The sequence below is a fragment of the Bartonella sp. TT121SHDZB genome, from assembly GCF_042193415.1.
Classification (GTDB): Bacteria; Pseudomonadota; Alphaproteobacteria; order Rhizobiales; family Rhizobiaceae; genus Bartonella.
The window spans coordinates 1-57,671 of sequence record NZ_JBHILR010000008.1 but is presented as its reverse complement, the minus strand read 5'-3'; the positions used below and the strand labels follow the sequence as shown (position 1 = coordinate 57,671).

42 protein-coding genes are annotated in these 57,671 nt (G+C 38.1%); 31 read left to right on the top strand and 11 right to left on the bottom strand.

What is annotated here, in order from left to right:
* Positions 1 to 424: 424 nt before the first annotated feature.
* Together ACFIKI_RS06195 and parA are read right to left on the bottom strand one after the other, a co-directional pair.
* Entirely contained in the window at positions 425 to 655 is a 231-nt protein-coding gene (locus ACFIKI_RS06195) for a plasmid partition protein ParG (protein ID WP_375623750.1), read from the bottom strand.
* Positions 652 to 1,281, bottom strand: coding sequence for a ParA family partition ATPase (gene parA / locus ACFIKI_RS06190; protein WP_375666343.1), 630 nt, complete (start codon positions 1,279 to 1,281; stop codon positions 652 to 654). Before parA ends, ACFIKI_RS06195 begins: the two co-directional genes overlap by 4 nt.
* A gap of 969 nt (positions 1,282 to 2,250) precedes the next feature.
* Here parA and ACFIKI_RS06185 point away from each other — a divergent pair.
* Positions 2,251 to 2,580, top strand: coding sequence for a TIGR01244 family sulfur transferase (locus ACFIKI_RS06185; protein ID WP_375610590.1), 330 nt, complete (start codon positions 2,251 to 2,253; stop codon positions 2,578 to 2,580).
* 2,124 nt (positions 2,581 to 4,704) lie between these two features.
* Here the strand turns inward: ACFIKI_RS06185 and ACFIKI_RS06180 are convergent.
* From ACFIKI_RS06180 to ACFIKI_RS06170, 3 genes are all read right to left on the bottom strand, one after another.
* On the bottom strand, positions 4,705 to 5,706 hold the full coding sequence (locus ACFIKI_RS06180) for a bifunctional riboflavin kinase/FAD synthetase (protein WP_375623747.1): 1,002 nt from the start codon (positions 5,704 to 5,706) through the stop codon (positions 4,705 to 4,707).
* The gene (locus ACFIKI_RS06175; protein WP_375666342.1) at positions 5,706 to 6,551 is read right to left on the bottom strand and encodes a TIGR01459 family HAD-type hydrolase; all 846 of its coding nucleotides are present in this window, start codon (positions 6,549 to 6,551) and stop codon (positions 5,706 to 5,708) included. Before ACFIKI_RS06175 ends, ACFIKI_RS06180 begins: the two co-directional genes overlap by 1 nt.
* Before the next feature lie 2,107 nt (positions 6,552 to 8,658).
* Entirely contained in the window at positions 8,659 to 9,384 is a 726-nt protein-coding gene (locus ACFIKI_RS06170) for a hypothetical protein (protein ID WP_375666341.1), read from the bottom strand.
* Between the two features lie 398 nt (positions 9,385 to 9,782).
* Between ACFIKI_RS06170 and ACFIKI_RS06165 the strand changes: the two genes are divergently transcribed.
* From ACFIKI_RS06165 to ACFIKI_RS06050, 24 genes are all read left to right on the top strand, one after another.
* A complete protein-coding gene (locus ACFIKI_RS06165; protein ID WP_375666339.1) occupies positions 9,783 to 10,103 on the top strand; it encodes a TrbC/VirB2 family protein in 321 nt (106 codons plus the stop codon).
* Positions 10,104 to 10,412: a type IV secretion system protein VirB3 gene (locus ACFIKI_RS06160; protein ID WP_212112790.1), complete on the top strand. Its 309-nt coding sequence runs from the start codon at positions 10,104 to 10,106 to the stop codon at positions 10,410 to 10,412.
* Between the two features lie 22 nt (positions 10,413 to 10,434).
* On the top strand, positions 10,435 to 12,789 hold the full coding sequence (locus ACFIKI_RS06155) for a VirB4 family type IV secretion/conjugal transfer ATPase (RefSeq protein WP_375623739.1): 2,355 nt from the start codon (positions 10,435 to 10,437) through the stop codon (positions 12,787 to 12,789).
* Positions 12,786 to 13,271 (top strand): type IV secretion system protein VirB5, encoded by a 486-nt coding sequence (locus tag ACFIKI_RS06150; protein WP_375666338.1) that lies wholly within the window; start codon positions 12,786 to 12,788, stop codon positions 13,269 to 13,271. Before ACFIKI_RS06155 ends, ACFIKI_RS06150 begins: the two co-directional genes overlap by 4 nt.
* Entirely contained in the window at positions 13,258 to 14,244 is a 987-nt protein-coding gene (locus tag ACFIKI_RS06145) for a type IV secretion system protein (protein WP_375666358.1), read from the top strand. The genes ACFIKI_RS06150 and ACFIKI_RS06145 overlap by 14 nt, the downstream gene beginning before the upstream one ends.
* A gap of 210 nt (positions 14,245 to 14,454) precedes the next feature.
* Positions 14,455 to 14,757 carry a type IV secretion system protein VirB7 gene (locus tag ACFIKI_RS06140; RefSeq protein WP_375623735.1) on the top strand — a complete coding sequence of 101 codons (303 nt, stop codon included), beginning with the start codon at positions 14,455 to 14,457 and terminating at the stop codon, positions 14,755 to 14,757.
* Positions 14,711 to 15,415 carry a virB8 family protein gene (locus ACFIKI_RS06135; protein ID WP_375666337.1) on the top strand — a complete coding sequence of 235 codons (705 nt, stop codon included), beginning with the start codon at positions 14,711 to 14,713 and terminating at the stop codon, positions 15,413 to 15,415. The genes ACFIKI_RS06140 and ACFIKI_RS06135 overlap by 47 nt, the downstream gene beginning before the upstream one ends.
* A complete protein-coding gene (virB9, locus tag ACFIKI_RS06130) occupies positions 15,412 to 16,278 on the top strand; it encodes a P-type conjugative transfer protein VirB9 (RefSeq protein WP_375646340.1) in 867 nt (288 codons plus the stop codon). The genes ACFIKI_RS06135 and virB9 overlap by 4 nt, the downstream gene beginning before the upstream one ends.
* Positions 16,271 to 17,431 (top strand): type IV secretion system protein VirB10, encoded by a 1,161-nt coding sequence (virB10, locus tag ACFIKI_RS06125; RefSeq protein ID WP_375666336.1) that lies wholly within the window; start codon positions 16,271 to 16,273, stop codon positions 17,429 to 17,431. Before virB9 ends, virB10 begins: the two co-directional genes overlap by 8 nt.
* Positions 17,428 to 18,498, top strand: coding sequence for a P-type DNA transfer ATPase VirB11 (virB11, locus tag ACFIKI_RS06120; RefSeq protein ID WP_375666335.1), 1,071 nt, complete (start codon positions 17,428 to 17,430; stop codon positions 18,496 to 18,498). Before virB10 ends, virB11 begins: the two co-directional genes overlap by 4 nt.
* A 65-nt stretch (positions 18,499 to 18,563) precedes the next feature.
* Complete coding sequence (locus ACFIKI_RS06115) at positions 18,564 to 18,779, top strand: antitoxin VbhA family protein (RefSeq protein WP_375646341.1); 216 nt, start codon at positions 18,564 to 18,566, stop codon at positions 18,777 to 18,779.
* A gap of 10 nt (positions 18,780 to 18,789) precedes the next feature.
* Entirely contained in the window at positions 18,790 to 20,424 is a 1,635-nt protein-coding gene (locus ACFIKI_RS06110) for a BID domain-containing T4SS effector (RefSeq protein ID WP_375666333.1), read from the top strand.
* 154 nt (positions 20,425 to 20,578) lie between these two features.
* On the top strand, positions 20,579 to 22,495 hold the full coding sequence (gene traG, locus ACFIKI_RS06105) for a Ti-type conjugative transfer system protein TraG (protein ID WP_375666332.1): 1,917 nt from the start codon (positions 20,579 to 20,581) through the stop codon (positions 22,493 to 22,495).
* 691 nt (positions 22,496 to 23,186) lie between these two features.
* Entirely contained in the window at positions 23,187 to 23,345 is a 159-nt protein-coding gene (locus ACFIKI_RS06100) for a hypothetical protein (RefSeq protein ID WP_375666331.1), read from the top strand.
* 335 nt (positions 23,346 to 23,680) lie between these two features.
* On the top strand, positions 23,681 to 25,279 hold the full coding sequence (locus ACFIKI_RS06095) for a BID domain-containing T4SS effector (RefSeq protein WP_375666330.1): 1,599 nt from the start codon (positions 23,681 to 23,683) through the stop codon (positions 25,277 to 25,279).
* 310 nt (positions 25,280 to 25,589) lie between these two features.
* The gene (locus ACFIKI_RS06090) at positions 25,590 to 26,771 is read left to right on the top strand and encodes a BID domain-containing T4SS effector (protein WP_375666329.1); all 1,182 of its coding nucleotides are present in this window, start codon (positions 25,590 to 25,592) and stop codon (positions 26,769 to 26,771) included.
* 341 nt (positions 26,772 to 27,112) lie between these two features.
* On the top strand, positions 27,113 to 28,072 hold the full coding sequence (locus tag ACFIKI_RS06085) for a BID domain-containing T4SS effector (RefSeq protein ID WP_375666327.1): 960 nt from the start codon (positions 27,113 to 27,115) through the stop codon (positions 28,070 to 28,072).
* A gap of 354 nt (positions 28,073 to 28,426) precedes the next feature.
* Entirely contained in the window at positions 28,427 to 29,713 is a 1,287-nt protein-coding gene (locus ACFIKI_RS06080) for a BID domain-containing T4SS effector (protein WP_375666326.1), read from the top strand.
* A gap of 304 nt (positions 29,714 to 30,017) precedes the next feature.
* A complete protein-coding gene (locus tag ACFIKI_RS06075; protein ID WP_375666325.1) occupies positions 30,018 to 31,754 on the top strand; it encodes a BID domain-containing T4SS effector in 1,737 nt (578 codons plus the stop codon).
* Between the two features lie 317 nt (positions 31,755 to 32,071).
* On the top strand, positions 32,072 to 35,302 hold the full coding sequence (locus ACFIKI_RS06070; RefSeq protein ID WP_375666323.1) for a BID domain-containing T4SS effector: 3,231 nt from the start codon (positions 32,072 to 32,074) through the stop codon (positions 35,300 to 35,302).
* Positions 35,303 to 36,090: 788 nt separating this feature from the next.
* Positions 36,091 to 37,662 (top strand): murein biosynthesis integral membrane protein MurJ, encoded by a 1,572-nt coding sequence (gene murJ / locus ACFIKI_RS06065; protein WP_375623703.1) that lies wholly within the window; start codon positions 36,091 to 36,093, stop codon positions 37,660 to 37,662.
* A 60-nt stretch (positions 37,663 to 37,722) separates the two neighbouring features.
* Complete coding sequence (gene trpS, locus ACFIKI_RS06060) at positions 37,723 to 38,793, top strand: tryptophan--tRNA ligase (protein ID WP_375623701.1); 1,071 nt, start codon at positions 37,723 to 37,725, stop codon at positions 38,791 to 38,793.
* Positions 38,794 to 38,856: 63 nt separating this feature from the next.
* Positions 38,857 to 39,348 carry a universal stress protein gene (locus ACFIKI_RS06055; protein WP_375666321.1) on the top strand — a complete coding sequence of 164 codons (492 nt, stop codon included), beginning with the start codon at positions 38,857 to 38,859 and terminating at the stop codon, positions 39,346 to 39,348.
* Between the two features lie 59 nt (positions 39,349 to 39,407).
* Positions 39,408 to 39,986 (top strand): NifU family protein, encoded by a 579-nt coding sequence (locus tag ACFIKI_RS06050; protein ID WP_375646352.1) that lies wholly within the window; start codon positions 39,408 to 39,410, stop codon positions 39,984 to 39,986.
* A 353-nt stretch (positions 39,987 to 40,339) separates the two neighbouring features.
* Here the strand turns inward: ACFIKI_RS06050 and ACFIKI_RS06045 are convergent, their stop codons facing one another.
* From ACFIKI_RS06045 to ACFIKI_RS06035, 3 genes are all read right to left on the bottom strand, one after another.
* Entirely contained in the window at positions 40,340 to 40,549 is a 210-nt protein-coding gene (locus ACFIKI_RS06045; protein WP_375646353.1) for a hypothetical protein, read from the bottom strand.
* Positions 40,550 to 41,665: 1,116 nt separating this feature from the next.
* On the bottom strand, positions 41,666 to 42,001 hold the full coding sequence (locus ACFIKI_RS06040; protein WP_375623695.1) for a zinc ribbon domain-containing protein YjdM: 336 nt from the start codon (positions 41,999 to 42,001) through the stop codon (positions 41,666 to 41,668).
* Between the two features lie 1,129 nt (positions 42,002 to 43,130).
* Positions 43,131 to 44,759 (bottom strand): alpha-D-glucose phosphate-specific phosphoglucomutase, encoded by a 1,629-nt coding sequence (locus ACFIKI_RS06035; protein ID WP_375666320.1) that lies wholly within the window; start codon positions 44,757 to 44,759, stop codon positions 43,131 to 43,133.
* Positions 44,760 to 44,976: 217 nt separating this feature from the next.
* Here ACFIKI_RS06035 and ACFIKI_RS06030 point away from each other — a divergent pair, with 217 nt between their 5' ends.
* Positions 44,977 to 45,501, top strand: a complete 525-nt coding sequence (locus ACFIKI_RS06030; protein WP_375613588.1) for a peroxiredoxin — start codon at positions 44,977 to 44,979, stop codon at positions 45,499 to 45,501.
* 887 nt (positions 45,502 to 46,388) lie between these two features.
* Here ACFIKI_RS06030 and ACFIKI_RS06025 read toward each other — a convergent pair.
* The 3 genes from ACFIKI_RS06025 to pyrF form a co-directional block, all read right to left on the bottom strand.
* Entirely contained in the window at positions 46,389 to 46,928 is a 540-nt protein-coding gene (locus ACFIKI_RS06025; RefSeq protein ID WP_375623691.1) for a replication protein, read from the bottom strand.
* A 590-nt stretch (positions 46,929 to 47,518) separates the two neighbouring features.
* Positions 47,519 to 49,003: a histidine--tRNA ligase gene (gene hisS, locus ACFIKI_RS06020; RefSeq protein WP_375666318.1), complete on the bottom strand. Its 1,485-nt coding sequence runs from the start codon at positions 49,001 to 49,003 to the stop codon at positions 47,519 to 47,521.
* A 542-nt stretch (positions 49,004 to 49,545) separates the two neighbouring features.
* Positions 49,546 to 50,391, bottom strand: a complete 846-nt coding sequence (pyrF, locus tag ACFIKI_RS06015; protein ID WP_375666317.1) for an orotidine-5'-phosphate decarboxylase — start codon at positions 50,389 to 50,391, stop codon at positions 49,546 to 49,548.
* A gap of 519 nt (positions 50,392 to 50,910) precedes the next feature.
* On the opposite strand from pyrF, the gene ACFIKI_RS06010 reads away from it, so the two are divergent.
* The 5 genes from ACFIKI_RS06010 to ACFIKI_RS05990 all read left to right on the top strand — a co-directional run bounded on the left by ACFIKI_RS06010 (position 50,911) and on the right by ACFIKI_RS05990 (position 56,748).
* A complete protein-coding gene (locus tag ACFIKI_RS06010; RefSeq protein WP_375666316.1) occupies positions 50,911 to 52,098 on the top strand; it encodes an MFS transporter in 1,188 nt (395 codons plus the stop codon).
* A 210-nt stretch (positions 52,099 to 52,308) separates the two neighbouring features.
* Positions 52,309 to 52,983 carry a hypothetical protein gene (locus ACFIKI_RS06005; protein ID WP_375666315.1) on the top strand — a complete coding sequence of 225 codons (675 nt, stop codon included), beginning with the start codon at positions 52,309 to 52,311 and terminating at the stop codon, positions 52,981 to 52,983.
* 10 nt (positions 52,984 to 52,993) lie between these two features.
* Positions 52,994 to 54,232 carry a DUF2087 domain-containing protein gene (locus tag ACFIKI_RS06000; RefSeq protein ID WP_375666314.1) on the top strand — a complete coding sequence of 413 codons (1,239 nt, stop codon included), beginning with the start codon at positions 52,994 to 52,996 and terminating at the stop codon, positions 54,230 to 54,232.
* A 524-nt stretch (positions 54,233 to 54,756) separates the two neighbouring features.
* Positions 54,757 to 55,935, top strand: a complete 1,179-nt coding sequence (locus ACFIKI_RS05995) for an MFS transporter (RefSeq protein WP_375666313.1) — start codon at positions 54,757 to 54,759, stop codon at positions 55,933 to 55,935.
* Positions 55,936 to 56,094: 159 nt separating this feature from the next.
* The gene (locus ACFIKI_RS05990; protein WP_375666311.1) at positions 56,095 to 56,748 is read left to right on the top strand and encodes a hypothetical protein; all 654 of its coding nucleotides are present in this window, start codon (positions 56,095 to 56,097) and stop codon (positions 56,746 to 56,748) included.
* Positions 56,749 to 57,671: the final 923 nt, after the last annotated feature.

The following is a 57,671-nucleotide window of genomic DNA, read 5'->3' as shown; positions in this document are numbered from 1 at the left end:
TTTATTTTTATCCCCCCTTTATAAACATGAATATAATTTAATAAAACGGATTGCTGTGCAGCAGAAAAAAATAATCAACGCTACTCTTAATTACATTATTGACGCATGTATTAAGTACAATAAACAAAACCTGATGTTTAAAATCATTATCAAGATAGTTTTTATGGAAGAATAAACTTATCTATTCATCTAGAGATATAAGATCACAAGTAGTATGATGATTATCACATTTATAGAGAAAAGTTTGAAGCGGAAAATTTTTCACTCTTTCATGAGATAATATAGAACCTTGTGACAAACAACTTAAATGAAGCAACCATCGTGAAAAAGGAAGGGCACTTTTATCATTATTAACTTCGTATAAAAACAACCAATATCATCTTTAGAAAAAGCATTCAAAGCAACGAAATTATCGTATCATTTTTTACACTTTTCCGTATTTTTGTGAAAGCAATTCGCGTACCTCATCAGCTATTTTAGTTCCACGACTTGCACAACTGACCTTAATCAACCGATGCAAATTTTCTGGTATATCAATTGTGAGGCGCTTCATACCTCCACTCATGCTCCCTTTGTGGCTTCCTATCCATGCATCCGCTGTTAAAGGAATTGATTTATTGGTTGGTTTTGTGCCAATTTTAATTTTTTTACTCATCGTGCTAACTCCTTGATTTCCGCTGCAACCGCTTCAATCTCTGCCGCTGCGGGTCCTTGCTTATCAACTTCATAAACGGCCTTCCCCTGTGCGGCAGCTTCTGCAAAAATCACGCGCTGCGCAACACTAGAAGAAAGAACATGCACAGGGTATATGCCAAGAGCTTCGTTCACATCGCGCCCTATCGCTGTATTGATGATTTTACGATTAATAACAAAAGCAGATTTGAGATTCTCTTTATAAACGCGTGCTTCATCAATCAGCTTTACAATTCCATCCGCTGCCCAAATATCATAGGGACTAGGCAAAACAGGGATAAGCACCAAATCCGAAGCCATAAGAGCACTACGAGCAAGATCCGTCACACGCGGAGGACCATCGATAATAATATGATCATAACCATGACCAATCTGTGTAATCTCTTTGTGAACCGTTGCACGCGGTAAACCAATAACTGAAAACAAAGGAGCATCTTCACGTACAGCAGCCCAATCCAATGCGCTTCCCTGTGGATCAACATCAATAAGCAATACCCGTGCACCAGTACGTGCAAAACTGGCGGCAAGATTAACACTCAACGTCGTTTTTCCGACACCTCCCTTTTGATTCAAAAGTCCAATGATCATCCATTACGCCTTTCAGTATTATCGTTTTTACGATTATACTGAAAATAACAAAAGAAGCAAGCATTCAACACATGAAAGACAACTACTTCTCCCATTTTTAGGATAAAAACGACACCACCCAATTTTATCTTTATAATATTTTTTTAACTTTTAGCATTGAGCAAAATATTATAAAAATAATATTCTTGAGAATAAGAAAAATTTAAACACGAGATATGCTCTTCTTCCCCACCCTAAAACAAAGATTTTTAAATCCATGTCGATCAGTAAACAATGCTCTGTAAATGATCCTGCTTCTTATCGCGCCTTCCACTTGGGCTTGTCCCCCTTCATGTGGTCCACTTGATACGCCTTTACAAACAGTCTCTACCCAGAATATACAACAAACTATAAGGAGAATTCATTGTTTTGCACGTTGAATGAGAGAGCCGAAATCAGTAAGATTCTCTCATTCCCTCCTCTTCTATGAATCACTTGCTTGCTCATCACAAGCAGAACGAGCATATGAGCAAAAAACACTGAAAAGAAAGGTCTAAAAATGCTTCTTATGCAAAATCTCCAGTACCAAGAACGATTACAATATTGGGAACTAGCAAAGTGTATGATAGTGTCGGCTTGTACCTTTTCTTGAACTAAAAATAGGAGTACATGATGAATTCTATACTCTTTGATGCTCGACAGGGTAAAATGGGCTTAAGAAAAGTAAGGATCCCTCTAGCAAGCGCGTAAACAAGCAATACAACGAATTATCCGCAGGAAAACAAGCTGTTACCTTTCATAAGATCGAATAACAAATATGTTGCAGAATGAGATATTTTGCATCTTACAACTCATTTTTCACCAATAGATCTTCTCGACAAAAAGAATATTTTTGTTAAGATGCCACTGAAAAACTTACCTTCATTATGTTCTTTCTATATACCAGACCAGAGGGTATCGTGAAGATCGTGCAATTGGGAATAAACAAAAATGAATTTACAACAAATTGAACCTGATATTTTTATCAGCGCCCAACTTAGCATAGAAAATATCAAAACATTGGCACAAGCTGGTTTTAAAACAATTATCTGTAACCGCCCCGATCACGAAGAGCTCCATCAACCTGACTTTTCTAGCATTAAAACGGTCGCAAATGAATATGGCATAAAAGCCTATCACATTCCCATTTCTCCTCCAACTATAGAAAAGTCAGCTGTTGAAGCCATGCAAACAATTTTAAAAACTGCCTCTCTGCCTCTTCTTGCCTATTGTCATCACGGATCACGCTCGCTGCATCTTTATCGTTTAGCGCGTCTTTAAACAGAGAGTTCGCACACTTCCTCCTCGCCTTAAAAGACGAAAATTCTTAAATACACATCGATTTGTAAAAAAATAATCAGTCAATAATCTTTGTCTTGCGCCTTTCCCTTGGCTTGCCACTTCATAAAACTCTACAAGCAAGCTTTGCTCCTCAATATACAACAAACATGCACACCCGAAGCCATAAAAATGCATGAAAATTCATATGATGATCAGAGAAAATTATTTTCACCTCACTTTTTATCACTGCTCCACCTTCTTTTTCTCTCCCTTTACCAGTACGAGCTTATTCGTACGCTACAGACACCTAAAACGACAGTAAAACCACTAAGGAAACCCTATATCCGAATAAAAGGCATGCAAAGTATTTTATAAAAAAAGCCGTAAGCCATAATCTATGGTTAACTACAACATATTGATTTATAACAATTAATTATTTTTCACGTTGAATGATAAATCCTAATACCGTAAGATTCTCTCAAGTCTATTTATAGTGAATCAATCAAAAGCGTGTTTCTTGCATGTCACAAGCAGGAAGTATTCGTGTGAAATAAAACGAGTTAAGAACAAACTCTCATAAACGCTCTCAAATAGCCAAGACTGTACAACACTAAAGGCTTGTTAATATAACTGATGGTGTCGGATTTCTCTTTTATTAGGCGTAAAGATGATAGCGCTCAACGAAGCTTGCACGATACCATTTATGAATGTCATCATGAAAATGAATATGGGAAGCGTTGAGAGATATTTCTTCAAAAGAAGCGCATAAATTAGTAAAACAAGGATATTCCAGTATTTTATTTTACCTGTAGGGCGTAATATCCTATTCAAAGAGCAACAAAAGCCTGCAGCTGTTATTTTCATGATTTAAGAGATATTGCTCTGAACCTTTTGAAAGTAGCAAAGCCAAATTTAAAAAAGACAGTCATCTGGACTGATTTTCCCCTTTATAACTTCATATTTTTTTCCAATAAGGCTGTAAACCGGTTTCAGAGATTACACAAATGGATAATGCAATAGGGGGTTCTCCTCATCTAGTATACAAAAGCTGTAACAGCAGAGAGAGCATTAAAGCGCCTTAATCTTTGTCTCAAACATATTGCTGCCATATTGCTGCGTTGGAGATCGCTAAAGAAAAAGTTTTATGAGAAAAATAATACGATAAAGTCACGAATAGACCGAACATAGATTGGAAAAATGTTCCAACTTTTATCCAATACTTCTATCAAAAAAACACACAACATTATTGGCTTTGCGTTTTCATATCCTTATAAGACTGCCTTCCCTTTGCATTATAGGCGTTATATTTGTCAAGGACAAAGGAAATATATGAATAGTTCTTAACTTGAGAATCTAAAAGATTGACATGTTACGACAACAAAATTGTGCCTTTATCAATCCACAGCATTAGAAATTTTGAAACAAGTACACCTGCTTTCTCGCAATGATTTCTTTTTATCTGCGATCAATCGTAGTCTCCTTAATGTGAATTCCCCATCACAATATACAAGAGAAATGAGACTTAAAGCATTTTCAAGCAGCTTCATTCTCGTTTACATGATTGGTTAGCACGAAAACTGCTTCTAACCACTGATCTTCTTCACCAGATTCGCCAAACAAACCTTTTTTAAAAATATTCATGACATGATACAAAATATCACATGCGTAAAGTTACACGAACCAACTCTCATCATAAACGGTGATAAGGCATAAATGACATAATAAAACAAATGAGAAAAAAGAAACAATAAACTTTTAAAATAAAAAAGTCATCAATTAAATTTTATCAAACTATAAGCTTAAAATCGCAAGAAATTTTAAAAACAGCCTTTCTCCCTCTTCACGTCTATTATTGCTAAATAGGCTGGTTGCTTATTCTTTACTGCATCTTTTATGATGGGTTTTAACGGATCAGAAAGAAACATGCCGTAAACTTTGGGATGATAATAAAATCCCTCAAATGAACTTTGAAAAAAATGATGCTAAAATCAGATCTTCAGATATTCGATTCTCCCTCTCAACAACGGAAAAAACATATATTCCACGATGTTTTGGAATATATGTTTGTGATTATAATCACTTTAAGTGCTATTTTTACAGCTCTTCTCTCTTTTTCAGATAAGTTTAGGACATATTTTTAAAAGTAAGCAGCTTATCCAACTTTGATAATGGTTGTACTGTCTTTAAAATTTCTTTTGCTTTTTTTTCATCACGATGCATTTGTGCAATCAAAGGCTCAAGCCCATCAAATTTTTCTTGTCCTCGCAAAAACTGGAAAAAAGAAACGGTACAGCTTTCCCCATAAAGGTCATCGTTGAAATCAAACAGATAGGTTTCCAAAAGGGGCGCACCATCCTTAACAACCGTTGGACGACAACCAAAGCTTGCAACACCATCATACAAAACACCGTTCGCACGACGCAAACGTACCGCATAAACACCATGAGCCAAACGAACTTGTGGAGGCAATATTTGATTAGCGGTAGGAAATCCCAAAAGACGTCCAAGTTTTTCACCTTGAATAATATTGGAGCGTACCCGATAGTGATACCCTAACAAATGGGCTGCTTTTTCCACTTTTCCTTGTGAGAGAAGCTGCCGAACAAAACTAGAAGAAATGATCAAAGATTGTGAATCTTGAAAACGAGAAACGCAAGGAACGAGCACAACCTCAAACCCATATTGTTCTCCTCTTTGGCAAAGAAGCTGTGAATTTCCACTTTTCTGATGTCCAAATTGAAAATTTTCCCCTGTCACCACAACTGAAACATCAAAGGCCTGTTTTAAAATAGATTCGATAAATTCGTCCGCTGAAAGAGCAGCAAACTGTGCATCAAAGGGCTGTTCAATCACGCCGTCAAAGCCAAGGGTTTTAAAAATTTCAGCTTTTTCAGCTGCTTCTGTCAAACGATAGACAGGAGCTGAATGTTGAAAAAAACTTCTTGGATGTGGTTCAAAGGTTAAAACAACGGCTGGTTTCTTTTTTATCCGCGCGAAATCAAGCGCTTTTTGCAACACCACCTGATGCCCGCAATGAACACCATCAAAATTTCCAAGTGCCAACACTGCTCCCCGCCAAGCCGAGGGAAACATATGAATCCCCTGAAGACGCAAAAAATTAGTCATTACTGAAGTGCCCACATGATTGCTTGTGGTTTATAACCATGATGTTCAAGAAAAGAATGCAAAGCTTGCTTATCAACCACACCATTTTGCGTATAATCATAATGATGAATCCCCCCCATAATATAAAGGGCATCAAGACCAAAATGAGCCGCCCCCTTAATATCCGTTAAAAGACCATCACCAATAGCTAAAACTCGACTTTTTTCTACTGTTCCCCGTATTCTTTGAAGTTTTTCAAAAGCACATTCATAAATAGGTGCGTGAGGTTTTCCAGCAATGCGTACCTCCCCCCCTAATTGTTGATAAAGACGCGCCAATGCACCAGCGCACCAAAATTCCTTATTTCCATAATGGACAATCACATCTGGGTTCGCACAAATAAAAGGTAAATTCCGCGACCGCATGCGACGAAACATCTCCTCATAAGCAGAGGGTTCTTCATCAAAATCTTCAAGAAAACCGCTACAGACGACAACAGAAGCCTCCCATTCTTCAACAAATTCACACTCTAACCCTTCAAACAGCCTTAAATCATGCTGTGGACCAATGAAAAAAACTTTACGCGGAGCAGTCTGAATGAGATCGCGCGTTACATCCCCAGAAGTGATAATGGCATCATAATAGTCGCTATGAACATTCATGCTTTGTAATTGAGCAGCAACATCTTCCCGTAGCCGAGGGGAATTGGTTAATAAAATGACAGTTTTTCCCATTTGTCGGATTTTATACAACGCCTTCAACGCTGGTTCAAATGCATGTACACCGTTATGCACAACACCCCACACATCACAAAAAACAGCATCATAATGCGCTATAATAGTCTCAATATGGGTAAGTTCATTCATGGTGCACCTATCTCTATTTGTTATTTATCAAGCTGCCTTTTACTTCAAAATTACTTATCGGAAGATAATAGTTCTGTCATCTGCTTTCTCAAACCATATCCCAACTTTTTATCGTCTATAGAGATCATAAAAAATCATAAAATAAATTTATCGTTAAGTCATGCAAAATTCTAAAACGCTTTATATCAAAAGCTTATCATTCCCAAATGCTCATTTTTCTCATAAAAATTTTAATTCTAACAACAACGGCATTGATAGAGTTTTTTATCTAAAGTACTCAAATTCTTAACAACGAACAAAAAACGCCTTAAAAAACGCTTCCTTAAGTATATAATTATTTGATTTATAATAATAATTTATTATTCATACATCATGAAAAAGCCCAATATATTTTCTCATTTCAAATCTGTTTATATTGAATCAATCAAAACTATTCGCTTGCACATTATAAGTGGGGAGCGTACAAATAAAAACACTTGAAAATCAAGGAATAAAAAACTCTTATGCTCCCTTTCAAAGACAAAAACTGTCGTAATATTTTGAACTGGCAGAGAGTATGTGCCATTCGAGCATCTTTTTTTCAGTAAAGATAGGAATATAGCTTTTATCCCATTTACGAACACCGCCATGAAATAGGCTTGGAGCCTTGAGAAATGTTTCTATGAGACAACGCTATCCAGTTCTCTCATGATCATAATCCTCAATCTAACAAAGATGAAACAAACAATATCATTGAAATACAATTTTAGTTGATCATCTAGAATAAAAAATGATAACAATTGCTTCTATAAAAATGAAAGAAGTCATAATTTGAAACGTACTTTATTGTTGAGAATATGTATTTATTAAAATGCATGACCACGGTCTGTAGAATCAAGCTTTGGCGAAAAAAACATTTCAGTATCTGCTTTTAAGCCATTGACAGTTTTTAGATTCCTTAACAGCTTGTTCTGAAAGAAAGCACTTCTTTCCTTACTCTTCTCTTAATTTTACATCTTTTTTAAAATCTTCTACGCTATAGTTTTTTACACCCCACGACGCATAATAGAGCCATGCATCATAAAATATTTTTTTCATTTTACCCCTCTTTAATACCTTATCTGTTAACATCATCCTCCAAATGGGTGTTGAATTTTCATATCGTATAAGAATACAGCCTTACCATCACTTGCTTGCTTTCAAAGTGAACACTCTGAGTAAAATAACGTAAAGAAGAGCTCACAATAGCCATCGTATGAGTTTGTCATAAAATACAATGAGAAGGAAAAAGCCCAAACTGTATACAAATGATGAAATCAGAAGGCGACGAATGCTTTTGTCCAACTAATTTCAAATAGTGACATTGCAATAGGCATCGCCCCTAGCCCTATAGAAAGTCTATGAGCATGATAATACTTAAGTGTCACGATCATTGCACCACAAAGCCATTACAAAAAAGTATGAGCTCTTTCTACCTATTTGTATGTTGATTATTGTTCCCCATCGAAGGCCTAAATAGAAACGTTTTGTGATATATAGAAAACAATCAGCAATGCAAATCATTTTTACGAAGATTTCTTCGTGTAGAGTCTATTTGAAATACATTCATCATTTGGAAGTCTGAACTTAAAAGCAGATAATTATGAAAGCTTTTCAAGGAACGCACCAGATTGATCACTTTTAAAGAAGTAAAAAACAGGATCCAATCCTAAAAACAAAATTCTGATGAAAAAACTTTTTCTATGAATTCTTTTAAGACATTGTGAAAGATTTTATCCGTTATATCAAACGTTACACCATTTGGAGGTCTGTTTATTTTTTACTTTTATCAACACCGCTTTAGAAATCCGTTTCTTGAGCGTTTTTTATCGTCTCACTTTCTCCTTCAAACACAAATACTCAAAAACTCTTTTGCCACCAACAATGACATTCCCGCCTCTTTTTAAAGCACATCAATAAGAGAAGCTATTTTAAGAGCAAATCTCTCTTCAACATAAATGTATCATCCGTTTACTTCAAAAACGAAAATAATCTCACCGTTTATTCAAATTTGCTTTACGATTTGGTACAATTTTATTGATAAAGTTTTCTCTATAAAAATTTAAGTAAATATGTTCGTTAAAACCAATCATGGACTAGCAAAGGGGTTGTAGGACCCATTATCTCGCCGCCATTTTAAAGGTTCAGTAAAATCACTTGACCAAAGACCAATCTTGTTGCCACGTGCTTTTTCTTCCGCATGATGATACTGGGCTGGAATAGGATTTTTCCCCTCTTTTGAGAGTACCAACATACCTTCTTTAAGACCTTCCTCAGCTAAATCAACCCCTTGAACAAAACATTGCGCATAATAAACACCATTGTGCATCAAAGCCTGTTTACAGGATAAATCCTGCCCAAGTGTTTTGGTGACAAGCCAAGCCGTTGTAACCGCACCACAGGGCCATTCTTGATCATTTAATCTTGCTTTTTGACGGGGTGCACATGTATCCACACCATAAAGATGAATATCACGGGAGATATGTGAGCGCCAAGATTGTGCAGCAGGTGTCAGTAATTTAAATGTAACCCCACTTGTAACAGAAGCCTTACCATGAAAAACAACAGCATTATATGCAACATCGTTTAATGGAATACTCTTCTGCAGATTGAGAGCTGGTTCATTTTTTTCTAATTGCTGTTTGGTGATAGATCTACCCAACTTTTTTTCTTCTCGGTAGAGATCGACAATATCTTGGATATCTTGCGTCTCAAATGTTTTAAGAATGCTGAAATCTATTTTATCTTTATATTGGCTTAATCCCCACACTATGGAACCCATAATGTAAATAATAACAATCAATTTAAACAGCATTTCTTAACACGCTCGCTCAAAAAATTCATTGTTTTTCTATCCTTTCACATTATTTATCAGCAATCCCCTTGTTTTTAAAGAAAAAATTCAAATATCTGTGTTGCATATTAACTACACTTTGTAAAGAATAATATTCTTTCTTGCATTGTTTCAATATTGTTGTCTTTTCCAATATATACAACTTAAAATTGCCATTTTCATGTAACACAATTCCAATTTGAAAAGACTTCTGTCTCTTTACGAAGAAGAGCTTGAGAGTGAACAGATCCACTATCAAGGCTTTTAAGACAAACAAACGAGGAGAATTAGACTGTCATCAAATGACAGCACTCTCTAGGTTGTTAGAGGCGATGGAATGTAGACATATGAACAAATATTATTTGTTAAAGAGAGGTAAAATGACAGATAATAGATTCCAAAACATCATTTTTATCGTGACCATGCTGCTTTTTACGGCAGTTTTTGTATCTGATCTTTCTTATGCTGCTTCTACTACTGATGGAGGTGGTCTGGGAAATCTTGATGGTGTTTTAGACAACATTGTCAAAGCGATGACAGGTGCAACAGCAAGGCTTATTGCAATTATATGTGTTGCTGCTGTGGGTATTGGCTGGATGTATGGCTTTATTGATTTACGCAAAGCGGCTTACTGTGTTCTCGGTATTGCTATTGTTTTTGGAGCCCCCACTCTCGTCACGAAATTAACGGGCACAACATAAATGAACGAAGATACTCTTTTCCTTGCCTGTACGCGCCCGGCCATGTTTGCTGGTGTTACAATGGAAGCGATGGCGCTCAATGTCATGGCGACATCCATTCTTTTCATTTTGACCAGTGATTTTACCATGTTTGGTCTTGGGATTGGGATGCACTTTATTTTGCGAGAAGTGACAAAGTACGATCACAACCAATTTCGCGTATTATTTGCATGGCTCAATACCCGAGGAAAACAAAAAAACCTCAACCGATGGGGAGGAGGTTCGACCTCCCCTTTACGCCTTATCCGCACTTATAAGGAACTAAGCTGAAGGAATGAAACGGGTGAAACAGATGTCCATAATGAAACGGGAAACTTTGCCTGAAGAATATATTCCCTATATACGCTACATCAACCAACATGTCGTTGCTTTAAATTCACGCTGTTTAATGGTTGTGATGGCTGTTGAGGGTATAAATTTCGACACTGCGGATATTGATCAATTAAATTCTTTACACAACCAATTAAACACCCTTTTAAAAAATATCGCAGACGAGCGGCTTGCTTTATATTCTCACATCATCCGCCGCCGTGAAACGATATACCCAGAAGGTCATTTTCTTTCATCTTTTGCAACAACATTAGATGAAAAATATAAAAAGAAAATGGTTTCACAAGAACTGTATAGAAATGATCTATTTATTTCACTGCTTTGGAATCCGGCCGCGGATAAAACAGAAAAGCTGGTTTCATTTTTTCAGCGCTTGAGCAAAGCGAAGAAAACACAAACTGAACCCGATGAGGAAGCTATTCGTAAACTCGAAGAGTTAAGTCAAGATCTTATGCAAGGTTTGGAAGAGTATGAAGTCCGTCTGCTATCCATCTATGAACATGAAGGACTTTTATTTTCCGAACAAAGTGAATTTCTCCACCAGCTAGTGGGAGGAAGACGTGAGCGTATTCCTCTCACATTTGGAACTATAGCTTCAACAATTTACTCGGATCGTGTTATTTTTGGGAAAGAAATTATCGAAATTCGCCATGAAAGCAATGAACGCTTTGTGGGCATGTTTGGATGGAAAGAGTATCCTTCTAAAACACGCCCAGGTATGACTGATGGTCTGCTTACGGTGCCATTTGAATTTATTTTAACACAATCCTTTGTCTTTAAAAGTAAGGCAGCCGCCAGTGCGATTATGAGCCGCAAACAAAATCAAATGATCAATGCGGCTGACCGTGCGAGCTCACAAATTGATGCATTGGATGAAGCGTTAGATGATTTAGAATCAAACCGTTTTGTTTTGGGAGAACACCACATTTCTTTAGCTGTTTTTGCTGATCATCCCAAAATATTGACTGAAAACTTATCAAAAGCCCGGTCCCATTTAACCAATGGGGGAGCGGTGATTGCCAGAGAAGACTTAGGATTGGAAGCAGCATGGTGGGCACAGCTTCCTGGAAACTTTAGCTATCGTGCGCGTTCAGGCGCCATTACCAGCAGAAATTTTGCCGCTTTATCGCCCTTCCATTCTTTCCCTGTTGGCAAACTGAACGATAATGTTTGGGGAGCTGCTGTCGCATTGCTAAAAACACAGGCTGGTTCACCTTACTATTTTAATTTTCATTATGGCGATCTTGGCAACACATTTGTTTGTGGTCCATCAGGATCTGGTAAAACAGTGATTGTTAATTTTCTTCTTGCACAATTACAAAAACACAATCCAACTATGGTTTTTTTTGATAAAGATCAAGGAGCAGAGATTTTTGTACGGGCTGGAGGAGGAAAATACAAACCTTTAAAAAATGGGCAGCCCACGGGGATTGCTCCCTTAAAGGGCATGGAATACACCGAAAAAAATAAAATCTTTCTTCGTAATTGGATCTTAAAGCTGGTAAGCGCTGAAGGGCAAATCGTAACAGAAGAAGAGCGACAAGATATCGCCAAAGCTATTGATTCCTTGGAAAACTTACCCCCAACCCAGCGCTCTCTTGGTGCCCTTCAACTGTTTTTTGACAACACATCCAAAGAAGGGATTGCCATACGGCTGCAACGCTGGATTAGAGGCAATGATTTAGGATGGGTTTTTGATAATGAGCAAGATGATCTCAATTTAAATGCGCAGTTCATTGGCTATGACATGACCGATTTCTTAGATAATGAAGAAATTCGGCGCCCCTTAATGATGTATCTCTTTCACCGCATTCTTGATTTGATTGATGGGCGGCGTATCATTATCGTCGTTGATGAATTCTGGAAAGCTTTAGAAGATGATTCATTCAAAGCTTTTGCGCAAGATCGGTTAAAAACAATCCGTAAACAAAATGGCATGATGCTCTTTGCAACACAAAGCCCTAAAGATGCTTTGAACTCAACAATCGCACACACAATTATTGAGCAATGCCCCACCCAAATATTTTTTCCAAATCAAAAAGCAAATTACAATGATTATGTCGAAGCTTTCAAACTTACTGAGCGTGAATTTGAACTTATACAGTCAGAGTTAAGCAGAGAATCCCGTCGTTTTCTCATCAAACAAGGGCAGAATTCCGTCGTTGCAGAACTTAACTTACGTGGAATGAATGATGAGATCGCCGTTTTAAGTGGCACCACAAAAAACATTGAACTCATGAATGAAATTATCAACGAATATGGAGCTGACCCTGAAAAATGGCTGCCCATATTTTATCAAAGGAGAAAAAATCAATGAAAAAATATGGTTTAGTTACACTGTTATCTTTTTCTTTTATTTCTCATGCAATATCACAAACGACACTCGACGTAGATGAATATTATAAACACGCACTCGAGAACACACAAAAATTAAATACTGCAAAATCAGAAACAGCTGAAAGCATTTATAAAAGTGCAACTGAAACTGCAAACAAAATTAAAGAAATAAGTCAACAATTTGAAAATATTAAATCAAAATCAGACACTAAACCTGAAGAATTGCAAGCCCTTCAACAAGAGATTCAAGTAAAGATTTCTCTTCTTCAAGCAGGTCTTCAAGTAAGTTCTTTAAAACTTCAGTCTCTTGATATGATTCAAGCAAAAGATACGAAAACAAAAGATGAATTACGTGAAGAAAAGGAACAACAAAAACATAAACATCTTGAGAAAAAATTAAAAGAAAAAGAACAACAATTAAAAGAAAAACTTGAAAGTACGCGTACAGATGTCAGACTTTAGTTTTTCTCCCTTTGAAAGCGTTTCTGGGTATATTTTAACCCCCCTCGATAATGTGATGGACACAACGGTGAGTGGGCTATCTTCTGCTATTTCAGCGCCCTTAAATCTTGCTGCAATCATTTTTATCTTTCTTTATGGCTATAATGTTATGACAGGTCGCGTTGCGCTTTCCATGCATAGTCTTCTCAATAATGTTGTTAAAATTGTTGTTGTTACAACAATGGCAACGAATGCGGATACATTTAATACTTATGTTAAGGATATTTTCTTCAATGATTTATCCAATGCTATTGGGAATGCGCTTAACAGCAATCCTGCAAGCTCCAATGTTTTTGATTATATTTTGTTAAAGGCAAGTTCGCGCTATCAAGAAGTCTTATACAATGCTTGGTTTTTTGAAAAGATCATTGTGGGTCTTCTTGGTTCTATCATGCTTCTTGCCGTCATTCTTTTTTGTATAGGTGGTTTTATTGTGCAAATGTTTGCACAAGTTGCACTGGTCATGATTATAGGTCTTGGGCCTCTCTTCATTAGTTTGTATTTGTTCAATGCAACGCGAAAATACACCGAAGCATGGATTACAACTTTGATCAATTTTACCATTTTACAAGTTCTCGTGATCATGCTTGGAACCATTATATGTCAAGTTATCCTGCAGGTTCTCAAAGTTTCATATGATTCAATCTATGTTCTTTTTCCCCCTGTCATCGTCATTTCGATCATAGGAGTTATTATCTTCCGTGCACTTCCTGGTATTGCAACAGCGCTGGCCTCTGGCGGACCATACTTTAACGCTGGTGTCTCTTCAGGAGGACAGATTTTCACAATGCTTTCCAATGGTGCAAGAACAAGTGGTAATGCAGTAAAAAGTGCTGCTTTCCAATTCTCAGGTATTGCCGGTAACGCTGTTAAAAATGCGGCAAGCGCGGCAGCAAAAGCAGGAAGATCCGGAGGCGGTCGTGGTCGATTTTAAGATAAAGCACCTCTTTAAAAGAATAAGTATTTTTGTTTTTGCCTTGTGTGCGCCCTTTGGCGCATACGCCATGATGCTGTTCCATAAAAGATTTAACATCTTGGGTTTTACAACAAAACCAATCAAAATCTTGCATCACATAAACTTGTAAAAATGTTCAGAACAAAAGCTCTCATGCATTGTATTCCAAGATATTTGTGAGTTCAAAAAATGAAACGAAAAATAACTTTTGTTATGGTCCTAACAATCGCTCTTACTGGTTGTGCCTCTTTGAGTGGCCCTAAAAAACCACCACGCTGTAATGGCAAACATACACGTGCTTTAAATAAAGATAAGTGGAATTGGGACAATAAAAACATTGTTCAGCCAGAAAAGAGTGTAAAGCCTATTACCACTCCCATCATTCTCAATACTTTGGAAAGTGAAAAGGTAACAGCCAATTCAGCTTCATTAAATCCGGTTATTCATGAAGCACGATCTGATAAAACTGTGGAGGTTATTCGTGAAAAGTGATGCCCTTGAAGAATATATAAAAGAAGCGCGCTCATTTGATATTGATCGCATGCATAGCATGCGCGTGCGGATGAAAATCTCCATGGCTTTAACAGTGCTTTTTGGATTGATGACGATTGCGCTGGCTTTAGCTGTCGCAGCTTTGACGCCTTTGAAAACGGTAGAGCCTTTTGTTATCCGCGTTGATAACTCAACAGGCATTATTGATACTGTAAGCGCCCTAAAAGAATCCCCTAACGACTATGATGAAGCGATAACGCGTTATTTTGCCAGCCAATATGTTCGTGCTCGTGAAGGTTTTCAAACATCAGAAGCAGAAAACAATTTTCGCTTAGTCTCTCTTTTATCTTCTCCAAAAGAACAAAACCGTTTTGCAAAATGGTACGCGGGCAATAATCCAGAAAGTCCGCAAAATATTTATCATAACACGATTGCTACGGTCACAATCAAATCAATCTCTTTTATCAGCAAAGATCTTATCCAAGTTCGTTACTATAAAACGGTCAGAGATTTGAATGAAAAGGAAAATATTTCCCATTGGATTTCAATCTTAAATTTTTCCTATGTGAACGCACACATTTCAACGTCTGATCGTCTTATCAACCCTCTTGGTTTTCAAGTATCGGAATATAGATCTGATCCAGAGGTAACAAAATGATCAGACTTTTACAAACAATCTCTTTAATTTTTACGATCACTTTCAGCTTTCATACAGTTCTCTCACTTGCAGAAACAGCGCCTGTCAGTGCACGTAAAGATAACCGCATCAGATTTGTCAATTATGACCCCTACAACGTCGTACAAATCATTGGCTCCATTCGCTCTTCGGTTCAACTAGAATTTGCCGTTGATGAAGAAGTAACCTATGTAGGCATTGGAAATTCGGTTGCTTGGCAAGTTGCACCGGCTGGACACTTTGTTTTTCTCAAACCGCGGGAAGTTCAACCTGTAACCAATTTACAAATTGTTACAAGTCGCCAAGATGGAACACAACGCTCTTATCAGTTCGAACTACAAGTGCGTGAAGGCGATGTTTCAGCCGGCAATGAGACGTATTTCTTGGTAAAGTTTCGTTATCCAGAAGATGAAGCCTTGCGTAAGAAATTAGCCGAAGCAGAAAAAGAAAAACAACGTGAAGAAAACTTTGTCAATGATATTTTAAATATCCATGAAGATTTTGGACCACGCAATTGGGCTTATGAAGCTCAAGGCTCATCTCTTATTGAACCCGCTTCTGTTTATGATAATGGGAAAACAACAACCTTTACCTTTTTAGGCAACATTGAAATCCCTGCCATTTACATTGTATCGCCTGATGGGCAAGAAGCGCTTATTCCCAAATCGATTAAAGGCAACAAGGTTATTGTTCATGCAACAGCAGCACAATTCACGCTACGACGTGGGAATGAAGTATTGTGCATCTTTAATAAAAGGTTCGTACCAGAAGGAATTAACCCTGAAACAGGTACGACATCACCATCTGTACAACGTAAAGTGAACCTAGGAAGCAGCCATGAATAACACCGTGGATGAAAAAAGCATTAATGATCGTGATACAATAAAAAATGCTCAAGGGAAAAGTCAACAGAACAATGTGGGGAAAGCTATTGCTCTTATTATTCTTTTCAGTGTTTGTCTTTATTTAGCCTATTCAACACTTGTTACAGACAAAAAACAACCCATTGAATCTTCAAAAGAAGGAAAAGTTATAAAACAAACAGAGCTTTTTCGCCCTGCAAAGCCTACCCCTCCCTCCCTTGAACAGCCTCAACGAAATAACGCTCTATTACCAAAAGTCGAGCTACCAACACCAAACATCAATCAATTAAATTCTGATAACTCACTGCTGGAAGCAGCACAACGTGCTCCTGTATTAGCTTATGCAAATACCCAACAAGGCAAAATAGATTCACAAACAAATAACGGTGCTTTGCCTCACCAACTTGAAAGCAAGCCTGATGAAACAATACAACGTTTTAATCATCTTCTCAAGCCTACAGTGCTTGAAGGTATTCGTGCTTCAACCCTTGGCAATCGAAACTACATCATCGCGATGGGCACTTCTATCCCTTGTATTTTAGAAACAGCCATCAACAGTGATCAACAAGGTTTTGCCAGTTGTATCGTCTCCAGAGATATCTTATCAGACAATGGTCGTGTTGTGCTTCTTGATAAAGGCACCCAAATTGTTGGTGAATATCGCTCCGGATTGAAAAAAGGCCAAACACGTCTCTTTGTGCTATGGAATAGAGCAAAAACCCCCAATGGTATCATTATATCGTTAGCTTCACCTGCAACGGATGCTTTAGGACGTTCTGGTATGGATGGAGATATTGATAACCATTGGCTCGAGAGGATTGGATCTGCGCTTCTTGTCTCCCTGATAAAAGATGCAACACACTATGCCAATAAACGTTTAGCAAAAAAACAAGAAAAAGAAGAAACTGAAACAATCTCTTCAGGACAAAACATTGCAAATATTCTCGTAGAAAATTACGCCAATATTTCTCCCACATTATCCAAAAATCAAGGGGAAATGGTGAATATCTTTGTTGCTCGCGATTTAGATTTTTCCAGCGTTTATAAATTGAAAGTCATCGAAAACAAAAAACAGATTATCAATCGAGCTGTTTCAAGAAACTTTTACAAAAATTCGGCGGTAAATTTAGAATGAACTCAAACTTACATACCATGTGCGATGAAACCGTTGCGATTGTTCTCACAAAACTTGAACCCATCAATGCTTTTTTGAAAGATGATAGTCTTTTTGAAATTGTTATCAATCGTCCCTATCAAGTCATGACTGAAGGATTTGATGGATGGAAAACAATAGAAGCACCGGCTCTCTCTTTTAATGAGCTTATGGGGATTGCGAAAGTTGTCGCATCCTATTCCAAGCAAAACATATCAGACAAAAACCCAATATTGTCTGCAACGCTACCAGGCAATGAGCGTATTCAAATTGTCATTCCACCCGCTGTCGAAAAAGACACGATTAGTATGACAATTCGCAAACCGTCATCGCATAGTTTTTCTCTCGAAGAGCTCGCCAAGAAAGACCTCTTCTCGCTCTGTGAACAGGTCTCTTTCACACCCTTGCATGACTATCATTCTCGTTTTAACGAACTCAAAATCATCGAGCATAAATTAGCCAATGCCTACTGTAATAAAGACTTTGTCTCTTTTTTAAATCAAGCTGTAGCATGCCAGAAAAATATTTTAATTGCGGGAAAAACCGGTTCGGGTAAAACAACATTATCAAAAGCATTAATCGCCAAAATCCCTCAAGAAGAGCGTATTATCACCATTGAAGACACGCAAGAATTGGTGATACCACACCCTAACCATGTCTCAATGTTCTATTCAAAAGATGGACAAGGCTTAGCCTCCGTTGGCCCCAAAGAGTTGCTTGAATCATCTTTACGGATGCGTCCTGATCGTATTCTTTTGCAAGAACTTCGAGATGGTACAGCCTTTTATTATATCCGCAATGTCAATTCAGGCCATCCAGGTTCCATTACGACGGTTCACGCATCAACAGCACTTGCAGCCTTTGAGCAGATGACCCTTTTGGTCAAAGAAAGTGAAGGCGGTGGTGATTTAGAGCGTGATGATATTCGAGGACTGTTGATTTCAATGATTGATATCATCATCCAATGCAAACGGATTGAAGGAAAATTTAAGGTCACAGAAATTTATTACGATCCCTTCAAACAACGAAACATCTTTGGAGGTGACTAAAAGAAGATCACACCGGCTACCCAAGGCTCCTTTAAAGCAACGCTTGCACATAAAAGGAAAAATGCATGAAAATCAACGAAACAGAAAATAGAGAAAATCTTTTATCGATGACAGAGGAAGAATTAAAAAAACGCCGTGAAGCCGTTGAAGCAGCCATCAGCACCCATGCGATAGAGGGAATAGCGCTTCATCCTACAACACTCAAAATTTTAGAAGAATACGCAAAAGGAAATATTTCACTCGAGGAATTTAACACTCTTATGGACAACGTAAAATTATAAGGAAGCTACGATGCCAAAAGCAAAAGCAAAGACAAAAAATATACAGACAGTTTCTCCCCATCATTATGTTTACCCAAACACCACAACACTCAAAAATAAATATGGAATAAAAGACTTAAAATCCTTTCTGGAGAAATGCTCACATGATACAGCAGAAGCAATGGTTAATCTGCGTGAAGCCCCCTTACCAGAAAATTTTGATAGCTCCTATCTATGCTCTATTCATCACCACTTATTTAAAAATACCTTTGAATGGGCTGGATATCTGCGCCATCTCCCCTTTACATTTGAAGATGGCACCACAGCCGCCATGCCCGAAATGAAAAGAACAGGATGGGAAAATCCTTTTGCACTCGGCGATGAAATCCAAGACGGTTTACAAAAATTAGATCAAACGCTTGCCGAAAAAGATAATTTGCAAGGCTTAACGCGTGAGAAATTTAACGCTGAAGCAATAAGCTTATTTAACGCCCTTAACCAACTTCATCCTTTTAGAGAAGGCAATGGACGTACACAACGGGTCTTTTTTGAAAATCTCGCCAAAGCCGCAGGGCATCAGCTTGACTTTTCACTTGTTACAAAAGAACGCATGATGCTCGCCAGTGTTGCTGTAGCTGAAAATGGTGACCTAGAGCCAATGCAACATCTGTTTGAAGATATCTCTAATCCCAATAAAATACTTCTTTTAAAGGAATTCATGAGCAACATGAAAGAACTTGGGCGCAATGTTAATGATCGTCCTGTTATGGTTGCAAAAGAAGGTGAAACCTACACAGGTACCTATAGGGGTGCTGGTTATGATAGCTTTGCTTTCAATGTGAAAGGCGCTTACATCATCGGCAATAAAGAACAGCTCACGCCAGAACAACTCAAAACATTAAAACCCGGTGATAGATTTACCTTTACCGTTCCCAAAACAAAAAAGCTTGAAAGCATTCTCATTCCAGAAGAAAGATTAGCCCCTTTGACAGAAAATGAAATGGCCCAAATGGTTGCAGAAGATTCTTGTGTCCACGCAAGCCTAAAACAGGTCCAGCAATTGTCAAAAATTGTTTATGGTAGTACAAAAACATTAGACAAACAGATGGAAGAAATCATCAAAAATCCAAACTTAGGCCAACCGCTCGCCAACCAGATTGAAAGAGCACCGCACTCTATTTCTCATCTTGCCGGTTTCAGTTTATGTGGACTACAAAATCAGACACGTGCAAACGCTAAAAATCATCTTGAGATACTCTGTACTGCCGTTGTAAATTTTGCGCATGCTGTAAAATATGCTGAAAAGGAAATTACGCAAGAACATGCAACAGAACAAAATCGCCTTGCAAAAATGGTAGAAATGCCAAGTCAAAGCTTGCAAAACCTCTTCGCCTTGCCAAAAGAATTACAGCAAGAAGCTTTAGCAAAAAATCCTTTATGTCAAAAAGAGCTCAGCAACTTTGTAAAAAAGATCAACACCCGTCTCTCACCAAATGAACATCAAGCAGTTCAAAATAATGATTATGAAACATTGGCTCAAAGCATTGGTGTATCAGAAAATAAAGCCAAACAAATTACACAAATTATTAAGCAAACCAAAGAAGTACACCAGCAAGCACAAGTATGCATAACGCACCGTTCCAAAGCATTCGCTATGGCCTGCTAAGAATGGATAAAACCTTCCTCCTTGATGAGAAGGGCTCATAAACGGAAACTATTTGGTGTTATCTGCACCTTTGAAAAAGAGATGAGAGTTCATATCACACACCTGAAAAAGAGCATTTCGTAACATATTTTGACAGAATTGAAAGTAAAATACAATGAAATATACCAAAACACAAATGGTACTTATTTTAATACCGATCGCTTTAGGTGCTTTAACGATATTCCTTGTCCCTCATTTTTTATTGTTTATAACAAATGGACTAAAGAGCAATCAAATTTATTGGACTCTTCGTTCTGAGCCTTTATTAGTCTTAGCACTAATGGCTGTTGTTTTATTGTTGTATAGTCTCTCGCAAAAACTGCACCTGCGTAAAATGATCACTTTTGTCTCGGTTGTCTTTTTTGGAACAACCGCTCTTTATTATATTGGTGGTGAAATAAAACGTTTAAGTCCCTATGTTGGCCAACAAGGAATAACGTGGAGCTATGCTCTTCAATTCATGGACCCCATGGTTGTCTTTGGCATCATCATTGGTGTTTTTTTTTCCATCATTCAATTCGTAACAACCCTTCCCCCTAAAAGTAAGATCAAGCGTGCAAAAAAAGGTATTTTTGGTGAGGCCGCTTGGATGAATTTAAGAGATGCAGCAAAAATCTTTCCTGCCAATGGGCAAATTGTTGTGGGTGAAAGATACCGTGTTGATCAAGATAATGTATGCAAAATTCCCTTTGCACCTGGCAATAAAACAACATGGGGAAAGGGTGGAACAGCTCCTTTGCTAACCTTTAATCTTGATTTTGGTTCAACTCATATGATCTTTTTTGCTGGTTCTGGTGGCTATAAAACAACCAGTACAGTAGTTCCTACGTGTTTAACTTATCCAGGGTCTATTATTTGTCTTGATCCTTCAACAGAAGTTGCCCCAATGGTCAAATTTGCGCGTCAAAAGATGGGGAATAGAAATGTCATTGTTCTCGATCCCAATTCATTGTTAACAAAAAATTTTAATGTCATCGATTGGCTTTTAGACGACAGCGTACCACGCACACAACGTGAAGCAAATATTGTAAGCTTTTCCAAGTTGCTTCTTACAGATAAAAAATCAGACAATTCTTCAGCGGAATATTTCTCGACACAAGCCCATAATCTATTAACAGCTCTTCTTGCCCATGTTGTATTTTCTGATGAATATGAAGACAGCGAGCGCAATTTAAAAACATTGCGTGGTATTCTCTCTCAATCAGAAACAGCTGTTGTTAATCAATTACGCATGATTCAAGAAACAACATTTTCTCCTTTTATTCGTGAAATGGTTGGTATTTTTACAGAAATGGCAGAGCAAACCTTTTCAGGGGTTTATACCACCGCCTCAAAAGACACCCAATGGCTTTCTTTATCCAATTACGCAGATCTTGTCTGCGGAGATGATTTTCTTTCTTCAGATATTACCAATGGCAATACAGATGTTTTTCTCAATCTCCCCGCAAGCATTTTAAACAGTTATCCAGCTATTGGACGTGTGATTATTGGTGCCTTTCTCAATGCCATGATTACAGCAGACGGTAACTATAAAAAGCGTGTTTTATTTGTCTTAGATGAAGTTGATCTTTTAGGCTATATGAATATTTTAGAAGAAGCCCGCGACCGTGGACGTAAATACGGCACATCCTTGATGCTCTTCTATCAATCCTCAGGTCAGTTGGTCAACCACTTTGGAGAAGCAGGAGCACGTTCATGGTTTGAAAGTTGTTCCTTTGTCAGCTATGCTGCCATTAAAGATCTCCAAACTGCCAAAGACATTTCAGAACGCTGTGGTCAAATGACCGTTGAAGTAACCGGAACGAATAAATCAAGAGGTTTATCTTTAGGAAAGAGTTCTTACAACGTCAACTACCAACAAAGAGCTCTCATTTTACCCCACGAGATTATTCAAGAAATGCGTCAAGATGAACAAATTATTCTTATGCAAGGACAACCCCCTTTGCGATGTGGCCGCGCCATCTATTTCAGAAGAAAAGAAATGTTAGCTGCCGCTGCAAAAAACCGCTTTGCCCCACAAAAGAAAACCTAATTTCCTATTATGAGATCTTGACTATGAAAAGACCAACCACAAAAACAACATACATTTCTATTTTTAAAAAATCCGTTAACGAAAAGTTTTTGACCGCTTCCTCACACACATAAGGAAAACATGATAAAAAATCCGTGTTTTTTCCTTTTTGTATTTTGTGTATCGTTTTATCAGTACCCATTGTCTTTACAAGAAAGCTGCCCCCTCCTCAAATCACCTATAACTAAACCAACATTTCCACTTGAGAACGTCCTACAAATACATTCCTACAAAGCTTTTTGTTTATAATTTATCCCCTACAAACAACCAAAAATATTTCACAACGCTAATCACCAATATCAAGACTTAAGAAAAAAAACGGTTGATCTTTGAGACAACAACTCTCAAAACACCTACACTCAAGAACATCGCTTTTTTCCCAAAAAAAATTAAGATATACATCAAAATGAATAAATCATTCTTATACAAGCTTTCCCCCCTTTACGATATCATAAAGTGTTCTATTTTAATGATAAAGCACTGAAAAAAGCTTTTTTTCCAACCAAAGAAAGAGTTTTCTCTCTTATGAAGCTTAAAGCAGCGCGATGTAATAAGAGCAACAATACAAAGTAAAAAACATTTTGTTGCAAAAGTACACAAAAAAGATGTTCGTATGGAGCAATAAGAAAAATGTAATGGAGAAAAATTTTTGATGACTGCTTTTGCCCATAGATTCACCGATCTGAGTACTGTGTATGAAAAGTACCAGCACCATCCGCTAACCAAGAGCGATCACACCCGCGATATCCACGCCCCTCATCAAAGCGCTCTTGCAAACAACTTTATTAAAGGAAAAAAACAACAATTTTAAGCAACATTTTTCTTTTTGACCTCTTTCTTACACCTTAAAGGACGAAGATTTTGCCCGGAGTCAATTTATAGAAAATCCATTTTCTGACTGCTCATGGGATTCATATCAGCGCCCTAAATACCAGCATTTTACAGCACAAGAAAATAAATAAAGGAAACATCAGAAAAGCTTTTCAAAAGCATCACAAAACGATTGATACACCCCATACACTTGAGGGAAAAGTGCTCTCTCTCATAACATCCAAAATCTCAAAAGAATACGCGAAGGGGAATTTTTCACATGGCAGCGTTTAAGACGCTCATCAACTACCACCCTACCTACTTAGGAGAGATTACATGTTAGAACAAAATTATCTATATAAAGGAACCAAAACACTCAAAAATAAATATGGCATCAAAGACCCTAAAAAACTGTATCAACGCTGTGCTCATGATACAGCCAGAGAAGCCGTAAATTTTCGCCATGAACCACCCCCACAAAAATTTGATGCTTCCTATCTAAAACTAATCCACTGGAGCCTCTTCCACAAAACTTTTGAATGGGCAGGACAGACCCGCGATACATCCTTTACATTTGAAGACGGCACCTCGGCCCATATGCCGTCGATGCGTCCCAAAGGTTATGAAGTTCCTTTTGCTATCGGACCGCAGATTCAAAAAGAACTAAAACAACTCGAAAAAACACTTAATCAAAAAAACAATTTAAAAGGTTTATCGCGCCAAGAATTTGCTGAAAGTGCCGCTGAAGTTTTTATGGCGCTCGAGCACGCACATCCTTTTAGAAAAGGGAATGGGCGCGTCAATCGAATGTTTATGGAAAAACTTGGACAAGCCGCAGAACATACCATTGACTTTTCTTTCATCACAAAAGGACGCATGACAGCAGCTTGTATTGAAGCCATGCAATATGGCAACCCCCAACCGATGAAAGATCTTTTTGAAGATATCACCCATCCGCAAAAATCCCTTGTTTTAAAAGAATTCATCTCCCAAATGAGAAACGCTGGACTGGATGAAATTAACGATCGTGTTGTTGCTGCCGCAAAGGAAGATGTATCCTATGAAGGCGTCTTTAGAGGTTTTTCAGCAGAAGGTTTTGTCATGGAAGTAGAGGGGGCTTTTGTCGTTGGCCATAAAGATGATCTTTCCCCAGAACTCGTCAAAACATTACAAAACGGTACTCGCCTCTGCTTTCAAAAAAACAACGTTCAAAATGTAAAAGAAATATTGATCCCAAAAGAAACATTAGAATCTCTCACCCATGAAGAGTTATTCACAAAGATTTCAAATAACGCTTATGTTGAAGCATGCCGAAAAGAAATCAAAAATTTATCAAAGACTGTTTATGGTAAAACCCACGCCTTAAATACAAAAATGGATATCTTAACGGCTGATCCAAGCTTAGGAAATCAGTTTGCTGATGAAATTTTACAAAACCCTCAATCAATTTCTAAACTTGCAGGGAGAAAAATACTTGACATGAAAAGCCCAAATCGCAGACTGGCGGAACAAACTGCTCCACAACTCAGCCAAGCCCTTAAAAATTATGCCACAATAACACAACAAACAAAAGAAGAAATTTTAGAACACCACCAAAGAGAACAAAATCGCCTGAGTCACGCTGTTGAAACACCTGGAAAAAATTTACAAAACCTTTTTGCCTTACCAAGAGAACAACAAAAGGAAGCTTTATTGCATTCTCCAACACTACGACAAGAGCTCCATCACTTTTCGCGCCAACTACATAATCGTCTATCCTCAGAAGAGCGTAAAGCCATACAAGAAAAAGATCATACCAGACTGGCGTGCCTCCTTGGAACATCGGAAAGCAAAGCAAAAGAAATTACGAATGCTGTAAAGAACACCCAAGAAGCACAATGTCAAGTCCGCAGCTTGAAAATTAGTCGCTCTTCATCGCTTGCTCTTACCGGCTAAAAACGCGTGAACTTTTGCCTTTCAACCAAACTCTTAGTGCCAATCATTTCCTCTCCATTGCGCCCACCAATTGTTTTAAAATGTTACAAAAGATAGCCCTAAAAATAGATCCCGTAATTTACTATAACTTATTGATAAAATTTCATAAAAAAGCTGTATAAAAAACATAAATGTCCATTACATATAAACATGAATAGCGCGAAATCTTTGGAGATCATTTAATTTGATATCTTACCTTATCCTAAAGTTGTTATCAAAAAATGGGGAATGCGCCAAAGAGGTTTTCTAAAAATATTGAAAGGAGACAGCCATGAAAAAAAGTCACCCAAGCCCTTCTAGCAATGTAGATGAACTAAGACGACAATTTGAACAACAAAATCCAGGTGCTTCTAATGTAGAAGACCTCTACGCAAAGGTTAATAAACCACCCAAAGAACAACGCAACCCACAACACTATACACTTCAACAACCACCAGAAACGATCTATGCTCCCCAAAAGCCACTTGACCAACAAAACCTAGGATCTCTTAATGTAGAAGAACTCTACGCAAAGGTTAATAAACCACCCAAAGAACAACGCAACCCACAACACTATACACTTCAACAACCACCAGAAACGATCTATGCTCCCCAAAAGCCACTAGGAAATCCCTATGACAGACTTGGTGGAAAACCAAGTGATGGGCGACGTGCCCAAAAGCTCACAGATCCCTATGCCGTCGTTAATCTGGCAACGGGTGAGACAGAATCTGAACAGCTAATAAATCCCCTCTACGATACATCGAGGAGAAGCACTCAGGATTTGCAACGTTCCCCAAAATTAGAAGAACATCTCTATGCAGAGCTTGACTTTGGTGAACGTGGTGAGCTCTCTCCCCAAAGACCACTCGAATCTGTCTATACAACGGTTGGCATGGGGGCTGAAGGTAGGCAAGAATCCCAACAACTAGAAAATCCCATCTATCAAGGCGTTGGAGGAAGCAAAATCTCCCCTCCCAGAACCCCAAAAGATGTGGTTACAACAAAGCTTTTACAAAACGTAAGCTTTCAATATGGTGTAAGAGAAATCCAAGAGCGATGCAAAGTTGTTTATGGAAAAGAACATGCTTTGAATGAACCACTTGCGAAGATCCTTGACAACCCTCAAAATGCAGAACAAATCTTATGGAACCTTGCTGCAAATCCTCAAAGCGCTGGTAAGCTTGCAGGTCACAAAATATTTGGTGTAAAATCTCCAAGCCGCAGAGAAGCTGAAGGTGAATTTTCCCACCTTTGCTTAGCTCTTGAGAGACATATACATAATACACAAAAGCTCCATAAACAGTTTACACGGGAGCATGAAAGAGAAAGAGGTCAAAAACAAGAAAATCCAGAAAGAGAAGCAGAACACAGACACCATCATCGTCACGCAAGAAGACAAGAACAAAATAGTCCAGAGCACAGCCCTCAACGACAAAGACATGGAGAAAAAGGAATGGCTTTTGCCATGTAAGTGGACATAAACGTAAAAACAGATAGTTTTTGTTTTTCATGTAATTTTTTTCAGTGAGTTTCTTGGTGCAAATCATTTTATCGTGATTGCACCAAGAATTGTTTTAAAATATTACAAAAAATAGTCCTAAAAATGGATTCTGTAATTTATTATAACTTATTGATAATATTTCATAAAAAAACTGTATAAAAGACATAAATGTTCATTACATATCAATATTGAATAGCGCAGAATCTTTGGAGGTCATTCGGTTGGATATCTTCCTTTATATAAAAGTTATCAAAACTAAAAGTGGGGAATGCACCAAAGAGGTTTTCTAAAAATATTGAAAGGAAATATGTATGAAAAAACATCATCCACATCCTTCTGCAAATCCAGAAGCCCTCTATGCAACAGTTAATAAACCAACCAGAGGAAACCAGCGCGGACCAACCCCAGAAGAGGAAGTTCTATACGCAACCGTTGACAGTGTTTCTCCTTCAAGAGGGAGAGGACATAATCAAAGGCCGCAAGAATCTGAAACCGATTACACAGAGGTTGCTCCCCCAAAACGCGAAGCTGAGGTTACATACGCATCAGTTAGCAGTATTTCTCCTTCAAGAGGTAAACACCATAATCAAAGGCAGCAAGAATCTGAAACCGATTACACAACGATTGCTCCCCCAAAACGCGAAGCTGAAGTTACATACGCATCAGTTAGCAGTATTTCTCCTTCAAGAGGTAAACACCATAATCAAAGGCAGCAAGAATCTGAAACCGATTACACAACGGTTGCTCCACAACAAAGAGGAAGACCTTCATCTTCCCTTACAACGGAGCAAATAAGTGTCATGCTTTTAAAAAATCCACAAGTTCGAGCATATGCAGAAGAAGTTGTGCATTGGGGGCAGGTCGTTTATGGCAATGATACGATTTTCCAGGAGCACTTGCAAGGAATACTTAAAGATCCCACTAAAGGAAAAGACCTTTCAAATCAACTTGCTGAAAATCCTGAATCTATGCATAGGCTTGCTGGACGCTCCACACTTGGCTTAAAAAATCAAACACGCAAAGCAGCTGAAGAGGGTTTTAAACCGCTCGTTGATGCCATTGACGGTTATACAAAAGCTGTAGAAAATGCAACGGAACAGCTATTGCACACCCCTATGGCGGAACAAAGACGTCGTCAAGAAAATTCTCAGCAAGTTGAGAGACACCATCATCATCGTCATCATCACACAAGAGGACAAAACCACGATAGTCCAGAACACAGTCCACAACGACAAAGACAAGGAGAAAAAGGGATGGCTTATGCCATGTAAGGGGGCATGGACATAAAAACAGATAGTTTTTGTTTTTCATGTAATCTTTTTTTCAGCGAGTTTCTTGGCGCAAATCGTTTCATTGCGATTGCGCCAAGAGTTGTTTTAGAATGTTACAAAAAATAGCCCTAAAAATGGCGCCTGTAATTCACGACGACTATTGATAACTTATTGATAATATTTCACAAAAAAACTGTATAAAAGACACAAATGTCCATTAAGCTGATTGCAAATAGCGCAGATCTTTGGAAGCTCATTCAGCTCGATATTTCTTTTGTCTCAAAGCGATCCAAGCATAAAAGGCAAGAATGCACCAAAGAGGTTTTCTAAAACAATTTTTGAAAGGAAACATGCATGAAAAAAAACCACCCTCATCCTTTTCCATCCTCTTCAATACAAGAACTTATAAAGCTCTATGAACAAGCAATGGCAGAGGTCTCAGGCGCAGCAGCCCCCCTTCCTAAAGAAACGCCTTCAAAAAGCAAAAGACTGTCATCCATACCGGAAGAAGATGAGGAAAGACAATCTCTTTTAAGCGAAGAAACTGTATATGCATCAACAAATCCAACAGCTTCGTTAACAAGAGGCGGCTCGATCAAAAGACCGCAAGAAGCTGAAACGACACACGCAACAATTCCTTCACAAGCAGCATTACAAAGGGCAACAAGAGTTCTCTCAGAGGAAGAAATCATTCTATTGCTTCCACACCATTCATTGGTTCGAACCTATCAAAAGGAAATCCAACGTTTATCCGCAAGTGCCTATGGCAACCCAAACATTTTGCAAGAAAAAATGCAGGAAATTCAAAGAAATCCCACTGCAGGAGAGGAGCTCTCATGGCGCATGGCAGCCTATCCTGAAAGTTTTGCTAAACTTTCCGGCACCAGCGCGTTGGGCTTCAAAAGTCGAGTACGTAGACACGCGGAAGAGAGTTATTCCGTCCTATGTGTCACCGTTGATTGTTATACAGAAGCTGTAAAACAGGCAAGAGAGAGCCTCGTACAATCTCCAGAGCAAGAACTCAAAAACTATGAACGCTTAATGGGGAAGGAAGCTGTCACTAAACTTCTACAAAAACCAGATCAACGTGAAAAAGAAACGCTTTCAGAGGCAGACATTTCCACCCAAATTCACCAACATTCAAAAGTCAGAAGACACCATGCCCAAATCCAATATTGGTGTAAAGTTGTTTTTGGGAACGAAAACATTTTACAATCACAAACAGACGAGCTTTTCCAAAACCCTGAAACAATAGAACAGTTGGCACAGCAACTTGCCGGAAATCCTCAGTCTTTTAACAAATACACTGGTCGTAACTTTTGTGGCTTTAAAAATAAAGCACGCAGACATGCTGAAGCGGGTCTTTCTCACCTCATTGACGCCGCTGACAATTATGCAACAGCTGTAACACAAGTAAGAGAGAGCCTTTCAAAAACTCAGCAGACAAAACAAGAACACAATGAAGTATCTTCTGAGAGAACGCAAAACTTGCATCAACAACAAAGCGTCTCACAGTCTGCTCAACGCCCTGAGTCTTCAATAGTAACGCATGAAGGAGCAACACCCTCTACGCAACAAAGAGAAACAGATATTCGTCCTCGCAAAACTACCGCCCCAAAAGCGATGGCTCTTGCCAGCTAAACAGACATAAATTTTCACGTTGAATCTAACGTCTTGGCGCAACACAGGAAAGAGGTGTTTGCGCCAAGAAAGAGAGAAAATTGAAACAAAATTTATTTTTCCGTCCCTTAACCCAAACACTGGAGAAAACAATCTTTAGAGAATAATTATGATCTGAGCCAAGAGAGTCAAATCATGCGAAACCATTCAGTTTCATATCCTCTCTCATAAAAGCAAATGAAAAAGCATAAAACAGAATAAAAACCAACGTATATTTTTAAATAGTATTTAAAGACAATATTGGAAGAGTTTGAAAGGAACATGCATGACAAAAAGAAATCCCTCCCCTTTTATCACCGAAATGATGGAAAAATTTCAACAACCGGCTGAACAATCCCCCACTATAACCCCTCCTTCCCAAGTTTCTCAAAATTTGCCAAAATCAACTGTAGAAAAACACCCAGAAAATTTATCACACCACCCAAAGGTTGCGCCACCGCTCCCCCCCCGCATGAGAGCAAACACTCAAACCAGCACAATTCCCTCCAGCGCTAAAATACCCAGCACAAAAAACCAAGAAAGCGCCTCCCTACAAAAAAAAGTGCCTCCACAAAGACCACCACGTGCAAAAGATAGAGAACAAAACAAATCAACGATTCAAAAGGAAGAAAGTCCTTATGCAACGCCTACTGCGCATACGTCCCAACGCATGAGAGAAAAAGCACAAACCAGCACAAAAATCGCCAGCTCACAAATCCAAGAACATTCCTCTCCGCACGCAGCTCCACAAAGACCTCCACGCGCAAAAGATAGGCAACAAAACAAAACAACAGCTCAAGAGGAAGAACACTTCTATGCAACGCTTACTTCGCAAACACCGCCACGCATGAGAGACAGAGTGCAAAACGGTACAAAAATCCAAAATCCTGAAACACACGACCCAAGTGTTAGACCCAAAACACCATCACATATGAAAGTCAGGCAGCAAAGCAGTTCATCATCACAAGACAGTGAAACATATCCCGTCCCGCCCTCAAGAAAATCGCACCGTATGGGAAACAGAAAACAAAGCGATACTGTCGTCCAAAAACCATCTATTAATACAATGGAAAGAGAGCTATTGCTCGTAGCATATCAAGAAGAGATACGATTTTTGTGCAAAAAGGTTTATGGCAACAGGCTTATTTTAGAAGAAAAAATAGCAGAAATTAAAGAAAACCCTGATATGGGAGAACAGCTCTTATGGGATGTTACAGAACAGCCTAAGTCTATTTCTAAGCTTGCCGGTAGAAAAGTTCTTGGCATAAAAAATCATGCGCGCAAACAAGCTGAAGAAGCTCTTCCCACCCTATGTGCTGCCATTAACGGTTATGTGTATACTGCAAAATATACAAAAAGTGAAAATATTTCACAAAGTCCTCACACGGAACAACAACATCAGCGACAAGCACAAGAGGAAGAGCTAATAAATCAACATTTACAAAATCCGCTCAATTCAGAAAAGAAAATAAAGCCTCTCTCAAATGAGGAAATTGCCCGCAGAGTTCAACAAGATCCATCGGTTCAATATGGTCAAAGAGAAATCCAATATTGGTGCCAAATTGTTTATGGTGATCCATTTATTTTGCAATATAGACTAGAAGATATGCAAAAAATTCCAGAGATGGGAGAAGAGCTTGTATTTCAAATTGAAAAGGATTCTACATCTTTTGCTCCACTTGCTGGTAGAAAAACCCTTGGCATAAAAAACGGAGCACGCAAAGCCGCTGAAGAAAATCTTCCTACCCTTTGTACCGCCATTAATGATTATGCTGATACGATAAAACAGTTAAGAGAAACCATTGTGCAAAACCATCAGGAAGAACAACAAAAACGTCATCAACCACTTACCGATCTCGATAAAAAATTGCAAAAGCAGCAAAGCTTATCGCAGCCTCCAAAGCTGCCTGAACGCTCAACAGCAAAGCAGCATAAAGAGGTTACAGAAACTTCTAGACAAGAAGACCAACAGCAGGTTCGACCGTGCAGAGCCGAAACATCAAAAGCCATAGCTTGGTCGTAATAAATTTCCTAATTGTTGGCTTTTCATACAAAACTTTGGTGCAATTATCTTGCCAAGATTGCATCAAAGGTGGTGTGTGAAATACAGAAAACTTTGAATAAGACACCCCTTTATTTTACAGAATTCATTGATAAAATTTCACGATAATACTTCAAAATTATAAACTTTAACTTTGTTCCATGCGAATAAGGTCAATTTTTTCAATCATTCAAATAGGCATTCTTCTTTGAAGAAAACGCTATGAAAATAACATAAAGCAAAAAATGTAAACAAAGAAGATTTCAAAAAATAATGTTACCATTTGAAAGGAAATATGCATGAAAGAAAACACAGAACATTGTGCCTCCTCTACACAGGAAGAATTTCAAGAACAACACTCTGTAATTAATGCAGCCATTTCAAAGCAAATCAATGAAGAAGCGCAAAATTTTTTCTACCCCAATAGCAAAGTGCTTAAAAATAAATACCGCATTAAAGATAAAGAAATATTAAAAGAACGCTGTTCTAATGATGTAAAAAAAGAAATGATAAAACTGCACCAAGAACCTCTACCAGAGCAGTTTAATGCCTCTTATCTAAAATACCTTCATCAACGCCTCTTTTCCCGTGCATTTGAATGGGCCGGACAAACCCGCGAAGAGCCTTTTACATTTGAAGATGGCACTGTTGCTTCTATGCCCATTTTGAAAAGAAAAGAATTTACAAAACCTTTTGCGATTGGCAAAAAAATACAGGAGGGACTAAAAAAGTTAGATAAAACGCTTGCTGAAAAGAATAATTTACAAGGCTTAACGCGCGAAGAATTCGTTGAACAAGCAGCTGGTATAATGATAGATTTGCACCACTTGCATCCTTTCAGAGAGGGCAATAGGCGCACAAAGAGACTGTTTGTTGAAAAACTCTCTCAAGCAGCAGGACATGAGTTAGACTTTTCTCTTGTGAGCAAAAAACGTAAAGACTTTGTCCGCGCCGCTGCTATGGAACATAGCAACCCAGAGCCTATGAAGCATCTGCTTGAGGATATCTCAAATCCAGAAAAATTGCTCCTCTTACGAGAATTTACCAACTCTATGAGAAAGCTTGGATTGGATGAAAAAAATTATCATCTCACTGTCGTTGCAAAAGAAGGTCATACCTATAAAGGCTTTTACAGAGGCAGTGGCCCCAATGGCTTCATGCTTGATGCCAACGGCATTTTCATCTTGGGAAATAAAAAAGATCTCACCCCAGAGCAAATACAGACATTAAAAATCGGTGACGCTCTCTCCTTTACAGCACCAAAAGTTCAAAACCCAGAAAAAACCCAGAAAAAAACCTTGCTTCCAGAAGAAAAAGAAGAAAAAAGAGCCACTCTCAAAAACGATGAAATAACTGAAAAGAGCAAAGACAAAACATCCATTCAAACAAAGAAAAAGGGAAAATCCTATTTTGCACCATGGAGTGCCTCTCATGTTTTACATGACAGCGTTGCAGTTATACCCAAAAGTTTGCAAGAACAAGAAAAAGAACAAATGGCACACCCAATTGCTCAATCGGCTTCCGCTACGAGGAAAATGCAAAAAGATTTCCCAAAAAACATTTTACAGAGCAGTAATACAGCAACAAATGATCCAATATCTGTCAAAATGACAAAGGAAACACGCTCTGATCATCAAGAAAGAACAAAACAGCCCCCCAAAAAAGCAATGGCATACTGGGATACTGGTACAAGAAAAACGAACACCGTCCCTCTCACCTTACAGGAGACATTATCCTCACCGCCTGAAACCGAAGAAAATAAGACAATACACCGTAATTTCTTTTATCCCAATAGTATCACCTTAAAAAATAAATATGGAATAAAAGACTATGGAAAATTAAAAGTGCAATGTGCCCATGATACAACAAAAGCAATCATTCATCTGCGCCAAGAAGCGCCACCACAAAAACTAACCTCCACATATCTCCAATATATTCATCACACCCTATTTAAAAATACTTTTGAATGGGCCGGACAAACACGCGAAAAACCATTTACATTTGAAGATGGTACCGTTGCTTATATGCCAACGATGAAAAAAGCTGGGATTTCTTTTGCCTCAGCAAAACAGATACAGGAGGGACTAGAAAATTTAGATAAAACACTTGCTGAAACGAATAGTTTAAAAGGCTTAACCCGCGAAACATTTGTTGAATATGTCACTGAAATGTTGATACAACTCAACTATACACATCCTTTCAGAGAAGGCAATGGACGCACGCAACGGACGTTTTTTGAAAAACTTGGGCAAGTTGCTGGCCACACACTCGACTTTTCTCTTGTAACAGAAAAACGTATGAATCTTGCCAGCATTGCATCGCTAAAACATAACGATAAAGAAGAGATGAAGCATCTGCTTGAAGATATCTCAAATCCAGAAAAAATACTTATTTTAAAAGAATTCATGGACAATATGAAACATATCGGATTTGAGAGTCTTCATAATCATCTTATTATAACAGCAAAAGAAGGTCATACCTATAAAGGCTTTTACAGAGGCTGTGGACCCAATGGCTTCATGCTTGATGCCAACGGGATTTTCATCTTGGGAAATAAAAAAGATCTCACCCCAGAGCAAATACAGACATTAAAAATCGGTGACGCCCTCTCCTTTACAGCACCAAAAATTCAAAACCAGCAAGAAGTGCTTATCCCCGCACAAACAATAGTCCCCCTTACCAGCAATGAAATTGCCACAAGGATAAAAAACAACGCATCCATTCAAGCAAGAAGACAAGAAATCGAAACTTTGTGCCAAATCATTTATGGCAATCGTCATATTTTGCGGGAAAGAATTGAGATGATCCATGAAAATCATACTGTGGGAGAACAGCTCACCTATCAAATTGCCACCTCTCCCCAATCGATTTCTAAGCTTTCTGGTAGCAATGTATTTGGCATAAAAAACAACGCGCGTGCCCATGCTGAAGCAAATATTTTGCCCCTCTGTAGAGCCATTGATCGTTATATCAATATTTCTAAACAAACAGAAAGAGACATTCTCCATACCCATCATGTAAAACAAAGGCGGTGTGAACAGTCGGTAGAAATGCCTAAGGCTTGGATGAAAAATCTCCTTTCCGTGTCAAAAGCACAACAGCAAGAAACGTTATCAAACTCTCCTGAATTAAGGGGGGAGATAAGGGCTTATATCAAAAAAATCAATGAGCGCTTATCCTCAAGCGAGCATGAAGCTATAAAAGAAAATAATCCTGAAAACCTTGCGAAGAGTCTTGGTACATCAACCGTTAAAGCAAAAGAGATTATGGAAATAATCAAGCAGATAAAAGAGATAGAACAGCATATACAACCCATGTATTTTTATAACCATAAATTCGATAAGCGCTTCGCACCAAACCAGTATCAATCTATAAAGAAAAACAATGAAAAAAAATGTTCCAACACGCCTGATAAAGAAGCAATTAAAGTGCAAAAAATGACAGAAAACGTCAATCAGAGTCCCAAAAGACAAGAAAATATTCAACCTCACAAAACGGCGCACGCAAAAGCAACGGCAATGAATGTCTAAAAGGTTCATAAACTTTAACTTTTTCGCCCCCTCTGGTAAAAATGATAGCCTTTATTCCCCTTGCCTTCATCGGCAAATCGATCGCACCTCAACGAGAATGGAAACCATGAGAGAGCAAATTTATCCTATTTCCTCAGATTTTATCCTCATCAACTGTGAAAAGAAACCTGAACAGGAAAAATGCTGTTGAAAGATCATGTCTTCCTATCCTCTTGTTTATGTAATCTCTAAAATGGGAAGGCAGCCACATTTGGGGAGAACATAAAGTCGTAAAAGTAAAAACCAATCACCAGCTTTACCATCACCTTTTAGCTCAGCCTTACGACTTTTTAAAACATCTAAAGCGCTATTTTTAAAATCATGAATAAATAATGGAAATTGCCCATTGCTCCACGCTTTTATTTTATTTGCGTTCTTTTAATAGGGTCACACCCCTCACATAAAACAAAACGGCATTGGGTTGCACTATTCACGACATCACACCATAAAGAGAAATTATCATTATATATCCCTACATATCCCTTCAAATTGTTATGATATCACTCCCATATTTCAGTTTGAAAAAGAAATTTTAATTATTTTATGGCAACAATAAAAATTTTAATACAACAGTAAACAAGGAGCATAAAAAAAGTCTTCAAGCACCATTGTTGACAGAAAGATAAACACCGTCGTAAAACGCTTTCAAAAAGTATCCTTGATTAGGATAGAGATCAGATTTTTACGATTTAAAACGGTTTATTTCTCCTGTCATCGCTTCTCTTTTACAACAAAGTTGATATATCTTTATGACATTGATTAAAAAAATTGCAACAGTTGCTTCCGGAACCCTCATGAGCCGTATTTTTGGCTTCGTACGTGAAATGTTGATGGCCGCAGCCCTAGGGACTGGTCCTGTTTCTGATGCGTTTAATGCTGCTTTCCGTTTTCCCAACACATTCCGCCGTTTTTTTGCTGAAGGTGCCTTTAATGCTGCTTTCATTCCTCTTTTTGCCAAAAAAATCACTGAAGATGGTCACGAAACGGCATGCAAGTTTGCAGAAGAGGTGTTTGGCGTTCTCTTTTCACTGCTCTTACTGTTAACGATTGCGATGGAACTCAGTATGCCTTTTTTGGTACGAACCATTATTGCTCCAGGTTTTACCGAAGATGCAACAAAGCTTAACGCTACAATTCATTTTACGGCGATCATGTTTCCCTATTTAACCTGCATGTCGCTTGCTGCCATGATGGGGGGCATGCTTAATGCACTGCGACGCTATTTTATTGCCGCCATTGCCCCACTCTTTTTAAACATTATTCTGATTGGTGTGCTTGCCTATGCTTGGATCTATAAACTTGACGCTTGGCATATCGGTTTAAATCTCTCTTGGGGTGTATTGGCAGCAGGTCTTATTCAACTCACCTTAATTGCCCTTGCTTTGCGTCAAAGTGGCATGAAAATTTCCTTCCGCCAGCCCCATTTAAGTCCTAATGTTCGTAAGCTATTAACTTTAGCATTCCCCGCAGCCATCACAGGTGGCATCACGCAAATTAATTTGCTCATTAATACCAACATTGCTTCTAGTCAATCGGGTGCTGTCTCTTCTTTGATGTACGCTGATCGCCTTTACCAATTGCCTTTAGGCGTAATCGCCATAGCCGTTGCAACCGTTCTTTTACCAGAATTAACACGCGCTTTGCGAAGTAAAAAGCATGAAGAAACCCACCATTTACAAAACCGCTCTATTGAATTAACGCTATTTTTAACACTTCCAGCATCCATCGCTTTTTTGCTGCTCTCCACTCCCATAGTCAGTTTGCTCTTTGAGCGAGGACAATTTACCAGTCAATCAACACACCATGTTGCACAATTACTAGAGCTTTATGGACTAGGACTTCCAGCTTTTGTTCTTATTAAGGTCTTTATTCCTAATTTTTTTGCCCATGAAGATACCAAAACACCGATGATTTTTACAGGTATTTGCGTTTTTATCAATATCGGTCTCGCCTTAACATTATTTCCTATTCTATCTGCACGAGGCATTGTTATTGCTGAAATTACCTCTGGATGGGTCAACACACTGTTGCTTTGGGGTGTCCTTATCAAACGTGGTTATTGGAAATACGACTTCCAACTGATAAAGCGAATATTATGTCTCATGATGGCAACTCTTTTGAGTGCACTAGCCCTCTATTACGGATTGAATATGCTTGGTTTTTTGTCTTTTCCTTTATCCTCACAAGCATCCTTTTTCTTGCGCGCGATCACCTTAGCAGGGATTATGCTCGGCATATTCTTGATCTATTTTAGTGCCTATTTTTTATTCAACACCCGTTCCTTTTTTCACACGCTTAAAAATTTGAAAAAACGCTCATAATATCTATACTTTGTCAAAAACAATAAAATGAATAACCTTAATTGAAGAAAGAGCACTCCTATGGATACCTTCACACCACTTGTCTTTTCCGGCGTACAACCGAGTGGTCACTTACATCTTGGCAATTATCTTGGAGCCATTCAGCATTGGGTTGAACTACAAAACTCTCATCACTGTCTCTATTGTGTTGTGGATATGCATGCGCTCACCGTCAACCCAGATCCCCTTACTTTACGCGAATCCACCAGAACAGTGACAGCAGCCTTTTTAGCCGCCGGTATTGATCCTCAAAAACATATTATTTTTAATCAATCACGTGTTTTTCAACATGCTGAACTCGCCTGGATTTTAAATTGTGTTGCCCGCATTGGCTGGCTTCAACGCATGACACAATTTAAAGATAAAGCGGGAAAAGATCGTGAAAAAGCATCCCTCGGGCTTTTTGCTTATCCCACTTTGATGGCTGCTGATATTTTAGTCTATCGTGCAACGCATGTTCCAGTAGGCGAAGATCAAAAACAGCATGTTGAACTCACACGCGATATTGCACAAAAATTTAACAACGACTATGCACAGCGTATTGCCGAATTAAATTTTGGCGTTTCTATGCAAACGGATGAAGAAAAAAGACAAGGCTTTTTTCCTCTTCCAGAAGCACTGATTGGAACAACAGCCACACGCGTTATGTCTTTGCGCGATGGGACGAAAAAAATGTCAAAATCAGATCCTTCAGATTTTTCACGCATTAATTTGACCGATGATGCTGATCTTATCGCAAAAAAAATACGCAAAGCCAAAACGGATTCAGCTCCTCTTCCCGATACCCTCACCGCTTTAAAAGAACGACCAGAAGTTGATAACCTGCTTGGTATTTATGCCGCCTTTGCCAAAGTTAGCAAAGAAAAGATTCTTTTAGAATTTTCTGGTCAACAATTTTCGCATTTTAAAACAGCTCTAGCCGACCTTGCCGTCCATAAGCTTGCCCCTATAACAGAGGAGTTACGTCGACTTCATCAAGAAAATGATTATATCGACTCTGTTTTGCATGATGGCGCTAAACGTGCTAGTATGCTCGCAGAAGAAAATATGAAAAAAATTCGTGAAATTATTGGATTTTTGCACGATACATAAAAACAATAACACTAACAACTGTAGAAAGCCCCCAAAATCATTTGTACAAAATAGAGAAAGTGCATGATTTCCAAGCCCCAAACTCTTAAAAAAGAGCCCAAGAAAAAAAACTTAGTTATCATCGATGAAACACCGGAGTGTCGGCGTGCCGTTGCATTTGCCACCCAGCATGCTCAAAATACCAATAGAACATTAGTATTGCTTTGTGTCGTTGATAGTGTAGAATTTCAACATTTTCTAGGTGTAAACAACGTTATGCGCACAGAATCAAAGCAAAGTGCTCATAAAATATTAGCAGACATTGCCAGTGAAATCCGCACCACCCATGCGCTTGAAACAGAAATAGTGGTGCGAGAAGGAAAAAAAATTGATGAGATTTCCAAACTGATCGACGAAGATAAAAGGATTGCACTGATTGTTTTAGCAGCCAGTGGACATACAGAAGAACCAGGCCCTCTTATTCAATTAATCGGGAATAAAGGGACAGCTTTTTCAATCCCTGTCATTGTTATTCCTAGCAATCTTGCCGATGAAGATATTAGATCTATTGCCTAAAAAATATAATATTCTACAATGTAAGATCTTCCCAATCCTTCATTATAAAAGGAGAATCTATGTTTATTCAAACTGAAACCACCCCAAACCCTGCAACACTTAAATTCTTGCCAGGACGCGTGGTTCTTTCTGAGGGCGTATTAGAATTTCGTAACCGTGAAGAAGCAGCTAAAAACTCACCTTTAGCGGCTAAACTATTTAATATTCCCAATGTCAATGGTGTTTTTTTAGGCTATGATTTTATCACCGTAAGCAAAAAAGAAGGAGAATGGCAACATCTTAAGCCCGTCATTTTAGGCACAATTATGGAGCATTTTCTGTCCAATGAGCCAGTGATCACCACCAACGCCACAACACAAGCACAAACCCACGCTCTCAACGAAGAATTTTATGACGAAAAAGATGCTGATATTGTCTTAACCATTAAGGAGCTCCTTGAAACACGTATTCGCCCAGCGGTTGCCAATGACGGTGGAGATATTACTTTTCGTGGATTTGAAAATGGTATTGTTTATCTCAATATGCGCGGCGCCTGTGCTGGATGTCCCTCTTCAACAGCAACACTCAAACATGGTATTGAAAATCTTTTACGTCATTTTATCCCTGAAGTTTTAGGCGTTGAAGCCATGCCACAATAAATATTGGCCTCAATAGGCAAAACGCCCCCCACCAACCTCACCAGTTATCCCTCTTCAACGGCAACGTTCAAATATGGGTATCGAAAATCTTACACCTTTTTATTCCAGAAATTTCAAACATAAGTCATGCTGCCATAAAAATACAGTACTGTTAAAAAAATCTGTACACTGATCCCTTCGCTCACCTTTCACCTCCACATATGCCTTAAAAAGGTTTCTGCTCCTTTAAGAGGCATAAGTTGTTTCAATAAACCAATCGCATAGACAGAAATAGAACACATAGGGATGTGCATTTTAAATTTATTTTATCTCATCATCTTGTCATGCAATTTTAACCAAGAAAACACGCCCCGTTACAAAAAAGAAAACCCAAAAAAGAAAACATTGTAAGATAGAGTACCCATTTGTTTCATCTTTCTCAGCTCTCCCAACGATAAAATCACACAAAATACTTCTTGTAGCAAGTCGGCACCATCATTATATTTGCCAGTCCCCAATGTTGCGATAGCCCTTGGCACTTGAGAGGGTTTATAAGAAGCCTTTTTACTGCTTTCTTGTACCATGTCACTCCACACGGATCTCCCCGCTTGTAACAAGCAAGAGACATAATTTTGATTAATTCAACATGGAACAGATTTGGAATAAGAAAATCCCACGTTATTCGGGGTTCTAATTCAATATGAATAACGATAACTTATTATTATAAATCAATATGTTGTTTCATCAAATCGACAAAGATCATATTTTGCAACTTGAATGAGAATTCTGACATTCTTCTTATTTCAATTCTGTTTTTATTGCATCAATCAAAATCGTCCGCTTACACAGCACAAACTGGATAATAACAAAAACTATTTTTAATAGCGCTTATAAACACTTTTAAATATAAGAACTGTTGCAACATTGAGAGCTGAAAAAAATGCATAATGATGCTACCTTATCAGTATCTCGTACCGATCTTTTTCTATTTTTGAGTCAAAAATTCCCCTCTAGCACCTTGAATCTGATCTCCATAAATATAGCGAGGAAGGTGTGTACAAATACTTGTAAAAATAAATAAATGTAAAACCAGATCTATTCTATTATGGTTGTTTTGGAAGTCATTTGATAAAAAGTGGGAATATTTTTTCAATTCAGCAGAAATAAGTTTGTTACTTTACGGCATTGTTCTCCTCATAAAGCGCGTACCTTTATTGTTGCTTGTAAATCAACATCCAATCCTTCTCATAACAGTATGTTTAAAAGAAAAGACAGTGTCAGTATTTCTTTACGATATAATATTTTTTCCAACCCTCAAGGTGCGATAGCCCTTGGCACTTGAGAGGGTTTATAAGAAGCCTTTTTACTGCTTTCCTGTACCATGTCACTCCACACGGATCTCCCCGCTTGTAACATGCAAGAGACATAATTTTGATTGATTCAACATAGAACAGATTTGGAATAAGAAAATCTTAAGATATTCATTTGGATCTCTCATTCAACATGGGAAAAAGTGAATTATCTTTATAAATCAACATATTGCGATACGTAGCTTTTATCTTCTGATAAAAGCAAACATATTGCCTCTATCTGATTGGCATAATCTGTAAAATAAGAAAAGAACCCTATTGGAAAAAACTATGAAAGTGTCAAAATAGAAAACAAACGAAATGCAAAAACAATTGCAAGAAGATAAATGCCTAAACTTTTTTCACAAACTCCGACTTTAAACTCATCTGCCCAATCCCAGGAATTTTGCAATCGATATTATGATCCCCATCTACCAAGCGAATATTCTTTACCTTCGTCCCTCCTTTTAAAACAGATGAAGCACCTTTTACTTTCAGATCTTTTATCACCATAACAGTATCACCGTTTGTTAAAATCTGACCATTGGCATCATAAACAATATCGGAAAGAGCAGTATCATCATTTTTTTGTGGCCATTCATGTGCACATTCAGGACACACAAAATTTTCACCCTCTTCATAAGTATAAAGACCATCACAACGAGGACATTTGGGATATTGGGTCATAAATTCCCCTTTTAAAAGAAAAATCATTCATTATGACTGGTCATAAAGCAAGAAGTGCTTATTGTCCATTATTTTAGAAAAACATTTCCCTTTGTTTCACCCCTCATCTGCCAACTGTGTTCATGAATGCTATCATCACATACTATACACAAGTTTATAAAAATGATTGGTCATTATACAACTTAAATAAGCCCCCCGCATATCATAAAATTTACGCACTTCATTCTCTCTAACAAATTAATCAAAATCATTTTCTTATACATCTCCAATGCAATTAACGAATGAATAAAAAACAATTAGAAAAGGAACATCTCTGAATAAAACGTTCTCAAAGAGCTAAAAACTCTTGCTGCATTGAGAAACAAGAACATGATGTCCCCAACTTAACCTTTTATTTAAGTAAAGATAATAGTCATAATGTTAGAGGACAGACTGATTTATGATCATAGTTAATGGTTTTGTATATTGAATGAGAGCCGATCAATAAGCTTAGGTTTTCTCAACCCCTTTTACATTGAATTAACCAAAGCCTTTCGCTTGCATGTTACAAGTAGGAAGAGCCGTATAAAACGATTAGGAAAAGACTCAAAAGACGAAATGCTCTCAAATACAAGAGCCAACATTGAGAGCAGACCTAAATGTATATGATGATATCACTTTGTTCCTTCATAAGCATAAAAATGGTCGTGCTCAATGAATAGCTGGTTATCCCTTTCAAAGCAACACGCATAAGATGCGTTTTTAGTGTCTGAGAGAGAAGCTTCTTTAAAACAAACATATGAAATGTGCAACAATGATCATATTTTGTTTTGCATGAGAAACATTCTCCTATTAAACAAAAATTTCTATCAAACCATCAGAACTCCTTGGGCATTAATGCTCCCATTATGCTTGATTATTATGACCTACAGCCTTCGGTTTTAAAAAGTCAGCAGTTTTTAAGAAACCAGCCGATATGTAAACGTAGAAAGAACCAAACGAGCCTGAAAATGGAGAAGCTCCCTTAGGGCAAATAAAATCACGCCCCCTAAAATCATGATCCCAAAATCATGATCCCAAAATCATAATCCCAAAATCATAATCTATGTGATCAATCATCATACTTTTACAAAAAAACATTCCCATGATCTTAGGTAATAATATCAGGTCGGTCTCGCCCCAATTCTTGTTGTATATTTAACAGTTTTAATGCCACCTGTTGCAAAGGTTTAAGCACGTCTTGCGGATTAAAATTGTGTTTGTGCGGATCACCTTCATACTGTTCAAAATAAAGCCGTAAGGTAGCACCGAGAGTCCCTGTTCCCGATAAACGGACCACCAACCGTGCGCCATTCTCGAAAAAAATACGGATACCTTGCTGCGTACTAACGCTCTGATCAACGGGATCACGATACGTAAAATCGTCTGCTTTTTTGACCAAAAAACCAGCAATTTCGGTTCCTTCTTGTGGTAAATGCCCACGCAAATGCTCTATAAGTGCCAAAGCTTTGTCTGCTTCGACTTCTTCATAATCATGCCGTAACGTGTAAAAACGCCCATAGGTGTGCCAATGCTGTTGAACAATTTGTGCGACAGTTTTTTCTGTTACCGCTAAAAGATTTAACCAAAATAATACAGCCCATAAACCATCTTTTTCGCGGATGTGATGAGAGCCCGTTCCAAAGCTTTCTTCACCACAAAAGGTTACTTTTCCCGCATCCAAAAGGGTTCCAAAAAACTTCCATCCCGTTGGCGTTTCAAAAAAGTTTAGTCCTTTTTTTTCAGCAACCAGATCAGCGGCACGCCCCGTCGGCATAGAGCGCGCTATCCCCACCACGCCTTTCCGATATCCTTTAATGAGATGTGCATGTTCAGCCATAATAGCCAAAGAATCGGAAGGCGAGACAAATTGTTGACGTCCAATAATAAGGTTACGATCTCCATCACCATCAGAGGCTGCGCCAAGATCTGGTCCTTGCTCTGACATCAATAAATCATAAAGAGCCTTGGCATAAACCAAATTGGGATCTGGATGACCACCTCCAAAATCTGGCAAAGGAATACCATTAACCACCGTCCCTTCAGAAAATCCTAAGCATTTTTCAAAAATTTCATGGGCATAAGGCCCTGTTACTGCATGCATGGCATCAAACCGTAAAGTAAGACCTCGAGCCACAGCTTTGGCAATACAGTCAAAATCAAAAAGCTCCTGCATCAAAGCAACATAATCAGCGACAGGATCAATAATATCAATCCGCATGGCTCCTATAAAGGTTGTACCTTGCTTATCTAAATCAACATCTGGTGCTTCAAAAATTTTATAACAGGAAAGCCGTTGCGATGTTGCAAAAATAGCATCACATAAAGAATTAGGAGCGGGGCCCCCATTAGAAATATTATATTTAATACCACAATCTCCCCCTGGACCACCAGGATTATGGCTTGCAGAAAGAATAAGTCCACCATGAGCATGAGTTTTACGAATAAGATGCGAAACAGCAGGTGTAGAAAGAATACCGCCCCTTCCCACTTTAATAAGAGAGACACCATGCGCCGCTGCCATCTTCAACACAATCTGAAGGATAGTACGATTAAAAGTGCGCCCATCCCCCCCCAGAATCAACATTTTTCCTTCAAGAGGTCCAATATTATCAAAAAGAGACTGTATAAAGTTTTCTACATAATGGGGTTGTTGAAAAACAGACACTTTTTTGCGTAAACCAGACGTTCCCGGTTTTTGTCCCTCAAAAGCCGTGGTTAAAACTGTCTTTACGGTCATATCCATACCTTTATATTCTTTCCTATAATTTTAAGGTGAAGAGTATCCAAAGTCGACCATTAATTCTACTTGACGGAAGTGTGAAATATTTGCACACTCACCAGAAGTAAGAATTTTTAGAGAAGCCCTTTTATTTAAAACGCTTTTTGCCATATGTTTTTAAATACAAAGGCTGTTTTAAAACAAAATTTTCGTAAAAGAATACAGGAGCATCATGATGATGAAAAAAACAGTTCCCAATGTAACATTCCACACACGCGTACGCGATGAATCAGTGGCTGGAGACAATCCTTATCGGTGGCAAGAAGTTAACAGTGATGCTTACTTTAAAGGAAAGCGTGTTATTCTTTTTTCTCTTCCTGGAGCTTTTACCCCTACTTGTTCAACCTTTCAACTGCCTGATTTTGAAAAACTCTATGATGAATTTAAACAAGCGGGTATTGATGAAATTTATTGTCTTTCCGTCAATGATGCTTTTGTCATGAATGCTTGGGGAAAAGCACAAAATATCAAAAATGTGAAATTAATTCCCGATGGCTCTGGTGAATTCACGCGCAAAATGGGTATGCTGGTTGCAAAAGACAATGTTGGTTTCGGCATGCGATCATGGCGCTATGCTGCTGTTATTAACGATGGAGTGGTTGAACAATGGTTCGAAGAAGCGGGTTTTTCAGATAATTGTGCAACAGATCCTTACGAAGTTTCTTCACCACAACATGTTTTAAAAGCCTTGAAAAGCTAATTTCCCCAATCGTCCATTTAAATAAAACTTTACGACACACATTTCCTTACTAAGGGAATATGTGTCGTTTATTTTTTGCAACCTCTATTCGTGAAAGCAGACACGATAAGTTGATTGTGTGCCTTCTGTGAGAAAATATTCCAGCAATAATTTTTCAATAAATATTTCATGTTTTAACGGCTTTGCAAAAGCTTGAAAAATTGCTGATGAAAAATCTGGACCCGTTGTGGAGCTAAAAAATCAAAGAGCTAAAAGCTGTTGCACGCTCTCAAAAAATAGGGATACAATTGCCAAATGCGCAAATTCATGCAAAACTCTCTCGGAAACATCAAGGATTAACATATAGATAAACTATGCAAAATCAACGCTCAGCTCTTCATATTGAGAAAAACTTTATGTTGAAAATGGTTTGATTGATAAAGATAATTTATAATTTTGCATATTGAATTGTGAAATCTGAATATCATAAGAGTGCCTCATTTTATCCCTTCTTATATTGCAACCATCAAAACCATTTTCTTGCCCATGACATGTGGAATTGGCATCTGAATAAACAATTAAAAAGGGTGAAAATGCTTCTCGTAAATACTTTCAAAGGCGAAAGCTGTGAATATCAAGACTGCAAGGTACACAAAAGCATCAAGAGGGAAAATACAGATCAAACATTTGTTTGAAGAGCTGCACACTTCAAATTGACTTATGTCTCATAAAAATAATCAAACACAGCATAAAAACAGCTCTGCATAAAGAACCGTTTATAAAGAAGATACACTCAAAACAGATCCCGTAAACACTCCACTTCATACAGCATCAACGGGTTGATGACTTCCTCATAGCCATTGATTCTAAGCTTTTATTTTTCTCTAAGAGAAAAACGGTTAAAGGAGTTATTGATTCAAGTATTCTGCCATAAACTGTGCCTTTATTTCTTCCTCATCTAACTCTTCCTCTTCATCAAACTCAAAATCTTCATCACATTCAGGAAGACCAAAAATATCTGGATTGATGAAATAACCTTCTTCTTTTGTCCCCTTCGCTACAATTTTATTTGTTTCCAATTCGCTGATACCTTCTTTAAAACTTTCAAAATTAAGATATTCTGGTCTTTGAATTGAAAGATCACAAATCAAAAATTCCTCAAGAATATCATGATCTAATATTATCTGATCAAACCATAAATCCACCTCCCCCTCCTCTTCTAACATTTTCCCTATTTGCCACAACATCACCAAAAAAGCTTTCATACCATTAAATGATAACTCAAAAATCATACTTCGACACGACGAGGCGCCTGAAAAAGTGATTTGCGGAAGATCTTCAAATCCGAAATTTGAAGGAGGAAGTTTAAATGACTTTCCAATATTCTCAGGTCTTTCAAGAATAAAGGGATTTCGTTCATAGAGCAGAGTAAAATCATATTGGACCATTTTCATTTCTCCTTTAAAGAATTGATTTTATGAAAAATGCATATTATCAGTAAGTTACCATTATGGCAGCTTACAATTCATCCAAATATGCTCCTGTAAAAAATTGTTCGATTTAAGTCATTCCATTGTTTTTTGAAGCTTAAAAAGTCTTTTAGGATAAAACGCTCTAGTTCTCCCTCCTTTTGCAATAAGGCTAGATTTTGTAATGTCCAAGAAGAGAACATCAAAGGATTTGATGCTCATAGATGAGAATTCAAAGATGAAGCCAATATAAACTGTCAATATTTTTATAAACTTTTGGGAAAGCGTTGTGTGAAACCTTTTAATTTTCTCAGAGTTTTTGTTCGTTACAATTTTTTTGCACATTTTAACGCATTATCATCGCATCCTCAGACGGACACATTTTATAGCGAATAGCGCTTACTTTTATCTCTTAAAAAATCTCTCTTTTATGCCGCACGCACTTCACCACCCCACTTTTGAACGCGTGTGCCAGCACGTATAAACGAGCAAAGCAGAAATTTCAAAAATTGAATCTCAACTTTTCCGAATATTTCAGGTAATCCTTTCGATAAAGACTTTTACCATTATCATTTTTGGGTTGCTAAAATATTCTGTACCGTTTTGACCAATTGATCTTCATCAACCGTCACTTGTGCTGGTCGACTTTCACGCCATGTTTGATTATCTTTGATCTCATGAGATAACCTCGCCCCTTCAATCAAATCTTTAATCTGTATTTTTCCGCTCTCACGTTCTTGTGAGCCTTGGATAACCACACAAGGCGCTCGGCGTCGATCTGCATATTTCATCTGCGCTTTTATCCCCGATGCCCCCAAATAGAGCTCAGCACGAATTCCGGCACCACGCAACTGCATCACCATTTTTTGATAACCAGCAACCGCCTCTGGCTCTTTATCCATCATCAGCACCACAACCGGCCCTGTTGTCTCCTTCATAGGCAACTTTCCAAGATTTTGCAAAGCAGCGATCAAGCGTGAAACCCCGATTGAAAAACCTGTTGCTGGAATGTTTTCACCACGAAAGCGTGCCACCAATCCATCATAGCGCCCACCACCACCAACAGAGCCAAAAACAACTTTTTGCCCATCATCATTAAGAACATCAAAAAGCAATGCCGCCTCAAACACAGGTCCTGTATAATATTCCAATCCGCGGACCACCGAAGGGTCAATTTTAATGCGATTATGATAACCATTAGCGGAAAAGATTTCTTGCATTTCTTCAAGCTCGCGAACCCCTTCAAGCCCTTGAGCACTCTGACCAACAACTTGTCTGAGAATATCAAGCGTTTCTTCTGCCGTTTTTGCGTTTACGGTGAGTAAGGAAAGAATACACTCAATCTCTTTATCTTTAAGCTCGGCCCCTTTTGTAAAATCACCACTGTCATCCAAACGCCCCTTGCCTAAAAGCAACCGCACACCTTCAGGACCAAATTTATCAAGCTTATCCATTGCTCTAAGAACAGTTAAGCGCCTTTCAATCTGCCCTCTTTCGCCTAAACCAATCAACTGCAAAATACTTTCCAGAATTTTTCGGTTATTCAAACGAATGGCATAATCATGCTGCTGAATTCCTAATTTTTCTAAACTATCCGCAGCCATCATGCAAATTTCAGCATCTGCCGCAACAGTTGGTGTTCCAACAATATCAGCATCAAATTGCATAAATTGCCGAAACCGCCCTGGTCCAGGCTTTTCATTGCGAAAAACAAACCCCAACCGATAACTGCGATAAGGTTTTGGTAACGTTTCAAAATTTTCAGCAAAATAACGGGCAAGAGGGGCCGTCAGATCATAGCGCAACGACATCCATTGTTCATCATCATCTTGTAGCGAAAAAACCCCTTCATTGGGGAGATCTGAATCAGGTAAAAACTTACCCAGCACATCTGTATATTCAAAAATTGGTGTTTCTAGCGCTTCAAAACCATAAAGTTCATAAACTTCACGAATTTGCGCAATCATTGTTTCAGTTGCATACAACTGTGCACTTGTACGATCAACAAAACCACGGGGTAAACGAGCTTTGGTTTTTTCTTGTTTCAATGACATGTTATTCTCTAGCAACAATATGTGTTCACGGATAACCCTTATCCCATAGAAACAAACGCTGCAATGACTTTATCAACCAAAAAGCTTTTAACAACATGTTAGAGGCTTTTATTTTACACAAGCAACAGCCTTATAAAGCAATATTCTAAAAGAATTTATTCTTTAAGGGAGTCATAACTCTTAAAGAAAAACATCCCCCAAACGAATATATTCTCCAAACACGCTTAAGCCACATCCTTTAGCACGGTTAGCGTCCCTTTTGTATTTTCTTGCCTATCTCATCTCCTTAAAACAATTATTCATATATTTTCCAAGATTTCTGCATTTTCTCCAACCCCTTAGCTTACGTATTTGCTCTCCCCATCCCAACAAAAAATGAAAAATATATGAGCATTTTTTGAGAAGATCAAAAACAATTCTTGACTTTAAAAATGCTGTAGATAAAGCAAAATGACTTCTTGAAAACAGTATTTTACTGAAAATTTGATAAGTCTCTCCTTCTTTATTAAGAGCCTTCTCTCTATAAGATCTTAACAAAAAAATTAAGACAGAAATGTATTTTTAGATTGCTCGGCAAAGTTATGAATGACATTTTTTAAATCAACAATATTTTGACCAGCATCTGTAATCGATCTTGAAATTGAAGGGATAATATTCTGCCATATCCTTTGAGGAAACTGCTGAGTTAATTGTGTTATTGTTCCTCCTTGAGCACCAATGCCAGGAACGAGAAACAGGCTATTTTTTAACTGTTCGATAGTATCTTTTGCTTCATTGCCCAATGTTGCTCCAATAACTGCACCGATAGGGCCAAGATGATGATATTGACTTAAAGATTGGTTATTATATTCAAAAATACGCTGCGCCAAATGAACCGAAACAGTTTGATCACCAATGCGCGCATTTCGAATTTGCCTTCCCTCTGGATTAGAAGACTGAACAACCATAAAAACAGCTGTTTTTGTTTCTTCTGCAATCTTTATCAAAGGAATGAGAGCATCAAACCCTAAAAAAGGATTAACTGTTATGGCATCCGCTTTGAAGGGACTATGAGAACCAAGCCAAGCTTTACCGTAAGCCTCAGCGGTAGAGCCAATGTCTCCTCTTTTTGCATCAACAAGAACCAATAGACCTTGTTCGTGTGCATTTTCAATGAGTTCTTTCAAAACTTGAATCCCTTCCACCCCATATAATTCAAAAAATGCGGCTTGCGGCTTTATTATCCCCACCTTACCCACGACTGCTGTTAAGAGGATATCACAAAAATCTTTTAGACCTTTATAATCACAGCTTAAATTCCATGATTGCAAAACTTTATGGCTCGGGTCAAAACCAACACAAAGGGGTCCATATTTTTCACTATTTTTTAAAAAAGCTGAACGAAACATTTTATATCCTAACACAGTCTCTCTTTAAACTTTCCAGTGTAATCACAAAGCAAAGCAGTTGTCAAAAAAATACAATACAGAACAAGGACTATCGAGTTTTTACGATAAAATATATTATGAACAGTTATGAATGATAGCTGCTTTTCATTTCATTTGAACATTTGCATCATAATTTGCTTTTTATGGTCTACTCATACATGGCAATTATTTATAAAAAATGATCAAATGAATCACGTATAAAAATGTGGATACTTAAGTGGATTCATATAAAATAATTGCAAACAACCTATTGATTTTGTTATATTTTATGTAATGTGCGGCGCACTGTAAAAAAGAACTCCTTATCGCTGCAAATGAGCATTGCGCCAATTTTGAGTATAGCTCTCATTTAGAGGGATTTCTTTCCCAACTTTCATCAGAAAAGAAAATTGACATCGCGAAATTAAATGATAAACCATATAAATATGCGCAGGAGGAAATTTTGAAAGCTGTAAAAGCTTTAGCATGTTGGGGAGCATTGTGACAAAGAAAAAATCCATGATTTTCGCCCAAATAGGACTTTTTCTCATTTTAGGCTTTAGCAGCTTTTCCGATGAAACAGCACAAGTTACATTTGCTTTACACTTAGCAGAAAGCACAGCATCTATTTCAATGCTGCTGTTTGCAGGGCTTGTCGGGGCAATTTGTGCAGGCCCCATTGCACCACGCCTCTTGCATCACTTCCAACCAGCGCGAACAGTACCCATTGTTTTATTGTTTGAAGCACTCTTCATAGCCGTTGCCGCAATTGCCAACCAATTTTGGGTTTACATTGCACTTTCTTTCGCACTAGGTTGTGCTGGTTCACTCTTTTGGTCTGCTATCCTCGTTTCCGTCCCAGAATTTGCAACCAATGATCAGCAATTAGACCGTATCAACCGCATTATCCAAACAGTTCGTAATCTTGGCTATATTGCCGGACCATTGTTAGGAGGTGTGTTGTATGGTCTATCGAACGGGCAAAAAGGGCTCTTTGCACTGTCAATCATGGTTCTTTTTGCTACCTTTATCACTCTCTTCTGTTTTAAAAGTTTAAAAATACATACGCAAACAACAAACACAACACAGCAAGCCAAAAAAGGGCTAGATTTAATGGGTCTTTTGCGTAAAAAAAATGTTGTCTATGCTCTTTTCCCCCTCATCATTACCATCATCCTCACCTCTGCTCTCAACGTCTTATCGATTGTCCGCATCCGCACGGAGCTGTACTTCAGTGCAGAAACCTATGGGATAATCACAAGCATGTTAAGTCTTGGCCTCGTGGTTGGTCCACTCTGTTTCTCCAGCCTTTTTCATCGCTTTGGTAATGCCGCTGGAGCATCACTTGCCGCTGCAATAATTGGTTTTGCAATTTTCTGCTTTTCCTTAACACATATTGTATGGTTAATGATGCTGTCATTTTTCATTCTTGGGGGTGCAAACGGTGTGCAAAATGCTCTAATGGTAAGTTTTATGATGAAAGCCATTCAGAAAGAACATCGAAACAACCAAATGCCCGCCTATATCTTTATCATACAAACAGCGGTGTGCATTGGCTTTCTAGGAGCCGGTTTTGTCCATGTTCATCATACCCAAAGCACACTGTTTATCATTGGCATCGCCACAATGATCGCAGGCATATTAGGCTTTATCATAAACCGCACTATACAAAAAAAAGGAATGGGATAATGCCTAGCAAACTTTGCCATCTATTCTTATTCTCTCGAAAAAAACCATGCCCAAAAATGGCATAAAAATCACCCCTCGATGAAATCGTTGTATCTCCCCTATAACCCCACACCAACCAATAAGACTTTGATGAACCACTCTTGAGTGTGGAGGAGCTAACAACCGTTCCCAAAATTTAGTTTATAGCAAAATAGAAACCGGTTTAACATCATGCAACAAGATCCTATAGGCTTAAACTTTTACAATGGAACAAGCGGCTATGTGTGGCAACTGGCAGACTATATGCGACATGATTGTCATGAGAGCTCCCACACACTTGAATTGCAAAAACCAACACCGCCCACAGCCATCAATTCTTTCGCTGTCTACCCACGTGAACTCAATCCTTTATCACGCGTTCAATGGGCAAAAGATGTACAAATAATAAAAAACAAACCAGCACTCATTGGCAAGCGGCAAATACAACCCATCACCATTGTTTCTACAAAAGGAGCAGCATTTGGCGGATTCGACTTTCCCACATTTGAAGCACTTCGTGAAGACTGCCTTGTCCAATCACTGAGAGAAATACAATTCAATGGTACTCTTCTTGCCTCTGAAAGTCTTTTGATCTCACTTTTACGACACGGTCTCATCAAAACAGATCAAAAAGCATTTTCAGAAAATGATGCAACCGCTCTTTTACGAGAGCCAACATGTATTATCATAGATTCTTCTCTTGGCAGTCTTGCCATTAATCAACTCAATGGGCGTACAATCCGGCTTCATGAAAAAACAAAACATCTCTTGAAGCAAGCCACCACACCAATGCACATTCAACACCCGCTAGAGGATTCAATAAAATTTTTTGTAAAAGCAGGAATGCTACGATTGGTAAAATTATAAGGATAAAAAGATGTCCCTGATAACCCCCGATATGGGAACAGAAAACAGTGCTGAACTTATTTACACGCTTATTCAAATGGCAAGACCGCGCACAGTCATTGAAATAGGTGCTGGTGATAGTACGTGCTTTATCGCAAAAGCACTTCAAAAAGCGAAATTATCATGGCAACAAGATAAAAAACTTTTAGAATCTTCCACCAGGGAAGAGCGCACAGCTTTGCTTGATCCTTCAGGGATTCCTGAAAATTACGAACCTCGGCTTATCACCATTGATGATTTTTCAGCAGAAAGCCAATCAGCAGAAGAAGCATGGCAAAAACTGCTTCAAGGCGGTATTGAAAAAGATACTGTAACATTTATCCATGAGAATTTTTTCTCTCTTGATGAAAGCACCCTCAAATCTTGGGGAGCAATAGATTTTGTTTGGCTTGATGCTGGAACGCCCGCAGATGATGTGCGATTTGTTACCACAGTTTGGGAACACATCACCGCTGGTGGTTATCTTTGTCTACATGAACCAACAATGACCACAACAATTGCTCTCAATAGCGAACAACGGGTTCGACGCGTCAGAACTCCCATCTGGGAAGAAATTCTCTACCGGCTTGATGGCTCCTATGAAGCTTTAACACTCCCCGAAAACCACAAATATCGCCAAGGTGGTCTGGGGATTATTCGCAAACGCACCCCAGCCGAACAAATTGTACGCGCACAATCGCTCCAAGCAGAACTCATAGAAATCAATGAAATTCCCATTCGCAATGATATTTTGCCCATGGGGAAAGAAACCCTTCACAAACGCAAGACCCGCAATTCACTGATCTCTGCCATGACCTCACCGACACTGCGCGCTGTTTATGCCGCCATTATCCTTGGTGCAAAAAATCTTACTGATATCCTCAAACATGTCAATTCAGATGCCAAAAACATTCACAAATCCATCAATCGCCTTTTGAATCTTGGACTTATTCACAACACAACAGCAGGATTTCAAGCCGAAGAGACAGTGTGGAAAATGCTAGAAAATAAACATGAACGGGAGAAGGAAAATTTAAGCGACCGCCATTTAGAAACAGAAGAGATGCTATCAAAAATTGGTGAAGCCTTTCAAATGGGAAAAATCTATAGCGAAACGGAAGTTTCCAAGATATGCAACCTCTTTACGATAGACTTTGCCCGATTACGACGCACTCTTGTTGAGAGAGGTTTTTTACAACGCCATGGAGGAAAATATCAACGCATGCGCTAAAAGAGATTTGAAAAATGATTAGCGAACTCTATCGTTTTTCTTCTCTATTTCAAGAGAATGAATAACCTTCCACGAAAAAAATATAATTTCATTAAAAGGTTATAAAATTATTCATCTCATTCATATGTTGACAATCTATGGGGGATAGTACATCCTCTTCATAAAGGATAAAATGGAAAAGCAAGAATGCGGGGTGCCAATTGGTTATCAAAAAGGATTGGGTGGTTATCAAAAAGGATTAGAAATAGTCCAAACCATCAGGAGAAGAGATAAGATCCAAGTTCTCAATGATCTTACGATTTTTGCACGAACATCAGGGCACAGTATTGTTGCTCAATCCAAATCATGCTCAATATTTCTAAAAACATCGTAGAAAAACAATATTCTTGCATTGGACTGGCTGGTGAATCAAGAAAGATACTATTTCAACAAAATGTGCATAGTAGAAACAAGGCTGGCAAAACTTCCTCAAAAGATACAACAAAATGTCTTTGGTCATTTAACAACACTTCTATGGAAATTCCATGGGCAAAAATAAAATTCCTTTTTTCATCTATAGCACAGTTTTTCTTTCTGAATTTTCCTTTTTCTTTGTACTCCCTCTGCTTGGAAACTCTTCTCTCATAACTACCGCCAATGTTGCTTTTTATCTCGCTGGATCGGTAATCCTTGAAAGCATTCTCATGGTAACCACAACGGGTTTATTAGAAAGATTTTCGCGTAAACTCTTAATGGCTACCGCCTTTATTTTAAGGAGTAGCGCTTTTGTGTGCATTATCCTATCGCTCACACCTTCTGCATGGTTGATCTTTTTTACCTTAATGGCTTTTTCGAAAGCAATTTCAAAGCCATTTTTGAGAGAAATTTTATCAGAACATCTCAATGAAAATGCTCTTAAACGCGCATTAACTCTCTATTCTTTTTTTCAAAATGCTGCTGTCGTTATCGCCCCTCTTGTTGCAACGAGTGCTATAAAATACAACACATCGACCTTCTTAATGGTTTTTTTTGCACTCATTGGTTTGTATCTTTGTGTTCTATCCATTCAAATTGTTTATCATTACCCACATAAAACATTATCTCTTGAAAAGAATAAAAAAATAAAGAATCCTTTTCTTTCTTCTTTAAAAACAATAATACATAATCGTTCTATTGTTTATTTGCTGGTCACGGCTTTGCTTTGTGCATTCCTCATGGGAATTTTCATCACCACCACAACACTTCTCAGTAAATTTGACAGAAATCTCGCCCCTTATAGTGGAATTTTCTTTTCAATTGTTGGCATCAGTATTTGTATCTGGCAGGGGATAATCAATAAACATCTCAGCCTTTCTGATAAATCAACTTTCTACCTATTATGGCTTATGGGAAGTTTCGCTGCTTTTTTCCTCATGGGTGGCGTCTTTACCGCTGTGACTGCGTTAATTGCCTACAGTGTCTATGAATCTGTCATGATTCCAGAGATATACTATCAAGCAGGGAAAACAACTACATCCCTCTCTGCCAGTGTTCTTTTTAGTTATATTCTTGTTATTTCAAATATTGGCCAAGCTGCCGGCTCATGGACAAGTGGCTGGATCATCAGCCATTTCAACAATCATATCGCTTTCACCTTTTGCATGATTGTTGGTGCCTCCGCCTTTGCTTCTTGCCTTTGCCTCATGCAAACTAAAAAAAATAAGCAGCTTCAATGTCACATATAATTTTTGCTACTGGGGACACAACAAGGGTGCCCAAAACACTTCGCCATAAATCACTCAATTATGGGTTTGTAATACAATCTGCGGCAAAGAAGCTCGAAACGGTCTTTAAAGATTGCTCTGTAAGGCTCCGTTGCAAATTGTCTCATAGCTTAAAGGATTATGGGAGGATTTTTATTTTCCCATGAAATTTGTAGACTGCTCAAAGTAACATATTATCCATTTGCCTCTATGGTTGATCTTGAGACTTTGAGTTCAGCTATCGCAGAATTTTCTATCGATACCATCATATGCTTGCCAAGTTTTGCGGATAAACTTATTACAATATCTCGGAAGCAAAAATTAAAAACTTTAAACAACCTATTCTATCTTAGAGAAGCCTTTCAAGCTGAATCTGTGTCGAAAATAAAAGACATAATCCTTGAATTAGATATTAAACCTCTTAGCTTTACCACCCAAGAAACTGGTCCAATAGGATTCCAGTGTTCCAAGATTGATGGTGACATTTATCATCTTTATGATCACATTCAAGTAAAGTCAAATCCTGAAAATGATGAATTAATTGTCTCTGTTTTTTATCCTGAAGATGCACCATTACTTGAGCACACCACAGGTGATATTGTTCATATTGCATATGATCAATCATGCGATTGTGGCTATCATGGCCATACCTTACACCTGAAAGGAAGAACACCAACTTTTTATAATATTATGGGAACTTCAATTTCTGTACACGATTTTACAAATGTCTTCAATTTTCAAGGTTGCACTCTTTCGGCGAAAGACTATTCAACTCATTATAGTCAATCAATTTGAGAACGGTGTTGGCGTTTTATTGTTTATTGATTCACGTTACGATATTGAAAGAAATGTCCTTTTATCATCCCTCTCATCCTCTTATCTGATAAAAGACATTATCAATAAATCACAATTTTTCCATGTTTGCTTTATGCAGAAATCTCAATTTCTTCGCTCCTCAAGCTCTGAAAAAATAAAATCCTTTTTTCAAACGACTGAATATCCTATAGTGCTTGATGGTGATTTAGTAGAAATTAAATAAGATAAGATTATAAACTTCATCGATAAGTTCTTCATTATCACAGGAACCTTATACGTTTTTTTTCCTTGCTCTTAGCGCAATAAGCCTTTCCATAAAAGCATTTCGAATAAAATAAAACACGACCTTTAAAATAATTTGCACAAAAGTATATTTAAGGTAGGGTAAGAAATCATCCGATTTGTAGCTCCTTATACAGAGGATAGGGATATGTGCCCTTGCGCATAGACATGTGATTAAGTTCAAGGAAAGGTAAAAGCGTAAAAGAAAACAGCTCCTCTTTTAGTTTATTCGAACCTTTTAAGTACAAAAATTACAGAGCTTAAATTTTAGTTGAACAACCCCTATTGTAAGGGCTAGACTGTTAGTTGTAAGGTATTATCTCAAGCTATTAGCTATTTAGTGTTCACTTTTTCACAGAGGATAATACCTCTGAACTTCTTTATTATAAAATTGCTACAAGAATGTTCTGCCGGCTTTTAAGAGACAAAAAACCAGCTCATCACTGGTTTGCAAGAAGTTGGCTTATGTATGATGTAAAAATTATACAAAAGAAACTTTTATAAAATCAATGTATAGGGGAAGTTTGAATAAAGACTTAAGTAGCATGCGCCTTTAGTTTTTATTTGTTTTTTGTACGTGGGAAGAGTTGCAAGAGAATAGCATTTTACTCCATGCGTTT

Coding starts and splice junctions, on each gene's coding strand:
- ACFIKI_RS06030 (WP_375613588.1), top strand. CDS start 44,977: ATGATGAAAAAAACAGTTCCCAATGTAACATTCCACACACGCGTACGC.
- ACFIKI_RS06005 (WP_375666315.1), top strand. CDS start 52,309: ATGCAACAAGATCCTATAGGCTTAAACTTTTACAATGGAACAAGCGGC.
- ACFIKI_RS06070 (WP_375666323.1), top strand. CDS start 32,072: ATGAAAGAAAACACAGAACATTGTGCCTCCTCTACACAGGAAGAATTT.
- ACFIKI_RS06165 (WP_375666339.1), top strand. CDS start 9,783: ATGACAGATAATAGATTCCAAAACATCATTTTTATCGTGACCATGCTG.
- hisS (WP_375666318.1), bottom strand. CDS start 49,003: ATGTCATTGAAACAAGAAAAAACCAAAGCTCGTTTACCCCGTGGTTTT.
- parA (WP_375666343.1), bottom strand. CDS start 1,281: ATGATCATTGGACTTTTGAATCAAAAGGGAGGTGTCGGAAAAACGACG.
- ACFIKI_RS06115 (WP_375646341.1), top strand. CDS start 18,564: ATGAAAATCAACGAAACAGAAAATAGAGAAAATCTTTTATCGATGACA.
- virB10 (WP_375666336.1), top strand. CDS start 16,271: ATGAATAACACCGTGGATGAAAAAAGCATTAATGATCGTGATACAATA.
- ACFIKI_RS06140 (WP_375623735.1), top strand. CDS start 14,455: ATGAAACGAAAAATAACTTTTGTTATGGTCCTAACAATCGCTCTTACT.
- ACFIKI_RS06150 (WP_375666338.1), top strand. CDS start 12,786: ATGAAAAAATATGGTTTAGTTACACTGTTATCTTTTTCTTTTATTTCT.
- ACFIKI_RS06095 (WP_375666330.1), top strand. CDS start 23,681: ATGTTAGAACAAAATTATCTATATAAAGGAACCAAAACACTCAAAAAT.
- ACFIKI_RS06075 (WP_375666325.1), top strand. CDS start 30,018: ATGACAAAAAGAAATCCCTCCCCTTTTATCACCGAAATGATGGAAAAA.
- ACFIKI_RS06185 (WP_375610590.1), top strand. CDS start 2,251: ATGAATTTACAACAAATTGAACCTGATATTTTTATCAGCGCCCAACTT.
- pyrF (WP_375666317.1), bottom strand. CDS start 50,391: ATGTTTCGTTCAGCTTTTTTAAAAAATAGTGAAAAATATGGACCCCTT.
- ACFIKI_RS06135 (WP_375666337.1), top strand. CDS start 14,711: ATGAAGCACGATCTGATAAAACTGTGGAGGTTATTCGTGAAAAGTGAT.
- ACFIKI_RS06180 (WP_375623747.1), bottom strand. CDS start 5,706: ATGACTAATTTTTTGCGTCTTCAGGGGATTCATATGTTTCCCTCGGCT.
- murJ (WP_375623703.1), top strand. CDS start 36,091: ATGACATTGATTAAAAAAATTGCAACAGTTGCTTCCGGAACCCTCATG.
- ACFIKI_RS05990 (WP_375666311.1), top strand. CDS start 56,095: ATGGGAGGATTTTTATTTTCCCATGAAATTTGTAGACTGCTCAAAGTA.
- ACFIKI_RS06035 (WP_375666320.1), bottom strand. CDS start 44,759: ATGACCGTAAAGACAGTTTTAACCACGGCTTTTGAGGGACAAAAACCG.
- ACFIKI_RS06025 (WP_375623691.1), bottom strand. CDS start 46,928: ATGGTCCAATATGATTTTACTCTGCTCTATGAACGAAATCCCTTTATT.
- ACFIKI_RS06090 (WP_375666329.1), top strand. CDS start 25,590: ATGAAAAAAAGTCACCCAAGCCCTTCTAGCAATGTAGATGAACTAAGA.
- ACFIKI_RS06000 (WP_375666314.1), top strand. CDS start 52,994: ATGTCCCTGATAACCCCCGATATGGGAACAGAAAACAGTGCTGAACTT.
- trpS (WP_375623701.1), top strand. CDS start 37,723: ATGGATACCTTCACACCACTTGTCTTTTCCGGCGTACAACCGAGTGGT.
- ACFIKI_RS06145 (WP_375666358.1), top strand. CDS start 13,258: ATGTCAGACTTTAGTTTTTCTCCCTTTGAAAGCGTTTCTGGGTATATT.
- ACFIKI_RS06110 (WP_375666333.1), top strand. CDS start 18,790: ATGCCAAAAGCAAAAGCAAAGACAAAAAATATACAGACAGTTTCTCCC.
- ACFIKI_RS06195 (WP_375623750.1), bottom strand. CDS start 655: ATGAGTAAAAAAATTAAAATTGGCACAAAACCAACCAATAAATCAATT.
- ACFIKI_RS06175 (WP_375666342.1), bottom strand. CDS start 6,551: ATGAATGAACTTACCCATATTGAGACTATTATAGCGCATTATGATGCT.
- traG (WP_375666332.1), top strand. CDS start 20,579: ATGAAATATACCAAAACACAAATGGTACTTATTTTAATACCGATCGCT.
- ACFIKI_RS06050 (WP_375646352.1), top strand. CDS start 39,408: ATGTTTATTCAAACTGAAACCACCCCAAACCCTGCAACACTTAAATTC.
- ACFIKI_RS06155 (WP_375623739.1), top strand. CDS start 10,435: ATGTCCATAATGAAACGGGAAACTTTGCCTGAAGAATATATTCCCTAT.
- virB9 (WP_375646340.1), top strand. CDS start 15,412: ATGATCAGACTTTTACAAACAATCTCTTTAATTTTTACGATCACTTTC.
- ACFIKI_RS06085 (WP_375666327.1), top strand. CDS start 27,113: ATGAAAAAACATCATCCACATCCTTCTGCAAATCCAGAAGCCCTCTAT.
- virB11 (WP_375666335.1), top strand. CDS start 17,428: ATGAACTCAAACTTACATACCATGTGCGATGAAACCGTTGCGATTGTT.
- ACFIKI_RS06170 (WP_375666341.1), bottom strand. CDS start 9,384: ATGCTGTTTAAATTGATTGTTATTATTTACATTATGGGTTCCATAGTG.
- ACFIKI_RS06100 (WP_375666331.1), top strand. CDS start 23,187: ATGACTGCTTTTGCCCATAGATTCACCGATCTGAGTACTGTGTATGAA.
- ACFIKI_RS06040 (WP_375623695.1), bottom strand. CDS start 42,001: ATGACCCAATATCCCAAATGTCCTCGTTGTGATGGTCTTTATACTTAT.
- ACFIKI_RS05995 (WP_375666313.1), top strand. CDS start 54,757: ATGGGCAAAAATAAAATTCCTTTTTTCATCTATAGCACAGTTTTTCTT.
- ACFIKI_RS06160 (WP_212112790.1), top strand. CDS start 10,104: ATGAACGAAGATACTCTTTTCCTTGCCTGTACGCGCCCGGCCATGTTT.
- ACFIKI_RS06045 (WP_375646353.1), bottom strand. CDS start 40,549: ATGGTACAAGAAAGCAGTAAAAAGGCTTCTTATAAACCCTCTCAAGTG.
- ACFIKI_RS06080 (WP_375666326.1), top strand. CDS start 28,427: ATGAAAAAAAACCACCCTCATCCTTTTCCATCCTCTTCAATACAAGAA.
- ACFIKI_RS06055 (WP_375666321.1), top strand. CDS start 38,857: ATGATTTCCAAGCCCCAAACTCTTAAAAAAGAGCCCAAGAAAAAAAAC.